Raw genomic sequence first — 57,671 nt, 5'->3', positions numbered from 1 at the left:
CAGGTCATCCAGGTCAATCCCGCCGATACTGGTCGTGGAGAGTGCATTGGCAAATCCATGAATCGTGGCATTGCTCGATTCGATCTCATCAACGAGCCCAAGAATCTGGCGTTCGAACTCCAGCATCTTCGCGCCTGATTTGTCCGAGAGCGCGCCCATGGTTTCATCCACAATCTCTGGCAATCCCAGCAGCACAGCAACGCCGGTGCCGATAGCGCTGACCGCTTCGGAAGGCATGGAGGTCAGCGCCGACTTCAAGATATACCCGGAAGCCTGAGTCGCAGCTTCCTTGGAAAACTTCAGCTGGGATTTCTGGCTGTCCGGTTTCATGTTCTGGTATTTGGCTTTCAGATATTCAAACGGCTCCATCTGCTTGTATTCGGCTTTTTGAATGATCTTTTTCGCCGTCAGTTTGCTGGTTTTCAAGTTGACCGGCGCGCTCATGCCCGTTCGTTCGGCCACATAGTCGATCAGGCCGCTGACCGCAATTTTTGCGCCGATGCCCAAGCCGGCCCCCACCACATTTCCCACGCCGGGCGCTACGGCTCCCAGGGCCTGGGCGCCGATCCCGACGCCGACTCCCACGCCATAGCTGATGCCCTTGCCGATGATCAGCGTCAGGGTTCTGCGGGTTGCGGCAAGCGCCACATCAAGACCGGAACCCATTCTGTCGAGTTGTTTTGCAGCGTCGCTTGCGCGCTCCTTGGTGAGCCCGAGTATTTCAATGTGACGCGTCACCTGTTGGCTCATCTGGTCTTTCATGTGACGCGTTGCGATGGCCTGCCTGTTTTTGGAGTAGCTGGCGTTTTGCGAGGCAATGATCCGGTCTACGCCTGCATTGATATCTGCCACGGTGGGCCATTTGACTTTGGCTTCGCCGTTGACGTCGACGTGATTGACCGGGTTGTTCCCCACGAACGCGTACAGATTAGGCCCGTCTACAGGGCCTGCCGGATCGGCGCTGACCCAGCGCCCCAGCCAGCAGGCGTAGTAACGGGCGCCGTAGTAATACAACCGGGTGACATCCATTTCCTTGCCCGAGTAACGGAGGAACCGGTAATCCACTTCGATCAGCGCACGCGCCGCCATCCAGGCCGTGGCACCGAATGACAAGTAGCCTTCCCGGCTGATTATCTGCGCCTGTCGATCCAGTTCCAGCGAGACCGACCCCAGATGATCTGCGAGGGTATAGCGCAGTTGATCGGCATCGATCCGCGGCGGTTTTCCGGCCTTCCAGTGCAGGCAGACCGCGTTGCCGCTGGCCAGCGACAGGTTGATCAGGTGCAGCTCCTCACCGTTGTCCCGGGTGCGAATCTCCAGCCCTGGCAAATAACGCACTTCATGGAAGTGGCTGACTTTTGTCGTGTGGGTGTCGTGTCGCTTGTAGACCCGCTCGCCCTGGCTGTAGCGGTAATACTCTTGGTCATTGGCACTGCCGCCATTGCGATCGACGAGGGTGACCTTGTCCAGTTCGCCGCGCCTGTTCCAGTGCATCAGGACGCCGGGTTGCAGGGCCTGCAGGTTGCCGGCACGGTCGAACAGCCGGCTGAAATCCGGTGGTGGATCACCGGGTTTGCAGCGCACGCCGCGATTGCTGGCGGAGTCGATGCACATCTCGAAGGTGTGGCTGGTGCCGTCGCGCACGTGGACGGTCTTGACGAGATTGTCGCCGTGGTCGTAATTGTAGTGCTCGATGTAATTGCGTCGGTCATCGGGGGCGGTCGGCTGCGGCCGTCCGAGGTTGTCCGAGGGCGCGGCATCGCTGTAACCGGTGGCGCGAATCAGCCGGTACAGGGTGTCGTAAGTTAACTCGCGGTGACCATTGATCCGCTGATTACGGAAATAGGTGGGCGTGTAGGCATGATCGAGAATGCAGGTGATGTTGCCCATCCGGTCGTATTTGTACTCGAAGTCCTGAAGCACCGGTCCTGAGCCCTTATGCGCGAAGTGGCGATGCAGGCGCCCGTCGGCGTGGTAATGCCAGTGACTGATCACGGCATTACCGGCCTGTTGTTCGATGATCTGCCCGGAGGCGTTGTACTGCGCATCCTGCAACACGGTTTGCCAAGTGCTCTGACCGTTGATTTGCAATTGCACCCGATTGAGTTGACCGGCCACGTCGTATGTCGACAGTTGCTGGTGTCCCCCGGCATCGGTCTGCGTCAACACCGTGCCCAGCGGACCGTAGGCGCGACGGCTGACAAACGCTTTGCCATCGTGAAAGGTGCGGGTTTCACGCAATCCATGCCCCGTCATCCCGACGCTGTGAAACTCGACGGTACCGGACGCGTCGCTCTGTTCGATCAACTGTCCGCGCAGGTTGTACCCGGGATCGGCCGAGCAGTCGGCGTAGGTGAAGGTCTCGATATCCGGTGTGCCGTTTTCTCTGACGTTCAACGGTCGCAGTTGATGGTCGTAGGTCGTGAACCGGTGATTGTCCCGTGCATCCCAGCGCTGAAGTACTTCTCCCGACCGACCGGGCAATACCACGTTAGTGCCGGCATCGACACTCCGGACCTTGAGTGGCTGGCCACTCAGCGCAAAAACGGTTATCTGACCGGCAACGGACAGACGCGGATCCTGCTGCTCGATCGGGTGCCCGGCAACATCGTTGCGCAAGCGAGTGATCAGGGTGTCCACGGGACCGTCTGGGACTGTGCGTAGATAGGCAATCTGCCTGAGCGCCAGGCCCCGGCCATCATTGGCAGTGACCGAGGGCGTGCGCAGGTGAATGCTATTTGCCATTTCACGTGGTCCGGTTGCGGGACGGCGATTTAACATGAGCCTGGCTCAGCAAGTATTGATTGTCCGTGGTGCCCATCTCCTTGTAGTAGGCCAGTCCTCTTTTGGCGTGCGCGATATCCGCCATGACGGCTCTGGTTTGCTGCCGCAAACCGGCTCTGCTGATCGGTGCCAGCATGTCTTTTGAGGTCGTCATGTTGACGTTGGGAAGCACATCCGCCGGATAGAGCACGTCGCTGCCTAATGCATCAAAGGCATTCTCGACCCATGTCGAGCGTTCCTGTAGAGCGGTTTGCCAACCGTTGAGCATGTCTTCGATCTTCTGGATCTTGACCGGGTCAAGGCGATTCTTGATGTCCTCAACCTCGATTGCCCGGGCAAACAACTCCAGAGCGGCGGGGATGATCGATATCCAAGAGCCCATTACTCTGCTCATCAGGAAGTAAGGGTTGATCACCGAGTTGAGCGCCGGATGCACGACCTCATCCTTGAAATCGCTCCAGTTGCGTATTTCCTTGACGGCACCCGTTATGCCGAGGTCGCTGTCAATCGCTGCCACGGACAGTTTCGAGGTCTGTGGGATCAGCGGGCCGATATGGAACGGCATCTTCCTCAACGGTACGTCTGCGATCGCTCCCGACACATCGCCCCCGATGTTGCCGCCGATCACTCCACCGGGTGTGGTGTAAGGCGTAGTGGTCGGGAACCCCGGCATGACCATGTCGATTTGTCCGCCGCCGATCAGGCCGGCCTCATAGCCGATTGCACCTTTCAGGCCTTCGACCGCCACGTTGGCCATCAGGCTTAGTGTGAAGCCTTTTTGCTTGATGATGTTGTGCAGCCTGTGGAGTGTGTATTCGGCATTCCCGGACACCTGGGAAACAAAACTGTTGTACAGCATGATGGTCGCCTCCGCCCTGGTGCCTCCCGCAGGATCCACGTAGCGCAGTGGGCTGTTCCCGACAAACGCATATCGATTCGGCCCGTCCTCATCTCCCGTCGGGTCAGTGCTGACCCAGCGTCCCAGCCAAGGCGCGTAATACCGCACCCCATAATGATAAAGCCCGCTGCGATCCATCTCCTTGCCCGAGTAGCGGATGAACTTGTAATCCGCCTCCACGAGTTTGTCTGCGACCATCCACGCGGTTGCACCGAAGGCGAAATAGCCTTCCTGGCTGATCAGTCGCGCGTTCTGGTCGAGCTCGGTCACGCTTGAGCCCAGATGATCCGGCAGGGAGTAACGCACCTGATCGGCGTCTATGCCAGGCGGTTTGCCGGCGACCCAATGCAGGCATGTCACTTCACCGACGCCGGTGGCTACGGTGATCCGGTGCAGCTCTTCACCCGAGCTTTTGCTGCGGACCTCCAGATTGCCCACGTAGTGCACTTGCTCGACATGGCTGACCTTGCGAGTGTGGGTTTCGAGGCGTTTGTAGACCCTGGCGCCCTGGCTGTATTGATACAGCTCCTGGTCAGGTGGACCGCTGGCATGTTCCACCAGGGTCAGTGACTCCAGTTGATTGCGGCTGTTCCACCGCATGGGTTGACCCCGCTGCAGCGCTAGCTGATTGCCGGCACGGTCGAACAATGCGCGGAAGTCCGGAGCCGGATCGCCCGGTTTCCAGCGCACACCACGGTTGCTGCCCGGGTCGATGCACATCTCGAAGGTATGGGCACTGCCGTCGCGGACATGGGTGAGCAGGGTCAGGTTTTTGCCTTCGTCGTATTCGTAGGTCTCGACATAGTTGCGCCGGTCCCGTGGGTCGGTTGGCTGAGGCCGGCCCGGGTTGTCTCTGGGCGGGGCGTCGCTGTACCCGGTGGCGCGGATCAGCTGATAAGTCGTGTCATGGTCAAACGTGCGCTGGCCGTCGACCCGCTGGTTGCGGAAATATGTCGGTGTGTAGGTGTGGTCAACAATGCGGGTGGTGTTGCCCACCCGGTCGTATCCATACCCGAAATCCTGAATCGCCTGCCCTGAAGCCTTTTGCGCGTACTGTCGCAGCAGGCGTCCGTCGGTGTCCCGGTAGCACCAGCGGTTGGTCACGTCGTTGCCGAGCCGTTGTTCGGTGATCTGGCCGGCGGCGTTGTAATCCGCACCTTTCAAAACCGGCTGGAAGGCTTGTCCGTCGAGTTGCAGTTGTACCTGGACGAGTTGCCCGGCGATGTCGTAGGTCGACTGTTGCAGGTGCCCGCCGGCGTCAGTGGTTTGCAACAGTGCGCCGACGGCGCTGAAGACCCGACGGCTGGTGCAGGTTTTGCCGTCCTTGAAGGTGCGGGTTTCTTCCAGCGTCTGTCCGTGCATGCCGAAGCTGTCGAGGGCGAGCGTGCCTGATGGATCGCTCAGCGCCGTCATCTGTCCGCGCAGATTGTGTGTCGGGTCGGCCGAAGCGTCGAGGTAGTGGAAGGTTTCGAAGTTCGCTGCACCGTTTTCCGTGACGGCCCGCAGACGCAGTTGCGGGTCGTAGGTCATTTCCCGGTGATTGCGGTTAGCATCCCAATTCTGAAGAAGCTCGCCACCGACACCCTGCAGCACCGTGTTTTCGCCACCGTCAACGTTGATCGTCCTGATCGCCACGCCGTCCAGCCTGTGCACCGTTGTGGTATTGGGCGTGGGCAGACGCGGATCGCGCAGCGCGACCAGTCGGCCGGCAACGTCATATTGCTGTCGGGTAATGAGCGCCTGCACATCCTCTCCAGCCACCCTGCGCAGGTAATCGATGTGTCTGTAGGTCTCGCCGCGCGGTCCGTTGACGGCCACCGTCGGGGTGTGCCAGTGCACGCTGGCGTTCATGGCTTGACTTTCTTCGCAGGTTTGACGGGCTGTTTGGCGGGTTTCGCAGACTTGCTCGCCGGTGTGTCGTCGGTGTCATTGAAGTCGTAGCTGCATTTGAACCACGGGTGAAGGAGGTCGAACGCCAGGTGGCCCAGCGCATTGATCGTCTGTATCGGCCGCCCCAAGGCGTCGTAGAACATCCGGTCGTGATAGCCGTGCTCGCGCATCGCGCTGTCGTTGATACAGCGGTGGGTATTGAGGAAGTAGGCGCGGTAGACCCGGATGGTTTCGCCCTTGTGGTTGTATTCCACGCGACTCTGCACCCGCCAGCGCGAGCCCCGGGTGGCCGGCATTTCGATCGGTTTGCCATCGGCGCCGGTCACGAGGTCATCCTCAGGGGTGGCGACAAAGGCATCGCCCTGCGGGACGAGCTGTTTGCTTTGCAGCGCGCGGCCGAAGCCGTCGAAGTAGCGGATCGTCATTTGAATCTGTTGCTGCGGGTCGGTGGGGTAGCGGTCGGCAACCAGGTTGAGGCTGTGTACCGGCTGCTTGAGGGTGGTTCGGATGAACTTGAGCAGGGCCTGTTCGCTGGTGCTGCGTTTTTTCAGCTGGTTCAGCCAGCGCAGGGCCGAGGCGCGGATGTGGCCGTCGGGCAGAATCAGCCCCTTGGCGATCCATTCCTTTCTTTTGATGGGCAGCGTTTTGAGCGGGAGTACCGGCATCCAGCTTTGCAGGTCGGTGCGCACCACGCTGGCAGCGGATGCCAGGGCGGTTTTCGGATTGGCGAGGGCGTATTCGACACTCAGGTCAGGCTGAGGCGGGTAAGCGGAAAGGGGAGCGAAACCGGCCTGAGCGCCGTTTTCGGTGCCATAAGAACTGAGGGCGGTGGGTTGCCTGTCTGCGTCGTACAGCACTTCCTGAATGTTCTCGTTGGCATCCTTGACACTGCACGGCAGAAGGGTGTGCCAGTCGTATGCCATGATTGTGGCGCAGCCGTCCGGCAGGGTGAGGGTCTTGGTCACCAGATGGAGCGGGTCCCAGGCGATGTGCGTCACGCCATGGCTGGCGGTCTGCTGCACATCGGTGACGTGGAAAAATTGGCTGGCATCGGCGTAGGTGAAAAAACCGCTCAGGGATGACCACAGGTTTTTCAGTTTGTCCTCTTCCGAATCTTCGGGGAGAAACAGATTCATCGGCTCATAGCCGATCTTGATCAGCTCGTCCCGAATGACAATCGGGACGTCGTCGTAGGCAGACAGTGCTTTCTTGTCGAACACAGCCTGTTCCATCGGGCCTGCCAAAGGTGGGTAAAGCATTTTGCCGGCGGCCTCCAGATAGGTCTGCTGCGAAAGCGAGGTCAGTTCGCGCGCGGCTTTCCATGCGGCGCTGTCTTTATGCCGATCGAAATTTTCGAAACTGATGTCCGCTGCGCGCAAACCGCCCGGCAGAGAGCCTTTGGGCAGCCTCATCGCATTACCACGCTGGCGGCAGGGCAAACCGAGCAGCCAGTGGCCGTTACTGGTCAAGTGAGTGAATTCGGCGAGAGCTTCCGTCAGATAAAAGCATTGCTGTTGCTCATCGTGGCTGTCCAGCCAGGCGCGTCGTTGATCTTCCTGATCGAAGGGCGGTTCGTCATTCTCGGTGCGGCGACGAGCACAAGCGACGGTAAAACCTTGTGTCAGATGACCGTATTCGTCCCACGCCAGATTGACCCTGTGTTCAACGCGTGGATCGTCCATGAAGCGTTCGTATTGATGGCTGCGGTTTTCCAGTTCCAGCACCAGCAGACTGGAGGGATTTATGTTCACCTCTCGCACCAGATAGCGCGTTTCGCTCAGAGAGAACAGGCGCGCGGGGGGGCGGTCGTCTGCCTGGCAGACTTCGGTGCGAAGCAGGCGACCGGCAAGGGCGTAGGCGGTTTCGCGATCATCCTCGGCTTTGCGCCGCTTGCGAATGCGCTCTTTACGGCGTTTGGCATCGAACGCTGAAAAGACCGTGGGGCCCAGCGATGTGATTTCAGGGTCGAGTTCGCAGATACCTTTCAAAACGGGGTCAGTGCATTGACCGGTATGAAACCAGTGCGTCACCTTCATCGGCGCCGTATGGCCGTCTTCAGCCTTGCCAGGTTCCAGTTCACTGTCGATCTGACAGACCCGGCCGAAGCCACGGAATTCCCGTTCGATACCGTCGTAGGAACCTTCTTGATAGTCGAATGACTGCTTCAAGCGGTTGCCGGTGATTTCATCGAGTTGTTCCAGCCAGTGGAGCACCATCTGAGGAAACGGCAACCGGCTGACCGGATGCCTGCGAGCCATCAGTTCCCGGCGTTTTTCGTCCAGCCAGAATTGCGCACTGCTGCGATGTTGCAGCGTGGCGCTGTAGCCCATGTTGTTGTTGCAGCCGGTGAGCAGGTAGGGCCGTTTACTGACGAAGTGATACACCCAGTGCTGCGGTTTCATGTGGGGTTTGGTCAACAGCAGGCTGGCGCAGCCAATGCCTTGCAGATCGGCGAAGGTCACCTGGCAGAGGTTGTCGTAGCGAATGCCGGCAGGCCACGGGACACGCACGGGTGTCGGGGCCAGGCCGTTGCCACCCTGGTTGAACCAGATCTCGAAGTAATCCGAAAACAGGTAAATGAAGGCCGGGGCGCCGGAGCCGTCCAGGTCGGCGATGCGTACCCGGTCGGCATCGAATTTGCCATAGTCGAAGAGCAAGTCGCTCAGTTTGAAACCTTCTCCAAACCGGCCATGTCCGAGGCTGGCCCAGCAGCGGATTTCATCGTGACGGATCCGGCACAGCTCCATGCCGCTGGCGCCCATGCCACTGAATGACACCAGTTCGCTGCGGGCATTGCCGAACAGCGGCAATCTGTCCGGGGTATGGGGCACATCCTGGCCGGGAGCAAATCCTTTTTCCCGCAGGTTGGCATACACCCGCACGCTGTTCGGGCCGATCAACGCCATGGAGTCCAGGCCATCGCCGCGCAGGTCGCCCAATTGTGCCAGTTGATGGAAAAACTCCACGGGAAACTGGTCGAACGATTTGAAAGGCGCCCAGCTGCCATCCGGCTTGAGCGTGTAACACCCGCTGCCACCGGGCTGCGCGACGACCCAGTCCAGACAGCCGTCACCGGTGAGGTCGGTAAGAATCTGCACCACCGGTTTGCTGCTGTCGGCGTTCGGAATCAGCGGCAGCAAGGTCCAGGGGCCGTAGACGATTTCGTCTGTACCGGGCGTGCCGCGCAACGGTTCGCGGAAATACCAGGCCCCGTCGCGCTGGCAGAGAAAACCGGGCAGGGCTTCACCGTAAAGATCGACACAATAGTAGGGCTGGCCGTCGTTGAGACCGGGCATGTGATCAAGTTGCAGAAAGGGTTTGGGGGTGGTGTCGAGTATCAGCGCCTCATAAAAATATTCGAGGGGCGGCATGTGTTTGACGTGACCGGTAGCGTCGTAACTCATGTAGTGCGCTGCTTTCAGATGATTGTATCGATGCGATGTGGATTCGTGCTCCAGCAACAGGCGATTGACCAGCACCGGAGCGGGGCCGATGGCATTGAACAGCAGGAACTGTCGGCACAGGCGCCGAGTGCCGACTTCAAAGCCATGGCGATGCATACGAAACGGATCGGAACGCACCGCCCAGGCATCCTCGTTGGCGGGGTACGGTGGAACATCGTCATACCCGGAGACGCGTTCGTCGTAGTCAATGATCAGTCGGAACAGCCAGTCGAGTAATTCGGGTTGAGCGTGATCAAGACAGTACAGATCGGCACTGGCGGTCTTGTTGCAATAACAGACCTGGCGCAGATAGCGTTGAGCACTGTAGTCAAAACGGGCGTCAGTGGTTTTGTCGTCGGTCTTGTACTGGTAAAAGATGTTTTCGCCCACGGGGTTCCTGACTTCCGTCAGCAACCACACAGCGATATGCGCCGGGGCTGCCGGGTCATGGATGCAGGAATCCAGGGTGTTGCCATAGCAATATCGAGTGCCATCGGCTCCAGAGACCACCCAGAACGGATGACCGCCATCGGTGGGCGTCCAGAGTTCGTAGCGGGTGAATGTCGTTTCCAGACGTGGAATGTAGAGCACCACTGAATAGGTTCTGGCGCTCCTGCCTTTACCGCGCGTACGCTTTTTTGCCTTGATCCTGCCGCGCGTTGTCCGTTCGGGCCGCAGGTCGGTTCCGTCAGCCTGCATGACATCGTCGGCTGCATATTTCGGCACGCCCTTGCTGGTCTTGCGCGAAATGGAAGCCACCGACAGATCCCAGCCAAGTCCGCATTTGCCGTTGCCCGCATTGCCGTCATAAACCAGCTGCAACTCGGGATTGAGCGTACGGGCGTTCAGGATCGGCAGTGGCAAGGTGTAAGACCGCTGCCCGGTCGCACCGATCTCTCCCCAACTGCGCCCGTTCGTAGCAATGGACGCTGTCTTGGCAATGGAAGGAGGAGTAACGAGCGCATCTGCATCAAGGGCCATGGCAACGCAACCTGTGAACGTTCAGATTGCACGCTAACAGAGGGGGTTGGCCGCGGCACCTGTCAGATCTGACAGGTGCCGACTGACGGCAGGCGAAAAAAAACCGGGCGGTCATCGCTGGCCGCCCGGTTTTTTACAAGCAGATGAAGTGCTTACTGCACTTCCACCGCCAGGCTTTCGCTGATCTTCTGTTGCCAGATCGCAGGACCGGTGATGTGCACCGATTCACCTTTGCTGTCCACCGCAACGGTGACCGGCATGTCCTTGACCTCGAACTCGTAGATCGCTTCCATGCCCAGTTCGGCGAACGCCAGAACCTTGGACTTCTTGATCGCTTGCGCCACCAGGTAAGCGGCACCGCCGACGGCCATCAGGTACACAGCCTTGTTGTCCTTGATCGCGTCGATGGCGGTCGGGCCGCGCTCGGACTTGCCGATCATGCCCAACAGGCCGGTCTGCTCAAGGATCTGACGGGTGAACTTGTCCATCCGCGTGGCGGTGGTCGGACCCGCCGGGCCAACCACTTCGTCACCGACCGGATCAACCGGGCCGACGTAGTAGATGAAGCGGCCCTTCAGATCAACCGGCAGGGTTTCACCCTTGTTCAGCATCTCGACCATGCGTTTGTGCGCAGCGTCGCGACCGGTGAGCATCTTGCCATTGAGCAGGACGGTTTCGCCCGGCTTCCAGCTCTGCACGTCTTCCGGGGTCAGGGTGTCGAGGTTGACGCGACGGGCCGACGGGCCGGCTTCCCAGACGATTTCCGGGTAGGCGTCCAGCGGTGGCGCTTCCAGCGAGGCCGGGCCGGAGCCGTCCAATACGAAGTGCGCGTGACGGGTGGCGGCGCAGTTCGGGATCATGCACACCGGCAAGGAAGCGGCGTGGGTCGGGTAGTCCATGATCTTCACGTCGAGGACGGTGGTCAGGCCACCGAGGCCCTGGGCGCCGATGCCCAGCTGGTTGACCTTCTCGAACAGCTCCAGACGCATTTCTTCGATGCGGTTCTGCGGGCCACGGGCCTTGAGCTCGTGAATGTCGATGGATTCCATCAACACTTCCTTGGCCATGACAGCGGCTTTCTCGGCGGTGCCGCCGATGCCGATGCCCAGCATGCCCGGCGGGCACCAGCCGGCGCCCATGGTCGGAACGGTCTTGAGTACCCAGTCGACGATCGAGTCGGACGGGTTGAGCATGGCCATTTTCGACTTGTTCTCGGAACCGCCGCCCTTGGCCGCTACGTCCACTTCCACTGTGTTACCCGGAACGATGGAGTAGTGGATGACCGCCGGGGTGTTGTCCTTGGTGTTTTTACGAGCGCCCGCCGGGTCGGCGAGGATCGAGGCACGCAGGACGTTTTCCGGCAGGTTGTAGGCGCGGCGCACGCCTTCGTTGATCATGTCGTCCAGGCTCATGGTCGCGCCATCCCAACGCACGTCCATGCCCACACGCACGAACACGGTCACGATGCCGGTGTCCTGGCAGATCGGCCGGTGGCCCGTGGCGCACATGCGCGAGTTGATCAGGATCTGCGCCATCGAGTCACGGGCCGCTGGCGATTCTTCGCGCAGGTAGGCTTCGTGCATCGCCTGGATGAAGTCCACGGGATGGTAGTAGGAAATGAACTGCAGGGCGTCGGCAACGCTCTGAATCAGGTCGTCTTGCTTGATCACGGTCATGAGTCGCGCTCCTCTAAAAGACGGGAACATTCAATAAGGTGCCTGCGGCTTGGTTGCATCGGTCGGTCGCAGACACCTTTCAAGGCACGCCGGGGCTGCTGGCGCGACGCTAAAAAGGCGCGGCAGTATACCGCGCCTCCCCGGTGGTGACACGCGCCGGTAGTCATTCGTTGGTCGCATGGTTGGGGGAAGATTTGGCATCGGTTTTCACTTTCATATCGCTGCCCTCACCCCAACCCTCTCCCGGAGGGAGAGGGAGCTGATTTGTGTAGAGCTTGAAATAGATGTCTGACGCGATATTTCAGGATGCCGACATTCGACAAAATATCACGGTCAGTCCCCTCTCCCTCCGGGAGAGGGTTAGGGTGAGGGCGCTCTTGGCGGTACGCGAAGGTCATGCCTTTGACGCCAAATACCCGGCCCGAAAATCAATGGTCATTTATCGCCTGCGCCACTAAAGTGGCAGCCGGTCTGTAGAGTAGGACACTCGGTCAGCCTCTTATCGCACGGTGAGTCAACGATTGACCCATAACGCCATTCAACGTCTTTTGCTCAAACGCTTCGCCCTCGCTGCAGCCACCTATGGATTGGCTTTGCTGCTGCTGTGGCTGGCGTATTTCACCGGACATTACGAAGATTCGCTGGCTGGCGTCGCCGTCGGCAGCGCCCTGGTGGTCATCAGCCAGGCAATCCTGTTCGCGGTATTTTTCTCAGGCTGCAATCTGCGCTTTTCCGACCCGAGCCTGACCGAAGCACAAGTGCTGCTCGGCCTTGGTTGGCAGACGTGGCTGATCGCGCATCTGGAAGAAGCGCGGGGCGAGTTCCTGGTCTTCTATGTCCTGATCCTGCTGTTCGGCCTGTTCCATCTGTCACAGCGGGCGTTCGTACGCTGCGCGATGCTGGTGTTCTTCAGCTTTTGCGCCATCACGCTGTGGGACGGTTACCACTTGCATCTGCACGATCCGGCGCTTTCCGCGTTGCAGGCTTGCATCCTGTTGATCGTGCTGGCGTGGCTGGTGATTTATGCGCGCTTCGTCCAGACCTCGCGCCAACGCATGCGTCAGCGCCGGTTCGCCTTGCAGGCGCATCAGGACACCCTGCGCGGGATGATGCGCCAGCTCGAAGACCTGGTGGCCACCGACGAACTGACCGGGCTGTTCAACCGCCGGCATTTCCTGCGCCTGGCCACCCGCGAGCTGAATGCGATGGAGCCCGACGTGGTGCATGGTCTGGCGCTGATCGACCTCGACCACTTCAAACGCATCAACGATATTCACGGCCACGCCGCTGGCGATCAGGTGTTGCAGGCTTTCGCCGGCGTGGCCGGGGCCTGTCTGCGCGACGGCGATGTGCTGGCGCGATATGGTGGTGAGGAATTCGTGGTGCTGCTGCCCGATTGCAACGCCGAGCGCCTGACCGCCTGTTGCGAACGGCTGCGCATCGCCTTCACCGACGTTGAACTGGTGGGCCTGAATGTGAAAAACCTGAGCCTGTCCGCCGGCATGACCCTGCTGGAACTGGGCGATGATCTGGACGATGCCTTGCAACGTGCCGATCAGGCGCTCTATCGGGCCAAGCGTGACGGACGCAATCGTTGCGCGGCGGCATGGGAGAACGTCGATGCCTGAACTGCGGGTCGGTGATCGACAGTGGTCGGTGGCGACGGGCAGCAACCTGCTCGATGCCCTCAACCGGAACGGTGTGGCGGTGCCTTACAGCTGCCGCGCCGGCAGTTGCCATGCGTGTCTGGTGCAATGCGTGCAGGGCTTGCCCGCCGACAGTCGCCCGGATGCCCTGAGCGTCGAACAGCGTGATCAGGGCTGGCGGCTGGCCTGCCAGTGTCAGGTGATCGAAGACTTGCAGGTGCACACCTTCGATCCCGTCACCGATGGTCGCCCGGCCACGGTCGAAGCGCTGGACTGGCTCGGCGACAGCGTTTTGCGCCTGCGCCTGACACCCCAGCGGCCGCTGCGCTACAGCGCCGGCCAGCATCTGGTGCTGTGGGCCGGCCAGATTGCGCGGCCGTATTCGCTGGCGAGCCTGCCGGAAGAGGACCGCTTTCTTGAATTTCACCTCGATTGCCGCCAGCCCGGCGAATTCAGCGATGCCGCGCGCCGCTTGCAGATCGGTGATCCGATCCGTCTCGGTGAACTGCGCGGCGGCGCGCTGCATTACGACCCGGACTGGCACGACCGGCCGCTGTGGCTGCTGGCCGCCGGTACCGGACTCGGCCCGTTGTTCGGCGTGTTGCGCGAGGCCTTGCGTCATGATCATCGGGGCGCCATTCGCGTCATTCACCTGGCTCATGACGCTGACGGGCATTACCTGGCCAAACCCCTTGAAGCACTGGCCGCGCAGCGCCAAAACCTCAGCGTCGAACGGTGGACCGCGGCCGAGTTGCCGGGCGCTTTGGCGCAACTGCGCCTTGTCTCCCGACAAACCCTGGCCTTAGTCTGCGGCTCGACGGCCAGCGTCGACGCGTTTGCCAAGCGTCTGTTCCTGGCCGGACTGCCGCGCAATCAACTGCTGGCCGATGTCTTCCTGAGCCGTGGTTGAGCGCTGAATTCTCAGACGCGAGACCTGCCATGCCCGACGCCATCCTGCTGCACCGCGAACGCGGTTTGCTGACCCTGCGCCTCAACCGCCCGGACAAGAAAAACGCCCTGACCCGCGCCATGTACAGCCAATTGGCCGACGCGCTGAAACAGGCCGACCGCGACCCCGAAATCAACGCGGTACTGATCACCGGCAGCGCCGAGTGCTTCACCGCCGGCAACGACATCGCCGATTTCATCCAGCAACCGCCGGGCGACCTCGACAGCCCGGTGTTTCACTTCATGCTCAATTTGCTGGAGTGCCGCAAACCGGTGATCGCCGCGGTGGCCGGGGCGGCGGTGGGGATCGGCACGACGCTGTTGCTGCATTGCGATCTGGTGTACGTGGCGCGGGATGCGCGGCTGCGCATGCCGTTCGTCAACCTCGGATTGTGCCCGGAATTCGGCTCCAGCCTGATCCTGCCGCGCTTGCTCGGGCAGGCCAAAGCGTCGGAGTTGTTGCTGCTGGGTGAGGGGTTTACCGGTGAGCAGGCGGCGCAATGGGGCATCGCAACCGAGGCGCTGGGCAGTGGCGAAGCCGCGTTGGCCAAGGCGCGGGAGATGGCGTTGCGGTTTGACGAGCTGCCGGCCGAGGCGGTGCGCATCAGCAAACAATTGATGCGCGCGCCGGATCGCGAGTTGATTCGCAAGGTGATCGAGGAGGAGGGCGCGCTGTTCACTCAGCGGCTGAGGTCGCCGGAGGCGTTGGCGGCGTTGACGGGGTTCATCAAACGGCATTGAGATATCCGCCGACCGCACTCCGCGCACTGATCGTTCCCACGCGGAGCGTGGGAACGATCAAACTAGTAACGATCAGTCTGAAATGAAAAAGCCCCGCCATTCACATGGCGGGGCTTTTCGTTTTCAGCAACCGGTCACTCAGACCTGCGGGTCGCCCACGTGCAGGATTTTCATGCCGTTGGTGCCGCCGGTGGTGTGGTAGCTGTCGCCCTTGGTCAGGATGACCCAGTCGCCTTTCTCCACCACGCCGCGCTTGACCAGCTCGTCGATGGCTTTCTGGCTGACTTCGTTCGGGGCCAGCGAAGCCGGGTCGAACGGCACGGTGTACACGCCACGGAACATCGCTGCGCGGGCCTGGGCTTCGCGGTGCGGGGTGAAGCAGTAGATCGGCACCGACGAACGGATACGCGACATGATCAGCGGGGTGTAGCCGCTTTCGGTCAGCGCGATGATCGCTTTCACGCCCGGGAAGTGGTTGGCGGTGTACATGGTCGCCAGCGCGATGCTCTCGTCGCAGCGCTCGAATTCCTTGCCGATGCGGTGGCTGGAAGTCTTGCTGGTCGGGTGCTTTTCAGCGCCGACGCAGATGCGCGCCATCGCCTGCACGGCTTCCAGCGGATAAGCGCCGGCAGCGGATTCGGCCGACAGCATCACGGCGTCGGTGTAGTCGAGCACGGCGTTGGCCACGTCGGACACTTCGGCGCGGGTCGGCATCGGGTTCTGGATCATCGACTCCATCATCTGGGTCGCCACGATCACCGCCTTGTTGTGGCGGCGTGCGTGCAGAATGATTTTCTTCTGGATGCCCACCAGTTCAGCGTCGCCGATTTCCACACCCAGGTCACCACGGGCAACCATCACCGCGTCGGAGGCCTTGATCAGACCGTCGAGGGTTTCGTCGTCGGCCACGGCCTCGGCGCGTTCGATCTTCGCCACCAGCCAGGCGGTGCCGCCGGCTTCATCGCGCAGTTGACGAGCGTAGTTCATGTCGGCGGCGTCACGCGGGAAGGACACGGCGAGGTAGTCGACTTCCATTTCAGCGGCGAGCTTGATGTCGGCCTTGTCTTTTTCAGTCAGGGCCGGCGCGGTCAGGCCGCCACCGCGACGGTTGATGCCTTTATGGTCGGACAGCGGGCCGCCGATGGTCACGACGCAGTTCAGTTCGGTGGCGGTGGCGGTCTCAACGCGCATCACCACACGGCCGTCGTCGAGCAGCAGCTCGTCGCCCACGCCGCAGTCCTTGACCAGGTCCGGGTAGTCGATGCCGACCACCTGCTGGTTGCCTTCGGTCAGCGGATGGCTGGTGGAGAAGGTGAACTGGTCACCGATCTTCAGCTCGATGCGCTTGTTGGCGAATTTGGCGATTCGGATTTTCGGGCCTTGCAGGTCACCCAGCAGGGCGACGAAGCGACCATGCTTGGCAGCGAGGTCACGCACCAGCTTCGCGCGAGCCTTGTGCTCGTCGGGGGTGCCGTGGGAGAAGTTCAGACGGGCGACGTCCAGGCCAGCCAGAATCAGCTGTTCGAGAACTTCCGGCGAGTTACTGGCCGGGCCAAGGGTAGCGACGATTTTGGTACGACGGACGGACATGCAAAGACTCCTCAGGTTCAAGCGCCAGCGAAGGCTACTATGCTCGAAGGGTGTAGTCATTGTTCGTTTGCACTACTTAATACTTTCTTTATTGAACACGGCAACTTTGGGACAAACGCGCCTGAAGATTTCCGACCAGGGGTCGATACAGAGCACAAGACAGGAGAACCCCCCATGCGATTCGTGCCCATTGCCGCCCTTGCCCTCAGCGTCCTCGCCGTCACGGGCTGCACCCGTTGGTCGATGAACCATCATTTGAACAACGCCTACAGCGCCTACGACCGGGGCAATTGCGAGCAGGTGATGCTCGAATTGTCCAAGGTCGAACGCGCCAGCCGTGCCCGCCCTTACGTGTGGCCGGAAGTGTCGATGATGCGCGGCCAGTGCCTCGAGCGGCAGAAAATGTTCGTCGATGCGGCGCAGACCTATCAGTTCATCATCGCCTCGTACCCCAACAGCGAATACGCCTACCGCGCCCGCGCGCGTCTGGAAACCCTGCAGAGCCTGGGCCATTACCCGACGCGCAGCGCTGCCGCCGTGGTACGTCCAACCCGCTTCTGATGGCGGTTGTCATACAAAATCTGGCTGGCTGTACAAGGTGAGCTATAGTCCAGAGACACCGGTTTGAAGCCTGCTTTCTGAACCGGCGCAACACCTGCGACTGGCATGAGATTGACGTGGCGAGCGCCACACCGGGAGCGGGGAGAGCGAACCTGACGCACAGGTCCGTTCCGAAGCGAGTGCGGCTCTGTGATGGAGCCTGGCATGGCGAACTGCGTATGTTTACCGACCGTCGAATCGAACGGCACCAGCTGCCGTATTTTCTGCGAGTGTTCAACCGCGTCACCGACAAACCCATCGGCTTTCTGGGCAACGTGTCCGAAGACGGTTTAATGCTCATCAGCCAGTTGCCGATGATGATCGGTGCCGAATTCAACCTGCGCCTGAAGATCCCTCTGGGCGAAGGATGCCAGCAGGTCATCGACCTGACGGCGTGCTGCCTGTGGTGCCACGAAGACGCGACCCCCCGACATTACGACGCCGGCTTCAGTCTGTACCGCACGCCGCCCGAATACGGGCAACTGGTCGAGGCGCTGAAGCAGTACTTCAGTTTTCAGCCGTTGCCGGCCTCGGCCTGACTCAAAACCTTCCAAAGCATCGCGGGCAAGCCAGCTCCCACAAGGACAGCGCTGATACCTGTGGGAGCGGGCTTGCCCGCGATGGCGTCATTTCAGACAACCCATAACCAAAGGCTAGGCAACAGCAATCGCCCGCTCGTTATCCAGCGTCCTCTCTGCCAGCAGCAACCCCATCTCGCTCAACTGATAGATCGCCATCGCCAGATGCCGCGGCTTGTCGTCCAGGCTGTCGGCCAGGTCGAGCAGAAGAATGCTGACCGAGGAAAAGGTCTCGTAGGTCTGGATGGCGATCGCCTCGGGGTTGATGTCCGGGTCGACCTTGAACATCTGCATGCCGCGATCGACGGAGTTACGCGTTTTTTCGGCTTTGGGGTTGAGGTAAAAGTCGAGGGCCCGGTGGGCGGCGTCGTGGAGTTTTTTTGAATCGACGGAGGCGTAGGGAGAGACCGGATCGGGTTGATCGGTCGGGCCCGTTGGATCGGTGTCCAGTGGTGGATTTGGCGTTGGTTTTTTCATTTCGCAATTCCTGTTTTAGAGCCACCACCCGATCGCGACTAAGCAAAAGGGTGGCGGCTGTGAGCAGGTTAGTCGACCGGAGGAATCGCGAAAACCGGTGCGCTCGAGAGCGCCCTGCACACAGCCACCATCGAGTGCGGGGATAGGGAATACCCGACTTGATGACGCTTATGCACCTTCGCGATACCTCTCGGGCGACTAAACCCGGCCGCTGATTGGCAGCGACGGGAGTCAAGTTACGGGCCAACGCCAAAGCGCACAAGCCGGCGGATTCTGAGGGATTTGTAGGCAATGGCACAAGGCGTCGTAGCCCGCTGTTACGACTTGCAGGACGCTGCCGGACCGGGTTGTGGGAAGAGTTACCGTTTGTCGGGACTGTCAGATCTGTCAGGTGCATCGGTGGACAGGGCCGGCGTTGAATGGCGTGACAAACCTTTGCGCCCGGTATCCCACCTTTGGAAAGCGATGGAGTTTCTCATGGCCACAGATGATGACGTCGACAAAAATGCATCCGGGGAATTACCGGAGGAGGCGCGAGCCACTGACGATGTAGATAGAGTTGTCGTTCCCGAGGAAAAGGAGGTCCGGCTGCCGTATTTCCCTCTCCGATATCCTGAAACTGACGCTCTTATTGGCTGGACCCCAGGAATTGTGTTTAGAGGTCTCGAAGCTAGTATTCGTCTTTTTATTGGCGCGCTGGATATCTATACCGAAAGAGACGGACAGTATGTTTTGTATCATTCGTATAAAGGTTTGAAGATACTTTTTCATAATTTTGTTTTTCACGCAGATGTTTTGATTTTGCCTGGAACTTATTACCTCCATATAAAACTCAATTTTTCTATGTCAAGTGATTATGAATGGATTGAAACCAATAAATTTAAGGCCGTTCATTATCCTGCATTCAAAACATCCGACGGAACCATTTTTCCTACAAACACACCTACCATAACTGGCACCGCCCACGCCGGCGCAAAGGTCCGGCTATGGCGCAATGGTGTGCCCCATAGCGATGTGGGTACCGTATCTGGCACAAGCGGTATGGGAGACTGGTCATTGAAGGCGTACCCATCTGCCGAGGGGAACCTGACAGTCTTCGTTCGGGAGGAATACAGCGGCTGGCACGGACAAATTGATTCGGGCACCATCACCGTCAAAATCGAGTTGCCGGTCAACGACCCTGTGATTAATGATCCAAAACCGGATCAAATCATCAAGGTGCCCAATCCAACGATCATTGGTAGTGGCCAGAATGGCGCAAGAATTGATATCTACAGGGAAGGTGGTGTTGGCGGGATCTATGGGACGGGCACCGTTCATGGCACGGGGTGGAGCATTCCACTGACCGAACCTTTGCCGAATGGGGCGTTTGTTTTTCATGCCGAGCAGATCACCACATCGGGGAACCGAAAATGGTCTAATACGGTGCCTGTCAATGTACAGGTTCCACCCGATAGCCCGGTCATCACTCTCCCGGCAGCCGGCACCGAGCAAGACCGTACATTCCCAATGAGCGGCACAGGGGGCATGGCTGGAGCCTTGATAGAGATCCTCCTCGATGCAAACCATTCAATTAAATTCGGCGATACTCAAGTCACCGGTGCCAACTGGAGTGTTGACGTAGATGTCGATCCAGGACGGCGCTTATTGGTCGCGCGGCAGACCGTGCCTGGCGACCCTTTATTCGGTATCAGCGATCCTAGGGGATTCGACATCCGCCCAGCCCCATTGACCGACGTCAACGTCACTGTTCCAGATGCAACCACCGTGAAGTTTGACGGTGACGGTTATGAAGGTGCCACGGTCGCGATAACGGTGGTCAGTGGTCCAGGAGGAGCGGCACCGGGGGACGCAAAGGTCGTAAGCGGCAAGTGGGAAACCCACGCAACGAACTGGCCCGATGGCCTCTACAAGATGAGTGTGATCCAGAAGGTTTCCAACAATGCGGGGGGCTGGATCGAATCTTTGCCATATCTGTTCGAATTTCCGTTCAAGTTTCCACCTCCGTCCGATGTGGTCTCTACACCGGATTACACTACGACGTTCTCTGGCAAGGGTGTTTCAGGCGCGACGGTGTCGCTTTATGACCCGGACGGCACCACAAAAATCGCCCCGGATGCCCGAGTCGATTCCAATAGCCAGTGGTCCAGTAAAGCCTATGTTGAGTGGGGGCCTACGTATGATCGAACCGTTCGCATCCGACAGTCCGTGAATGCCCAGCAGTCCGACTTCGTCGAACACAAAGTCCGCATTCCTCCGATTGCGCCCGGCATTGACAGGGTTCCATCTGAGGGGCTGTCGCCCACCTTCACCGGCACCTGTGAATTGAACGCCAAGGTCCATCTCGTGTTCAGTGGTAGCGACACCCCGTACCCCGCCACGGTGACCGGCAGAACCTGGACCTATCAGCGTGCGGCACCTTTTGCCCCGGAGATCGATCATACCGTTACGGCGACCCAGATTGCCGCCCAGCAGACTTCGCCGGCGGCCACTGAAATATTCCGGCTCTTCAAGCCCATGATCCCGCTGGTCATCACCCAACCTGAAAAGGATTCCGAGGTCGGTCGTGACGTGATCTTTCAAGGAACGGACGGTATGAAAGGTGCCACGTTGTATCTGTGGGACTACGTGACTGGCGCTCCTTTGGGCGCTGAAAAGCTGACGGCTGACGGGGCATGGGAAATATCTGTCAAGAATCTGAAATTTGGCCGTTGGGTGGTTCAGGCAAAGCAGGAGATCGATGGGCGGGAGTCGGAGGACAGTGAGTCGCATCCCTTTCATGTCGTGTTGCTGCCCCCGGATTTTGAATCACCGCTAGAGGGCGGCAGACTGACACGAACTTCGATGATCGAAGGTAAGGGGGAACAGGGAGGGACGGTCGATGTTTTCCTGGAAGGTACTACCGAGCCGCTACTCAAACAGGTACCAATAGGCCTCGACGGCATATGGAAAGGCGAAGTGACATTGCCCGTGGGACAGAAAGTCATTCGGGCCAGGCAACATTTCGAAGACCAGACCTCCAGAGATAGCGAGCCGGTGAACTACAGCGTGGTTCCAGCCCCTCCGGTGTTGGAAACTCCTGTGTCGCAAGCGCATGTGGGCCAAGGCTCGGTCGCATCAGGTTTCGGCATTCGGGGGGATGCGATCACCGTCTGGCTGAACCGTGTGGGGGCAGTGAGGGCAGGAGAAACCACGGTGCAGGACAATGGCACCTGGTCCGTCGCCATGGACGTCGAGCAGCCTGCTGGAGAAAACTTCTTGCAGGTGACGGCCACGTGTGAGGGTTTCCAGTCCGACAGTTTCGCAGCGCGAACAGTGATTGTGGGCACCTACCGACCCGTTTTGGAGAACCCCGTCGAGGGGCAATCAGTCAGTGATCCGGTTCGTTTCGCGGGTCAAGGCCGAGCGGGCGTCATGCAGGTTCGAAGCTGGTTCAACCCCGAGCTAGAGTGGGCGCGGGCCACGGTTTCCGGCGCAAGCTGGCAAGCCGATGCGACGGGACCGTTACCCGCAGGCGGCCAATGGTGCTGGATCCAGCAAACCATCTCCGATGATGCAGGCGGCGCGACGATTTCCGACCATGTATTGAGCTCGCGCTTTGAGGTCCACCCGACGCCGCCAGGCAAAAATCCATCTGATTGTCCTGACAAACGGTCGGAATAACTGTCATTTCTGACAGTTGTCAGGTGCTGGCGACTGGCGCCTAATCGAATCAACCGAACAGATGACCCGACAACAAGTGCGGGTCGTTGGGATGTCTTTTGCCGCAAGGAAACGCACCATGGCCAAGACCCGCAAACGCCCTGCCGAACAAATGTATGAACAATTGTTCCCTACACGAGCGCGCCGCAAAAAATATCCTGGTCTGCAAGCCTATCTGAGCCAGGGGGGGTCGATTTTTCCATTGGTGGAAAATGGCATTCCGGGTCTGGTGAAGGATTACCAGATGAGTCGCGAAGATGCGCAAGCGTTCCTGCGCCAGGCCAGCAGTATGGCCATCTACGTCAGGCGGCGGTTCATCGAGCATACCTTGACGGGCGGCCAGCAGGAAAAAACCGGGAAAACGCTGAAAGAAGCCTCATCAAGCGGGCTGCTGTCAATGGTTCGGGGACCCACTTTCGAGGAATTGTTCGACCCGAAATTTGACAGTTCCTGCCCACCGAATGCGCTGGAAAGCAGGTGGTCACCTGTGGCCTATCTGGTCGAGCTGTTGCAGTGGGTCAGCAAGCGTATCGAGAGTGTCGGGCACACCGAGGCTGATTACCTTCTGCACAACCGTCGCACCGACCTGAAACTGTTGGATGTTGATTTCAACGCGGTTTATCAGTTGATCTCTGCGGTCGACATCATCAACCCTGTGCTGGAAACGTTCATCAAGACACACGGGGCAGTGACCGATCTGGTAGACGCCATGCTCGAGGCGCGCCACCCCCATGAACTGCCTTACTTCCAGCATTGGGTCACCGTCGACTCGATAGCCCGGCAGCTGGGCATGTCGATGGGTAATTTCGCGCACATGGTTGACGAGCGGTTTCCTTACTTTCTGCAAGCGGGCGGCTGGGACGACGATGCCGGCCGTGCACTGGCCCATGCATCGCGTCTGGGGCCTTACCAGCGAACGTTGTTGACTGAGGAGCCACCAGCCTTCGCTGACCGGGAAGCCTTCTTCAACGCCAACTACGGTTCGGATAATGCCGATAAGTATCAGAATCTCAATCAGTTGAAATTTTTCGGCGAGCGGACTTCACTCGATGTCCCCGGCGTTGAATCCCTTCTATCGTTCCGCGCGTTTGCACCCGTGCGTTCCGCGAATGTGACATTCACGGATGAGCCGCCACCAGGCCCGCAAAGCGCACGTTTCGGCGCAGTCTACGTAAACGCCGCAACCGACCCGCCTATCGGCATTGAAGATGACGCCAGCTTGCGTCAAACACTGACGATTGATCCGGATAGTGAAGCTGGTTTCGGATCCTACGATCGACTGAACCGCAAGGTGCGTCTGGATAAATGGCTGGACCTGCCCAGTTTCGAGGTGGATACCGTGCTGGTGGCCGCCATGCGCGCAGAAGTGCGAGGTGGTGCGAAGGCCGGACAATGGTGGATAACCCCTAACGTGGTGCATGCACTGGGACTGTTCCAACTGCTGCGTGAAAGGTATGGATGTAAACCGCTGGACTTTGCCGTCTTCCTGGATGAGATAGCGGTATATGGAATCGGCGGCGAACGCTCGCTGTTCGATCAGGTGTTCAACGGGCAGGGTGACTATCGCCAGCCCTTCATGCTCGATGGCGAGGATTTTCCGGCGATACCCGAAGTAGGTAGCAGCGACTCGACAGTCATTCAATTGTGCAGCGGTTTACAGATCGATCTGTCGACCTACGGTTACCTGGCACTTGCGATAGCCGGTGCTATGGGACTTGGCAAAAACCTGAAACGTACGCCTGCGGTCGTTTCAGCCTTTTACCGGTTGGTGAAGCTGGCGCGGTTGCTGAGTGTCACACCGGTGGAAATTGTGCTGATGCTGACCTTGATGGAAAAGGAGAAAAGCTGGCTCAACGGGCTGGCGGGTTTGCCAAGAATCAATACCGGACCGGGCGAAACGCCGGATGTCTTGAATCTCATCTATGCGCTGCATTCGTGCGTAGGCTGGTGCAAGGATCGCAACCTGCCGGTACTCGGGATGTTGCAGATGGTGGCAGAACCCCAATCCAGTGGCACGGCCTCCGAAGCGCAGCTGCAATTCTTTGACAAAGTCGCAAGTCTTCTGCCAGGGGCCCTGCTGACCAATGCCGGATTCCTGATGGCCGACGTGCCGCCTGTGCCTGCGGGAAACTGGCTCAATTTCCTGGCTTCGCTGGCCGATGCCGATGGCCTGGTGCTTGCTTTCGCCGGGAGCGAGTCGCAATACCTGATCGAAGCTCGCCTGCGACTGGACCGTGCAGTGAAGGATGGTCTCCCGGTCATGGCTCCCGAGCTGCGCGCCGCCATCGTCGAAAAAATGCTGGGTGTTCTGTTGCAGGCCAGAGAGGCGCAAGTCTCGTTGGCCAAGGAGGCTTTGGCCGTACTGACCAGCCTTGCTTCCGAGCTGGTAATAGGGGTTCTCACCTGGGCCGACACCACGGTCTATCGACTGCTGCGCGAGGTCTCCGATCGAGTCGCGCAGAACCCGCAAAATGTCCGAAGCGAGCGCTTCGTCGAAGTGGATCCGCTGCTGAAGGCTTTGGCCAATGTACAACGCTTGAGTGGGGTAGTGACAGCACTGGGGCTGAGTGCCACCGTGCTACAGGACTATCTGGATTATGGTCATCGGGCCTGGCTCGGACAGCCGAGCAAACACGAATTCTCGATGAGCACGCTCTATTACCTGACGGCGCTCACCCGTGCGTTCGAGATGAGCGAGCAGCCAGCGCAGGAACTGCTGGATTATCTGCGTGCCGTCGACAATCTGCCAGGCAACATCGCCGGAGATTCGCTGAGGCTTGCCCAGAAAGCCGGCTACATCAAGTTGGCGAGTTTCTTTCGCTGGAGCGTCGAGGAGGTGCGCGAGTGCGTCGTTCACATCGATCCATCCCTGAAGATTCTGAAAAACCTGCGTCAACTGGATCTGTTGATGCGCATCCGCACGCTGGCGGAGCACACCGGTATGGATGCCCGGACGATTTTCATGCTTGGCAGCTTGCCGGAGGCGATTGACAAGACGGCCTACGCTCAAGCGGCCGAGCACGCGCTGTTGAGCCAGTCGGAAACGCAAACGCTTGATCCGCAGTTTGCTCTTGATGTGGAGCCACTGGTTGTCAGGACGTACGGGGTGGACAACACCGAGGTCGTGGCCAACAAACCGGGAGCGAAAATCACCTTCACCGTGACACTGAAGGATGCCGACGGAGCGCCACTGAAGGGCATCAGGGTGTACTGGCAAGCCAGCCTCGGCACCATCGAGACAAAGGTCACCGATGATAAGGGAGTACTCAAGGCCGAGTTCATTCCAGGCAAGGTGCTGGGTATCGATGTGCCAAGCTTCTGGATGGATCTGTTCAGTCCGGTCGACACGACCGAAATTCGGGTTGTTCCCGACGCCACGACATTGTACTTCCCAGGCCCCTTGATGTCCGCAATTCCGCTGGCCAGCGTAGCTCCGGGCGAGGAAGTGCAGTTGTACGCCGAGCTGCGGGACGAATTCGAAAACCGTGGGGCAAACCAGCTCGTAGAGTGGTTCGCCGTTCCTGTCGAAAGGGATGAAGGCAAGTCGGCCGTCATCCGGCCATCGGGGCAATCCTTCACCGATCAGCAAGGGCTGACAAAAGTATTTGTCCATGCGCCGGAAGGTGGAACGTTCACCTTTGAGGTCCGCAGCCAAGGCAGTGATAAAGGCGCTTTTTTCCAACCGATCCATTTCCTGCCGCCGGCTTGAGTCGGGTCGCTCGCTGGGCGTGAAATTTACGATGATTGCTTGAGGAGCAAAGACCATGGCATCGATTGGAAACATTGGCGGGTTGCAGGAAAAGCGTCGTCAGGCGTTGCTCGCGTACGCCATCGGGCAAGTCCGCAAAGACAACGTCAAAAAGTACCCCTTTCTGAATACGGCGGAAGATATCCTGGAACTTCTTCGGATGGATCCTCGGGATAGCCATCTGGTGCAAAGCGCCAAGGTCGCCGAAGCGGTGAGTTGTGTGCAGCAGTACATTCGCGCGGTGTATCACAAACTCGAGCCTGGCTTTGAGGACGTCGAATTCGAGAAGAAGGATCTGGAAGCGTGGAATTACTCCGACGACTACTCGACCTGGGCGGCGGTGAAGATGATCCAGACCTTCCCGGAAAACGTCGCTCACCCGGCTGTGCGTATTGGCAAGACCAGTCTGTTCAGAACATTTGAAAACGACTTGAACCAGGCACGCCTCACGACTGACAGCGTTCAGGCAGCGATGCAGACGTATCTTGAAGAGTTCGTGAAAATTTGCGATCTGGAAATGGTCAGTGCCTATATGGACGGAAAGTCTCCGGAACTGGCGGAATATTATTTCGTCAGTCGTACACGCAGTGATCCGCGCCAATACTATTGGCGAAAGGCCGAGGTTGAAATCGGATCCAAAGAAAAAGCGTTGAACCCGGCAGCCTGGAGTGAGCAGTTGCCCGTGGATATTCCTGTTGACGTACAGGTGCTGGATATGCGGCTAGTGGTCTGGAACAGGCGACTGTGTATCGTATGGGCCACCTGGCGCGACAGGGTCGAGCAGAAGGATCAGTTTCTACCCGACAAACTGGACATTTACGTGGCCTTCAAGCGCCAGAACGATCAGTGGTCGCCGCCGACGACGTTGCTCACCCGGGAATTTGCGGAACGAACTTCTCCGGTTGGCGCCCGGCTGATCGCCACTGTCCGGTCTGATTATCAGGATCCCAAGAGCAAACTCGGGGTATTGCTGACCACGGGCAACGGCGCCATCCAGGAGAGCTCGGTGCATGATGTGTTCTTGCGCTCGGTCCCTCATGACAATGGCGCATGGCTCGAGCATGTGGCGAGCAAGCGCTTCACTGGCATTGAAATGATTCAACATCCGCTGATGAATCAACCGGGGGTGGTGGCCAGTGATTCATCGGCAGGCGATCTGACGGGGTTTCTGGGATTGCACGCCACGGCTCATAGCGTCGACACGGATGATGTGCTGGTGGTTCAGGGTTATTGCTGGTTGACGGGGCTTTCCGGAGCCGACGTTTCCCTGACGCTGACCCTGGTAGACCGGGGTGCCACTGATCCTGAACCACTGACCGGAAACTATCCACGGGCAGGCGGCTGGAACACCATTACGCAGGTTTTTACTCGCCCCAAGGGTTACTGGACACAACCGGTTGTCTTCACATTTGGCAGTGCCGCCCAAGGGATCAAACGCTTCGAGGTCCGGGTCAAGGATCTGACGGATTTCGTCGTTCCGACCCTGCTCAAGAACACCCAGAACGCGGCGCAGTTTCTATCGTTCAACCAGGAGCATCTTGAGCTCAAGTTCACCCGGCTCAATACGCTGTTCGGCCCCGAACTGGTGTCGCTTGCCAGCATTTCCGTCGATAACGTGCTGGACTGGTTCACTCAGTTCCTGGAGGAGCCGGGGCCTTCGAGTACGCCGTTCGAAGAGCCAAACGGTATGTTCGACAGTGCCAATGGCCGACATTTCTGGGAGCTGTTTTTTCATATGGTGCATCTGATCGCCACGCGTCTGCGCGATGAGGAGCGTTTTCAGGAAGCGCTCGACTGGCTCCGGCACCTGTTCGATCCCAATGGGCCGGCCGACCCGAAGGATCCGCCCGTGGACAATCCACGACCGCAGTACTGGCGATGCCGGCCGTTGATCAACGACGGCAACTGTGGACATGAAGTCTGGAATCCGATGGACCCCGATGCCATTTCTTATGGGGCGCCCAGGCACTACCGGATTCTGGTGTTCTGCGATTACGTTAAGACATTGATTGCAGAGGGGGATTGGCTCTATCGCCAACTGACCCGAGACAGCCTGGCAGCGGCCAAACTGTGTTACGTCCATGCTCAGTTTCTGATGGGCAAGGCACCGTCGGTTCGCGCAGTGAACCGCTGGCAATCGATCAAGCTCGGCGCCCTTTTGTCCGCCAGCGAATCGCGACCCAGGCTTGAGGCCTTTGAAAAGACACTGGTGTTCAGCCGTGGGGATTTTCCGCTGGCCACCGATGCCGACGCCCGTTCAGGATTGCTCGGCTCGGAAATTTTCATAAACCCTCTCAATGAGCAGCTGCTTCGACTTTACGCGTTGCCTGGCGTACGCCTGGGTAACTTGCGCAGCAATCGCAGCATCGACGGTACGCCACTGCTCACTGATTTGTACTCTCCGGCCGCAGATCCCAGACAACTGATGCGCGATCTGGCTGCCGGGAGCAGTGGTGCGCCAAGGCCGATGGGGGGGCGATTGAAAGTCATCCCCTTCCGCTGGCGTGTCTCGTTCGAGGTCGCAATGCGCGCTGCGCAGATGTTGTCGGAGTTTGGTGCGCAGGTCCTGAATCTGATGGAGCGAGCGGACCAGGCTGAGCTGCAGGAAACCCAGCAACAGCAATTGGTGGAGCTGGGCGACTTTGCTCACAAAATGCAGGAGCAGACCCTCGAACAGTTACGTCTGCAGGTCACTGCGCTGGAGCAGAGCAAAGCCGTGGCACAGGAGCGTGCCGACGCTTATGACCGACTCTATGTCGAAGACATTTCGGCGGTCGAATACGAGGTGATGGACAAGATTCAGTTATCGAAATCGCTTTCACTCGTCGCTTCCAGCATCAAGCCGGCTGGCGCAGCCATTGCCGCGTTACCCAACATTATTGGATTTTCGAACGGCGGACACAGGGTCGATAAAATCACCGATGCCGTGGTGTTCGGGCTGAGCGTTGCCGCCTCGGTCAAGCAAATGGAGGCCGACAAACAAGCGACGACCGAAGCCTACCGGCGCCGCCGCAATGATTGGGACCTGCAGCGCAAACTGGCACTTGCGGAAGTCCGCGCGCTGGATGCACAGATCAGCGCGCAGAGACAATCGGTCCTGGCGGCTCAGACCAATGTGGAGCAGACCCTGCGAGCCAATGCCCATGCATTGACGATCTTCAACTTCCTCAAAAAACGCGCGACCAGGGCCGAGCTGTTCAGATGGATGCTGGGACAGCTCAAAGCGCTGCACTATCAGGTTCACGATGCGGCTGTCGCCCAGTGTCTCAGTGCGCAGGCATCGATGAGCGCCGAGACCGGCGATTACGATTCACCGCGCACCCTGCCTCAGGTCTGGCAGGATGCTCGTCACGGTCTGACGTCAGGTGAGCATCTGCGAATGTGGCTGCTGGGCCTGGAGCGTGACTACATGCAGCGTTATCAGCGGCGGCTGGAGCTGCGCAAGACGGTATCCCTGCGCCAATTGTTCGATGACACCATTGATCCTCAGTTCGCTCTTTACAGCTGGTCGGACGCACTGGCGCAATTGACGTCAACGGGATCGCTGGATTTCTGCCTGACCCAATTGCGGTTCGATCGCGATCATCCGGGGCATTACTGCCGGCAGATCAGTTCGGTCGCGGTCCATCTGCCCGTCGTGAAAGGCCCTTATCAGGATGTGCATGCAACGCTGGTGCAGATCAGCAGCAAGATCGCGACCAAGGCAACAGCGCAATCGGTCGCGCACTTACATGCCCCTGCTGGTTCCGTGGCGCCTTCCGATGTGTTGATCAACCTGCTTGCCGGCCAGTCGATTGTCGTATCGACGGGAGTGGCCGATAACGGCCTGACCAGTCAGAAACCCGACGAAGGCTTGCTCAATCCGTTCGAAAACACCGGAGCGGTCTCCTGCTGGCAGTTGAAGTTCCCCTGGCCGCTGAAGGAACCACAGTCCTCCATCCTGCATTCCCTGACGGACATCATTCTGGAGATCTGTTTTACCGCCAAGGCGGGCGAGCCGACCTTCATTCGTCAGGTCGAGGACATGGTGACCTTGGCCGAGGCACCCGACAAAAACAAAAAGCGCAAAGGAGCGGGCAGACATGCGTAAACAGAATGTACTCGCCAACCAGAGCCTGGTGAAAAATGGGTCGTTCCGTCAGATCTTGACCGATTGGACGGTGTATCCGAGAGGCAGTCCCTGGGTTCAGGTTGTGAGACAGGATTACAACGGCCTGCCAGTCAATACATTGTCCGTCGGGTATGCGGCCTCAGTCAGCCAGGAAATCGTCGCACCCATGGATCCAGGCGTTGACGCGGTCTATGTCCTGAAGTTTCTGTGTGAATCGCGTCATACCGGCACAGGTTTTGTACGCATCAACAGCGAGGGAATGCCGCCGCTGGAGATTCCGATTCCTCCTGGCCGCCAAAGTGACGAAGAACAGCCGCTGGCGTTTGAGCCGGTCCCGTACGAGGTTGCGCTGGATTCGACGTTCCGCGCGGGTGCCACTCTGACATTCAGTGTGACCAGCGCGCCAAGTGAGCCTGATGGCTATCATTTGTTGCTGTACCTCACTGACATCACCATCGAATTACACCTGCAGCCGTTGGTGTTGCAGGCCTTCAGCCTCGACGAGGAGTCACACCCGCCGACCGCACCGGTGCCTCTGTGCCTGGGGGCGGAGGACCTTGGGATCCATCAGCTGAAGTTCTATGTCGCAGACGGCAATACCTGGCAGGGTACCGATTACTCCCTGGAGGTTGACGACAATCCGCGGGAGGCGATCGTCGCCGATCCTGACTGGTCGGCTGATCATCCGCTGGACGGGCATCGTTCGCTGCGTTGTCCGCCGCTCGACCTGACTGCGCCGCACTCGATGACACTCACGCTGTTCAACCAGTACACCGCTGAACCCTATCGGTTGGCGGCTTCGCTGTGGCATCACCGATTGAAATTTCTGCAAGTGCAGGAGGCGGCTTATTTTCCGGTACTTGAGAACAACGAAAGCGTCAAGTTTGGTGTGCAGGTGGGATCGTTTTACACGGGCCAAACACTTGAAGGGTTGACCGTTACCTGGACCGTGGTCGGGACATCCATTGAGGTTGCGGCGGACACCGATGCTGGAGGCTGGGCGTACTTCGACTATGAGCCGGACTCCGCGGGATTTTTCACCGTCATCGCCTCGGTCGCGAGCCTTTATTACGCCTCGGGTGCTGTGACGCAGAGCCTGGAAGTGCAGGTATTGGCGAAGAGCCCCTGGTCGGAGGTCATGGCCGTAGTCGCTGACAAGGCAGATCCTTGGGCGTTAAAGACCGGATGGCCAAATCGGGGTTCTCCTTATCAGCTGTTGGTCACGGTGCCAGATGTTTTGGTGGGAACGACCCTGTCGCTTGAATGGGAGGGCGATTCCCAAGAGCAGCTGAAGGTCGTCGTCAACCCGGCGATCAAGGAAGATGTGCTGGTAACGCCTACTCGTGAAGTGCTTTGGACGATGACAAACGCGGATGAGCTGGACGGCCGGTTCGAGGTGCGGTTGATCTGCTCAAAACTGCTCAAGCCATCGCCATATAAAAGCATGCGGCTGGCACGCAACGAGATCGAAATTGGCAGTGTGCGCGAGGCGGACAAGACTTGCGTCGTGGATGAGAATGAAAGTGCTACCGTTCAGGTCGAGGTATTGCATCTGGTGGCGGATGGCGGCGGTGATCCGGTTCAGGGAGCGTTGGTCAAGTGGCTGTTGCCGGGCGGGAGCACTGTCGTTTCGACCACAGGCGCAGGTGGCTGGACCAGCCTCAACTGGCAGCCGCCCAGCGCCGGAAACCATTCGGTTGTTGTACAGATCCAGGCGCACCCGGACGCCATACCGGTCGAAAGGACTTTTGTCATCCCGGCAGTTGCGACCAGCCCCTGGAAAAGCCACGTCAGGTTTTTCCTTGATGGCGATGAAGTCGAGCGCAACACGCTTGGGTTGCTCTGCCGCCGTGGACAGACCCATACCCTGAAAGTCTTGCCGAACGCCGCCAGCCCGTGGATCGGGAAAAATATCAGCCTGCACTGGCGCAAGGCGGATCCTTTGATCGGATTGACCATCAGTGAACTCGGGTTACCCAAAACGCTGCTCCTCGAGGGTGTCGAATGGACGCTTTACTCTCAGGCAGGCACCAGTCAAAGCCGGCCGTTCGAAGTCGAGTTGCATAGTGAAGGCGAGTCCAGTGTCCGCGAGTTGTCCGGGCGTTTGATGCACCTGGATCTCAAGGAAGAGCTGAGCCAGCTGCTCGATCAGGTTTTCGCACCACTGACCGGTCAACCGTTACGCCCCTGCCTGGGTGCGCTTCATCAGTTCAACGCTTTACCGAATGCGCTCAGCCCATTGCTGGGGCTGAACCTGTTTTTGGAGTGGACGGGAACGTCTGCCGCCGAGTTGGGTGCAACGGTAACCCCTGCACTGGACCGGCCGCAGCGCCTGGACGCCGGCGGGGCGATATGGGCGCTGGACTTTCTCAGTGCGGTAGCCGGCCAATTCATGCTGACCTTGTCTTTGCCTCAGCTTGGTTTTGCCTTTACTGCCACGCCTATGGTGCTGGATCACAACAAGCTCAGGCTGATGGAGTTGCGCGGTCCTGCGATAGACCCTGTCGTCGGGATGGACAATGCGTGGATTTGGGCCTGGGTGGTTTCTCATTTTTCCGGTGAACCGGTTGCAGGTGCGACGGTGACATGGGAGGCCGAAGGTACAAGGGTTGAAGTCAAGACCGATGACGAGGGTAAAAGCGGCTTTGCGTATGCACCGAAATCCCCCGGAGCGCATCCGGTCACAGGTTCGATCATCAGCCGTTTTGACGACTTTCAAGAGTCGCGCTCGACAGAGTGTAATGCCTTGGGAGTCGATCCCTGGGAGCAGATGTTGTCCGCTTTCGACGGATTGCCCCAACATCCGCTCGGGACAAACACCTACTTCCCGCGCCGCAAGTCGGAGCATGCACTTGAGGTTTCGGCACCCGTTGGCAATGCCTTGATCGGACGCACGCTGACCCTGGGGATGAGCGGCGAGGGGCCTGCCGGGCTGGGGATCGCTTTCGTCCCGGCCAACACACTTGGGTTGGCGCGAGTATTCAACGGTACTTGGCAAATTCCGTTCTCCGTAAAGGATCTGAAGGACGGCAGCTGCGCACTATGCCTCGCCGCCGAGCGGCTGGTGCGACTGTCGCCGCCGATGCATATGTCGGTGGGGAAAGGCGATCAGGTGCTGACGATCAGTACAGCCAATCGTGCCGCCCCGATTCTTTATTGGGGAGACGCGTTTGCTGGAGTCGTGAGGGTTCTCTCGTCGATAAGCGGGAAGGCGATGGTCGGTGTAGAGGTCAATTGCTCAGGAGAAAACGGAGAGACTTTTACCACCGTCACTGACTATTACGGGAATGCGAACGTGCGGTTCGTCCCGAAAGTTCCTGGTCCGTCAGCTGTGATTTGCTCCGTGGGGGCGGGGGCGACTTCGCAGTCGGTTACGCTCCCATATGAGTTGTTGGAACCACGGGAAATAGCGTCGCTCACCAGTCCGAATACTTCAGGTCCTGTTGGGACAAGAGTTTCAGCAGAGATTCTGGTGGTGTCGGCGCGCAATGGCCAGCCACTGCAGAACGTCGAAGTCAAATGGGCATTTTGGGATCTCGTCCTTCCACCATCGACGACGGACGGTGTGGGAAAGGCGAAGGTGGAATTCAGACTGCCCAACATGAACCGTGCGCTTCTCGAAGCGACCGTGGAGGGTGGGCTTGCTGGTTGGGCAGGAAAATATCTCGAATTCAGGATGGTGCCAAATGTCTAGCTCATCTGTTTCTTCTCAGACCTGGCTGCAAAATTTCAGACCTTACGTGAATGGCGAAAAAGTGAGATGGCCAGACCTGCATTTGCATCTGGTGGCGGGAGAATGCATCGATCTGACGCTGGAGTTTGAATACAGCTATTTGATTGGCGATCCGGAGTCTCCTCTGAAGTTGTGTTGTGAGCCGGACGCGGAGTCATTGGGATTGGTGTGTGATCCTCCCTTCGGACAACTGGTCGAAATGGCAGAGGGGCTTATTCAGCTGACTTGGCATATTTGTGCCCACAAGACATCCGGTTCACCGTTTGAACTGCATTTTGAGATGCCTTTGTATCCTGGGATGCCGCCTTCACCGCCGGTTCCAGGGGAAGTTGCGGCCGTATTTATCGATTCGCTTAGTTGCGATCGAACTGAGGCTTATGTTGGATACGAAATCAATGCTCAGGCCTCCATGTTGGCTTTTCCCGGCAATCAACCTGTGCCAGGGGTCAGGCTTAATTGGAGCTATGCGGAGAAGTCTTTACCAGACTCCACTTCGGGAAATGATGGCAAAGCGTTAAATACTTTCACTGTCGAGTTGGGCGACCATACTTTGGCAGTGGCTCAGCCTTCGGGAGATTCCGACTCAAGGACGCAGAAAATTACGGGGCTGCCGATGCCGGATGCAACCTTTTATGGAGCATCAATCGAACCAAAAAGGTTACATCTTGGGGAAGCCATTCATGTAAGCCTGGTGGCTCAGGATCGATTTGCAATGTCGAGAATAGAAGGCATACAAGTTGTTTTGGCAGTAGATGGAGAAGTGATCGGTAAGAGTTATTCGGATAGTTGGGGAAACATCCGTATGACGTTCACGCCTGTTCACAGCGGATCCGGGACGATATCGGTTCATATGCATGCCCAGACAGAAAGCAGCGCGTCTTCATCATTTGTAGTTTTAGCTGCTGAATGATGGAAAGAATCTCCATGTGGGCATGATTTTTAGGCCCGGAAGCTCAGCGGATATTTATTGATAGGCGTATGGAAAATGTCCAAGCATTTACTGTCTTCGACCTGGCGCGCTAATTTCAGACCTCATCTCGATGGTATTAGAAAGAGATGGGAAGATTTGGTATTGAATCTGGTCTCAGGCAAGCGTTATCAACTGAAACTGGAATTTGATGACAGCTATTTGATTGGTGATTCCGAGTCACCTATTGCCATTCATTTCGTGCCAAGCGGCGATGTGAGTGGCATTGAAGCTGTTCCTCCAGAAGGACAACTCATTGAAATGGTGCGGGATCCGGATACGTTCAGCAGCTTGATATGGACCCTTTCAACGGAGCACGCGCACCCTGGCCCTTTCCATATCTTTTTCAGAATGCCTCTTTACGTCGACATGCCTGATTCGCCGGAAATTTCAGGGAAAATCGAAAATCTGATCATTGACTCACTGACTTGTGATCAAGCTGTTACGTATGCCGGGTATGAAATCAATGCTCAGGCAGTGGTGCTGGCTTCTCCCAGCGGTCAGCCCGAATCAGGCATCGCCCTGAAATGGACTTACGGGGGAAAGTCCTTGCCCGATTCCATCACAGATGAGAATGGCATTGCATCCGTTAGATTTGCGGTACCAGACGTTGGAGAGTACGACCTGACAGCCACTCTGGTTTCTGGTTCACACGATACAAAGACCCTGCGCATTGTTGTTCAAGAACTTCGGCGTGCAGGTATTGAAAGGATGACACAGTATCCCTTCGAACTGCCGGTCGGACAGACTGCGGAAATTGCAGCGTTTGTACGAGACTGGTACACCTTGCAGCCGCTGGCAGGGCGAACAGTCCAATGGACATTCAATGGATATGAGTTCGACGTCAGCTATACGGATTCAAACGGCCGGGCAACAACTCGTTGGCTTGCGACTGGGGCCGTCACGGGAGTTGTATATATTTGGGCTCATGTCCATAGCCCGGATCACGTAGCGGAAAAATCCGCACCACTAAATGTTGTTCGATCCCGCGTGCTTGAATAATTAGATTATTTTTCAGGGTCGAATGGTCACTGCAACACACCGGATCTCTTCCAGTCCAGATAGCGCGTCACAAGTTTGGCACCCAACTCTTCGGCGCGCGTATCCAGTACGGGAAGTCCGTGAGCGCTCAATTGGTCATGGGTAGCGGCTCTTGCGTTCAGGTAGTCCAAAGTACCGCAATAGGACAGTGCATTGTGGAAGGTTTGCACGGGTTCATGATGCAAAAGATCAGGAGCCTTTTCCCGCAGACTGACCACCAATACCTGATTTTTCTGGATCAATTGTTTGACCGCACTGAGCAATTCACCATCGTCCTCACCTTGCACATTGGTCACCAGCACCACCAACGCCCGGCGTTTTTGCCTCGCCAGCAACTGATTCACCGCCGCCGGATAATCCGCCGAACGCCGTGTGCTATCCAGATCGTAAACACCGTTGAGCAACACCTTGAGTTGCCCCGCACCTTTGACCGGAGCAATAAACCGCGGCTGATCACTGGCAAAGGTCATGAATCCCACCGCATCCCCCTGCCGCAACGCCACATGACTCAGCAACAAACATGCATTCAACGCATGATCGAAATGCGACAGCTCCCCATCCTGACTGCGCATCTGCCGCCCGCAATCGAGCATGAAAACAATCTGTTGATCCCGCTCGTCTTCGTACTCCCGGGCAATCGGTGTGCGATGGCGGGCGGTGGCTTTCCAGTCGATCTGGCGCAGGCTGTCGCCTTCGCGAAATTCTCGTAGTTGGTGAAATTCCATTCCCTGGCCACGGCGTTGGCGCTGGCGCACGCCGAGCCGGCTCAGCCAGTTGTCGACCGCCAGCAGTTGGCCGCCGTAGAGGCGGGCGAAGTCGGGGTAGACGCGGGTCTGGTCGGTGATGTTCAGCAGGCGTTTGCTGGACCACAGGCCGAAGGGGCTCGGCAGGTTGAGCTCGCAGGTTTCGAAGCTGAAGTGGCCGCGCTTGAGCGGGCGCAGGCGATAGCCGATCAGGCTGCGCTGGCCGGGTTGCAGCTCGGTGGCGAGTGGCAGGTTTTCAAAGTCCAGGTCATCGGGGATGTGATCGAAGATTTGAATCTTCAGTGGTTGCGGGAAGTCGTGTTCGACCTCCAGCCGCACTTCGCTCCAACGACCGAGGGCCAGGCTGCCGGGCATCTGTCGTTTCACGCGGGGCGAGGGCAGGCGCTTGAGGCGCAGCGCGTCCAGCAGGCTCAGTGCAAACAGCGCCAGCAACAATCCCCAGTTGATCGACAGCAGACTCGCAGGCACCTCGACGTCCAGCGCCTGCAACGCGCCCAGCACAATGCCGATGGCCAGCAGGATCGCCAGCCAGATCAACAGCAGGCGCGAGGGTTTCACAGGCGCGGCGCCGGTACTTGGTCGAGCAGTTGCTGAAGCACTTGATCGACTTGCAGCCCTTCGATGTCCAGCTCCGGCGCAAGGCGTACGCGATGGCGCAACACCGCCAGTGCGCAGCCCTTGATGTCGTCGGGAATCACGAATTCACCGCCGCGCAACAGGGCCCGGGCGCGGGCGCAACGCACCAGTGCGATGGAGGCGCGTGGCCCGGCGCCGAGGGTCAGCCCCGGCCAGGTGCGGGTGCTGCGGGCGAGGCGCACGGCGTAATCGAGCACTTGCTCGTCCAGCGGCAGATCACTGGCGATGCGTTGCAAGGCTTGCACGTCCTTGGCCTGCAGGACGGTGCGCAGCGGTTGCACGTCGAGCATGTCGGCGCGGGTCGAACGGCTGACCTGACGCACCATGTCCAGCTCCTGATCGGCGTCGGGGTAATCCATGCGCACCTTGAGCATGAAGCGGTCGAGTTCGGCTTCCGGCAGCGGATAAGTGCCTTCCTGTTCGATCGGGTTTTGCGTGGCGAGCACCATGAACGGTTGAGCAATCGGCAGGGCCCGGCCTTCGAGAGTGACCTGACGTTCCTGCATCGCTTCGAGCAGGGCGGCTTGCGTCTTGGCCGGGGCGCGGTTGATCTCGTCGGCCAGCAACAGGTGGGTGAACAACGGGCCTTTGCGCAGTTTGAATTGTTCGGTCTGCAGGTCGTATACCGCGTGGCCGGTGACGTCGCTGGGCATCAGGTCGGGAGTGAACTGGATGCGCGCGAACTCGCCGCCGAAGCATTTCGCCAGGGCGCGTACCAACAAGGTCTTGCCGAGGCCGGGAACGCCTTCGAGCAGCACGTGACCGCCGGCGATCAGCGCGGTCAGCACATCGTCGATCACCGGGTTCTGGCCGATCAGCGCCTTCTGCAATTCGCCGCGCACCGCCTGGGCCAACTGGCTGGCGCGCTGGCGTTGCTGGGCCACGTGGCTGGGTGAGCCGGGTTCGATGTGTTCGGTCATAGCGTGTTCCTCAAGGCTTGCAGGTGGGCGACCTGACGGCAGAATTCGGCGCTGGACATGCGCCGGTTCGGTGCCGGGCTCAAGGCCTGGCTGATGGCACGGGTCGGTTGGCGGGTCAGGCGCGACAGCACCAGCCATTGTTCGGCGACGTTCAGTTGGTCGAAACCCGGATGACGGTGACGGGCGCGGCGCAGGACGTCCTGCTGCAACGCTTGCAGCAAGGTCTGCTGGCCGTTGTGACGCAGGACGAAAGCGGCACTGGCGCGCAGGTGCTCCATCAACTGTCGACGACCAGTTGGGGCGGGTGCCTGCACCGGACCGTGACGCACGCCGACATGCCACAGCCAAAGACCGATCAGCGCCAGCAAGGCGACGATGGCTTGCGGGAAATAGCGCCAGAGCAAGGTCGGCAGACCGTCGTGTTCGGTGTTGTACAACAAGGTCACGGCGGTGTCGGCGCTGAGGTACCAGAGCAGCCAGGCATTGTCGTGCTGCGCAATCGCCGGGGTTTTCCACAGATCGGCATCGGTGACCACGGTGATCGTGCCGAGGCCGAAAGCCAGTTGCATCATGTGCGTGGCTTTCGCGCTATTGGCCCAGGCCTGGGCGAGGTTTTTCGGGTCGTCGAGGTGGAACGCGGTGTCGAATCCGGCGTAGGCGGGTGCGTCTTCGTCTTCCAGATAGAGTTTGGTCAGATTCGGGAACGGGTCTTCGGCGGCATCCGGCGGCGGATCCTTGAGATCCTTGCTGAAGGATTGACGCAGTTGCACGCGGTCGAGCAGCAGGTCGTTGCTCTGGCCGGTCTTTTCATTCCAGATCGATTCGGCGACGAACACCAGCCTTCCGCCGGCCCGGGCCCAGTTCAATACCTGGTCAACCTGACGCGGAGTCATTTTCGAGCGGTCGTTGAACATCAGCAACGTGTGCTGGCGCGGATCGATTTCAGGTAGCACGGCAAGGCTTTCGGCATGGCTGACGTCGATCCCGCGCTCGCGCAGAAACATCTCCGCCGCCAGATAAGGGTTGGCTTGCGCAGCGGGAGACGGGCCGTGATCGACCTCGGCCTGGTAAGGCGTGGCCTTGAGGTACAGATAAATGCCCAGCACAGCTAGCAGGGCGACGATCAGCGCACCGCCCAGAAGCCAGAGCGCGCGCCGGTTCAACGGGCGGCTCCGTGGCCGAACAGGGAGCGCCAGCCATCACACAATTCCTGTTGCAGATGTGCCGCCGGTACGCGGTGCCCGTAGGCCATGTTTTGCCAATGGCCGGTGAGGTGACGGCTATAAGTGAGCAGATCCGGACGTTGCAACTGTTCGATCCGGGCCAGCACTTCGTTTTCGGTATCGGCGGGTTTCAGGGTCAGGTTGAAATCGTGCAGCAGATGACTGAGCAGTGCCCGGTACAAAAGCCCCAATGCCGCACGCGGCTCGGTTTGCCAGAGCTGTTCCGCGTGGCTGGCGATGTCATCGGGCAGGCTTTCCTTTTGCAGATCCAGACCGAAGGCTTGTTGTGGCAAGGGTCTTCTGTTCGCTTCGGGCGAGCGCGGACGGCGGCCGACGAATGCTTGCAGAAAATCCCGATAACGCCAGATCAACCAGCCAGCCCCGGCGATCGCCGCGCCCCACAGCACGACTTCGATCGCCTTGGCCAGGCCGTCGAGGTGTCGGCCATCCAGCCAGTCGAGCAGTGTTTTCAACCATTGCGGTGCTTCACTTTCCCTGGTTTTTTCGGCGGCAGCGGGATCTTCGCCGAAGCGATAACGGGTGACGGTTTCCTTGTTCTTGAATGGCGGTTGGTCGAGCAAGGCCTTGATGCTGTTGCGGGATGCCTCGCTGGTCAGTGGCTGGTTCAACAGACGCGGTGCATCAGGCGCAGTGGCAGGTTCGGCAGCCCAGGCTGAGGGCAACCCCGGCAACAGCAGACATACCACCAGCAGCAAGCCGATTGCGCTGCTGTTCAAACGCTGGCGCAAGCGGCGGAACACCAGTTCGATGTCCCAGGCTTCGAGGACGGTGCGGCGGTTCAGATACAGGCTGAACCCGCAGGCGACATACACCGGTTCCCAGATCATCAGGATCAGCGCATAGAACGTATTGGTCAGATGCTCCAGCCAGCGCCATTCGTGGTCCGCCGCGAAGATCAGGCTTTGCCAGTCCCAATCGGTTTCTACCTGCTGCGGCAGAAGCAGGTAGAACAACACCATCAGGCCGATCCACAGCGCCGTTTCCAGATGCACGCCGATGATCGTCAGCCACTGCGCGGCGCCAGCATTGCGTTGCAGCAGTACTTGCAAGCGCTGCTGACGCGCCGTGCCGTCGAGGCCTTCGAGTTGCAGCACGGGCAGCAGGAAGCTGCGACTCAGGCTGAACCGGCGCCAGGTCAGGCTGGCGATGAGTTGCGGCTTGAGCAGGCGCGGCCATTGGCGCAAGGCCTGTTTCAAGGTGGGTGTTTCGCCGAACAGCGCCTTGGACAGGATGTACAGCGGCAAGCGTTCGTAGGCCGGTTTCAGCCACCAGAAGATGAACACGGCGAGTGACGGTGAATCCCACAACAGCAGGCTGAGCACCGCGAACAGCGGCAGGGTGACGATGGCCCAACTGGTCATCAGCAGGCGCCGATGTTGCTGGCTCATGAGCACGCCCAGGTCCATGGCTTCCCAATTGGTGCGCGGACGGATTGCCACGGTTGCGTCACTCAGGCGCATGGCGGGTCCTTCCGGCGAACAGCAGATAGAGCGCCACGCAGAGCCAGAGCCCGGCGCCGACCAGGTATTTGGTCTGCGGCGAAACCCCGGTGCGCGACGACCAGTAGGCTTCGATAAACGCGGCGATCAACAGGAACAGCATCACGCCACAGATCAGCAGGATGCTCCGGCGCGCCGCAATCTGCAGCGCCTCGATTCGTGTAAGGCGTCCCGGCGCAATCAACGCCCAGCCCAGTTTCAGCCCCCCCGCACCGGCCAGAACAATCGCACTGAGTTCAAATGCCCCGTGCCCGATCACGAATGACCAGAAGGTCTGGCCGAAGCCGATTTCACTCAGGTGCCCGGCCACCGCGCCGATTATCAGGCCGTTGTAGAACAGGAAAAACGCGCTGCCCACTCCCAGCAGCAAACCACTGGCGAAGGTCTGAAAAGCAATGCCGATGTTGTGCATGATGTAGTAGCCGAACATCACCCAGTCTTCGCTCGCCGCGCGTTCGGCCGAACGCCCGAGGTGGCCGGCGACCGGGTCGTACATGCTTTGCATCTCGCGGACCTGCTCGGCCGGGATCAGGCTGTAGATCAATTCGGGACTCAGATACACCAGCACCCCGAAACCGATCAGGCTGCCGAAGAACAGCAGGGCGGCGGCCAGCACGAAGCGCCATTCGGCGCGCACCAGTTGTGGAAAACCGGCCAGGATGAAACCCGGCACGTCCGCGCCGATCCGGCTGCGATGCCGGTAAAGCTGTTGATGACCGCGCAGCACTTGCTGTTGCAGGGAGTCGACCAGAAAACTGCTGTAGCCGCGTTCCTGCGCCAGGGCCAGATGCTGGCAAAGGCGCCGATAAGCCTTGGGAAATTCCGCCACCTGCGAGGTGCCCTTGCCGCGTTCCAGGCGTTCGAGAGCAAGCGTGAAACGCTCCCATTCAGCCTTGTGGCGGGATTCGAAAAGGCTTTGCTTCATGTCGGCCCCAACAGGCCGCGAGCGATGCCGTTGAGCTCACCGACGGCTTTCGGCGCGCTGATGTGCAGCGGCTGAGCGAGCAATGCAGCGAGTTCATTGACCCGTGCCGTCGAAAGCTCGCCCTGGCGCTCGGCGAAAGCGAGCAGGGCACGTTGTTCAGTCTGGGTCAGCGGGATCGGCGAACGACGGGGGGCGGCATCGGGTAATTGCGGGCGCTTGAGCGGGCGTTCGCTGTAGATCACCAGCGTGCCGGCCGCGATATCGCCGAGGCGTTTGAAGGTCGGGTGTTGCAGGCAACTGATCGCACCGAGGAAATAGCCGAACGGCATCAGGTCGACAAAGCGCAGCAGATTGCGCAACAGGGAGGCCGGCCAGCCGACTGGCGTGCCATCGTCGTGCACCACCCGCAGGCCCATCCATTGTTTCCCCGGCGAGCGACCCTGACGCAGTACTTCGAACAGCACCATGTACCACCAGCTCACCCCGAACAACAGCAGTGAGCCCAGGCCGATACCGAGTTTGCCGAGCAGCGCCAGCAACATGAAAAGCAGTCCCAGGATCAGCCCGCGCAACCCCAGATCGACGGTGAATGCCACGGCGCGCACCATCAGGCCGGCGGGACGCAGCGGTAGATCGATGCCTTCCGGCGTTTCGACCTGGTGCCGCGTGTCCAGTGGCGGGGCCAGCGGTGCTTTCCTTGGCGGTGCTGTGGTCTCGAGCATGGGCTACCTGATGTTGCCGGATCGGGATGCAAGTGCGTCCGATGCTAGCAGTCTCTCGGGGGGAAACGACATCACTATGTCATACACATCCTTCAACCAAAGGTGACTGAATGATGCGGTGCTGGCCGCGACGGCGGTCGAACGCCTAGACTTTGCCGATCTTCAGTTCAGGAACCGCCCGTGACTTCCATCTTCTGGTACGACTACGAAACCACCGGCATCAACCCCCGATGCGACCGTCCGTTGCAGGTGGCCGGGATCCGCACCGACCACGAACTCAACGAAATCGACGCGCCGGTCAATCTCTACTGCCAGCCCAGCGAAGACATCCTGCCGCATCCGGCGGCGTGCGCGATCACCGGCATTACCCCGAGCCGCCTCGCCGAGCAAGGTTTGAGCGAAGCCGACTTCATGACCCGGGTTCACGCGCAGCTCGCGGCTCCCGGCACCTGCGGTGCGGGGTACAACACCTTGCGCTTTGACGACGAGATGACCCGCTACAGCCTGTACCGCAACTTTTTCGATCCCTATGCCCGTGAATGGCAGGGCGGCAACAGTCGCTGGGACCTGATTGACGTAGTACGCGCCGCCTACGCGTTGCGCCCGGACGGGCTGGTCTGGCCGACCGATGACGAAGGCAAGGTGACGCTCAAGCTCGAACGTCTGACCGCCGCCAACAACATCGATCATGGCAATGCCCACGAAGCCCTGTCGGACGTGCGCGCCACCATTGCCCTGGCCCGGTTGATCCGCGAGAAGCAGCCGAAGCTGTATGACTGGTTGTTCCAGCTGCGCAGCAAGCAGAAGGTCATGGACCAGATTCGTCTGTTGCAGCCGATGGTGCACATTTCCGGCCGCTTCTCGGCTGCGCGCAGTTATGTTGGTGTGGTGCTGCCGCTGGCCTGGCATCCGCGCAACAAGAACGCGTTGATCGTCTGTGACCTGCACCTGGACCCGCAGGGGCTGCTCGACCTGGATGCCGAAACATTGCGTCAGCGCCTGTATACCCGGCGTGACGACCTGGCCGAAGGCGAGTTGCCGGTACCGCTCAAACTCATCCATATCAACAAGTGTCCGGTGGTGGCGCCATTGTCGGTGTTGCGTGCTGACGATCAGCAGCGCCTGGGTCTGGACATGGCCTTGTATCAGGCGCGCGCCTTGCGACTAAGTGACGCACAACAAGTTTGGAAAGATAAAGTCTCGGCGATTTATGCCAGCGAAGATTTCGCCTCGAGTGAAGATCCCGAACAACAGTTGTACGACGGATTTATCGGTGATCGCGATCGTCGTTTATGTGAGCAAGTGAGGACGACCGATCCAGCTCAATTGGCGCGAGAGCAATGGCCGTTCGATGATGAACGTTTGCCTGAATTGTTGTTTCGATATCGAGCACGTAACTTTCCCGATACGTTGAATTTCGAAGAGCAAGAACGCTGGAAAATCTTTTGCCGGCAACGCTTGTCAGCGCCGGAGTGGGGGGCGCCTAATACCTTGCAATCTTTTGCCGAGGCCATGGAGCAATGGCTGCTTAGTGCTGCGCCGATGCAGGCCGAGGTGTTGGTTGAATGGCAGAACTATGTCCAGGCATTGCGCAAACGTTTGGATCTTTGAAATCGAACATATCCGGCGCTTGAATGCCGGGCATAAAAAAACGCCAGCATTCGCTGGCGTTTTTTTGTGTCACAGAAGCGCTCTGCGACAAGGGTTGCGGCTTAGCCCAGCAGGGTAGCCCAGCCTTCAACCACGTCACCGCCCCACTTGGCTTTCCACTCTTTCAGAGTCTTGTGGTTGCCACCTTTGGTTTCGATGACTTCGCCGTTGTGCGGGTTTTTGTATTGTTTAACTTTGCGAGCACGCTTGGTGCCGGTAGTTTTGGCTGCGCCGCCACGTGGTGCTTTGGTTTTGGACTCTGGATCCAGCAGCGCGATGATGTCACGCAGGGATTTGGAATATTCGCCCATCAGTGTGCGCAGTTTGCCTTCGAATTCCAGCTCGGCTTGCAGTTTGTCGTCTTGCGACAGGTTCTTCAAACGGGCTTGCAGCTCTTTGATAGCTTCTTCAGTGGCACGATATTCGTTGATCAAGGACATGATTACTACCTTATGTGGGAGTGCGCGATGGCAGGGGACAGTGCTGCAATAATAGTCAGGCTGTTTCATCAAGTAAACATTTAACCGGAGTTTTTATTTGAATTAGTTACGTTGAAAAGCCCTGAATTGAATGTTCAGTTAAATAATGTGATGGAGTCTTCACAGATATTCACACAGGTCTGTTCAAGCTTGGCTTTTGCAGTGCCATCATTCTGGCGTTTACGGGCGTCAAAAAAGCTGCGACGGGGTGCCGTAAGCCTCCGAGGGTCATCAATACTGCAGTTTTCCCGCGCAGTCGCTAGAATGGCCGCCTTTGCGAAGTTCTGGAGTTTCCCCCTCATGCGCACTTTTCGGCTGGTGATTTCTTGCCCGGACCGCGTTGGCATCGTTGCCAAAGTCAGTAACTTTCTGGCGGCCCACAATGGCTGGATCACCGAAGCGAGCCACCACTCGGATAACCAGGTCGGCTGGTTCTTCATGCGTCACGAAATCCGTGCCGATTCCCTGCCTTTTGGTATCGAGGTGTTGCGCGAGAAGTTTGCACCGATCGCCGAAGAGTTCTCGATGGACTGGCGCATCACCGACACCGAGCAGAAAAAACGCGTGGTGCTGATGGCCAGCCGCGAATCCCACTGCCTGGCCGACCTGCTGCACCGCTGGCACAGCGACGAGCTCGATTGCGAGATCTCCTGCGTGATTTCCAACCACGACGACCTGCGCAGCATGGTCGAGTGGCACGGCATTCCTTATTACCACGTGCCGGTCAATCCGCAGGACAAGCAACCGGCCTTCGATGAAGTGTCGCGCCTGGTCAAGCAGCACGACGCCGAAGTCGTGGTGCTGGCGCGCTACATGCAGATCCTGCCGCCGGACATGTGCCGCGAATACGCGCACAAGGTCATCAACATTCACCACAGCTTCCTGCCGTCGTTCGTCGGTGCCAAGCCGTACCACCAGGCTTCGATGCGCGGCGTGAAGCTGATCGGTGCGACTTGCCATTACGTGACCGAAGAGCTGGACGCCGGCCCGATCATCGAGCAGGACGTGGTACGTGTCAGCCACAGCGACAGCATCGAAGACATGGTGCGTTTCGGCCGTGACGTCGAGAAGATGGTGCTGGCCCGTGGCCTGCGCTATCACCTGGAAGACCGCGTGCTGGTGCACGGCAACAAGACCGTGGTGTTCTGATCAGACCTTTCGGTTGAAAAACAAAGGGCCTGGGCGTTCAATCGCCTCAGGCCCTTTTTTTATGACTTGTTGCAGCCCTGTAAGGAAGCGTTCATGAGCGATCCACTGGACAAAGCCACTTCCAAAGCCCCCGCCACCCTCGGCGAAGGCTGCCTGAGCCGCTATGACCCGGATGACCTGAGTCCGGAGGACGGCACGGAGTTTCCCGGCGCTGCCGAACTGTGGGAACAACTCAAGGACGAAGACGATGACCTCAAGAAGCCTGTCTGACGCTCAGCAGCTTTTTCAGCAATGGCCGGCCCAGCATCAGTAGAAACACCGGGCCACCGACCAGCAGATAGAAGTAATACGTCACCACCCGCCAGATCAGGATCGCCGCCGCCGCGGTGGATTTGCCGACCATCGGCGCCAGCAGCGCCGCCGAGGTCAACTCCGCTGCACCGGCACCGCCCGGCAACAGGCTGAATTGCCCCGCCCCCAGCGAAAGCATCTGGATCAGAAACGTCCAGGCCCACTGCACATCCGCCCCCAGACCGCGCAACGCCAGATACAGCACGCTATAGCGCAGCGACCAATGCACGCAGGTCAGGACGAACACCTTGATCAACGTCTGCCACGGCAATTTCAGCGCATCGGTGAACGCGGCCAGAAAGTGCAGCAACTGCCGCGCCCAGCGCCGTCGGGTACGCGGTTCGACGTTCATCCCGGCCAGCAGTCGTCCGCTCAAACGGATCAAACGGCGGTGATAGCGCGCGACCAGCACACAACTGAGCAAGCCCCCGGACAATGACACGGCGCTGACAGTCAGCAGCCATTCCATACGGTCGCTGAGATGCTGGAACAGCGCGTAGATCAGGATCCCGCTCAGGGCGCAGAGAAAAAACAGCAGATCACTCAACTGATCCATCGCAAACACGGCACTGCCCCGGGCCGGGCGCACGCCGCTGCGGGCCAGCAATGCCATGATCGTCAACGGCCCGCCGCTGCCGCCGGGCGTGGCGCACCAGGCGAATTCGGCAGCCATTACTACCCCAAGACTTTTGACGGGCGTGACCCGCTCACGCTGATCGCCGAGCAATAGCCGCAAGCGCAAGGTGTTGATGCCCCAACACAGCAGAACCATGGCGAACATGATCAACAGCCAGCGCAGCGGAAATGCCTGCAGGCGCTCCCAGGTTTCGCCGCCCCCGAGCAGGACGGGAACCGCCACGGCCACCAGCAGGCCGATCAGCAACAGAATGCCGCGACTCAAGCGGCACGCTCGGCTTGAATGCGCTGGCGCGTCAGCCAGTCGATTTTGGTCATGGGCACGCGTCCGTCCGCCAATAGTCGTTCAAGGGTGCGCCACCAGTAATCCCGGGAAAACCGGTGGCGCATGTCCACCGGGTGCAAGCCTAGACGAATCACCGGCGCCTGACGCCAGCGCTGCTCACGCTGTTCGCTGATGACCTTCGACATGCCGCGACGCCAGGCGCTGCGTGCGCTCCAGACCAGTCCCGGAGCCTCGACCGCAGTGAAATCCGGCAAGTGATAAAGATGCTGCGGATCGCTGGTGTAGCGCAGTGGCAATTCGCGCAATGCCTGGCGTGTGCCGGCGCTCATCAGCCAGGCCGGGGCAACGAAACCATGCAGTGGCCAGCCGTGGCGCCGAAACAGATCGATGCCCGGGCGCAGGCGGGCGAGGGCGGCTTCACGGGACAGCTGATAGAACTCGCCTTCATGGGTGTAGACCCGACGCATGAACCAGTCGCGCGCTGTACGCGGGCCGGGCTCGGTGTCTTCATGGAAATGGCCGTGCAGCGCCAGTTCATCGCCGCGGGCGACGCGCTCGTCGAGCATTCGACAGAACTCCGGGTGGGCCTCGAGGGCATCGTGTCGATGGAAATTCGGGACCACCAGCCACGTCATCGGGACGTTGCCCAACCGGTCAACGGCTTCGACAAATTCTCGATAATCGGCCCACGTGGAGGGTGCCACGTCATGCAGCACCAGCATTAACGTCGGGCGCTCGTGAGATTCAGCCATTGGCCACCCGCGGAACCGATTCGCCGAGTACGGCGTGGTAGTGGCCCAGCAGGCTGTCGACCACCGTGTTCCAGGCGTAATGCCGCTCCACGTGCTGGCGTGCCTGTTGACCAAGTACGCCAGCCCCGCGACTGAACAGCTCACGCACGGCATTGGCCATGGCTTGCGCATTGTTCGGTGCGCAGAGCAGGCCACAGGATTCGCTGACGATTTCCTCGAACGCCCCGGCCGCCACCGCCACCACCGGAATGCCGCAGGCCATGGCCTCCAGAATCACCAGGCCGAAGGTTTCCTGATCGCCGGCGTGGATCAGTGCGTCGGCACTGGCCATCAGCCGCGCGACCTGTGCGGCCGGGCAGAACCGGTCGATCACGCTGACGTTGTCCGGGACGGACGCCGGCATCGATGAACCGACCAGCAGCAAGTGATAACGCGGGCCCAGGCGCTTCATGCAGTCGAGCAGCACCGGCAGGTTTTTCTCCTTGGAGCCCCGGCCGGCGAAGATCAACAGGCGCGAGTCCTCGGCGATCCCCAGTTCGCTACGCAGCGCGGCGTCGTGGGCATCGGGGTGGAAGGTCTGAAGGTCAACGCCCAACGGTTGCACGAAGACATTACGCACGCCCAGCCCGCTGAGCTTGTCGGCCATGACCTGGCTGGGCGCGAGCACCCGGTCGAAATTGCCGTACAACTTGCGCACATACGCATCGACATTCGGCGTGACCCAGTGGCCCATGCGGTTGCCCACCAGCAGCGGCAGGTCGGAGTGATAGAAGCCGATCACCGGTACATCCAGTTGTCGCCGTGCATCGAGCGCGGCCCAGGCGGTGAGGTAGGGGTCGCCGACTTCGATCAGATCGGGTTGCAGATCCTGCAGTACGTTTCGCCAAGGGGCCAGTCGCAAGGGGAACCGATAGCCCTTGCCGAAAGGCAGGGCGGGGGCGGGAACCGTGTAGACGCCATCATCTTCACCGAAATGCGCGCCGGGTATCAGCAGGCTGTGGCGGATCCCGGGCTTCACACCCAGGCGACGGTGCTTGGCATCCAGATAGGTGCGCACGCCGCCGCTGGCCGGGGCGTAGAACATGGTGATGTCGGCGATATGCACGGTGAACGTCCCTCCGCGTTGATCTCCCTTGGTTGACCTTTATCAAGAATAGATGTTCGGTCGGGGTTTCGCGGTGGGGTGCAAGGCCGGTTTCGGAGGGATGTTGGTCGTCTTCGTCGGACAGTTGTGAACGACGAAGACGACCGGCAGAGCGGCTTTAAATGCGGAAGCTGCCAACAAGTTGCTTCAATCGCGAAGCCTGCTGTTCCAGATCCGAGCAAGCCCGCAACGTCGCCTGCAAGTTCTCGACACCTTCCTGGTTCAGCGTGTTGATCTCGGTGATATCTACGTTGATCGACTCGACCACGGCAGTCTGTTCCTCGGTCGCGGTGGCCACCGACTGGTTCATCCCGTCGATTTCACCAATGCGCTGAGTCACGCTGTTCAAACGCTCGCCGGCGAGGTTGGCGATCTCTACGCTGTCCTGGCTGTGGCGCTGGCTGTCGCTCATGGTGCTGACGGATTCGCGGGCGCCGACTTGCAGCTCCTCGATCATGGTCTGCACCTGTTGCGCCGATTCCTGGGTGCGGTGGGCGAGGTTGCGCACTTCGTCCGCCACCACCGCAAAACCACGACCGGCTTCACCGGCACGGGCCGCTTCGATGGCGGCGTTGAGCGCCAGCAGGTTGGTTTGCTGGGAAATGCTGGTGATCACTTCCAGGATCTGGCCGATGTTCACGGTCTTGCTGTTCAGCGATTCGATATTGCTGCTGGACGCGCTGAGCATGCTCGACAGCTGGTTCATGGCCTTGATGCTGCGTTCCACCACTTGCTGGCCGTCTTCGGCCAGGCCACGGGCGTCGCTGGCCTGGGTCGAGGCTTGCGCGGCGTTGCGGGCGATTTCCTGGGCGGCGGCGCCGAGTTGGTTGATGGCGGCGGCCACGCTGTTGGTGCGCGAGGCTTGCTGGTCGGAGTTGTACATCGACGAGTTGGAGGCCGCGACCACGCGCAGGGCGACTTCGTTGACCTGGCCGGTTGCCGACGACACTTCGCGGATCGAGCCGTGGATACGTTCGACGAAACGGTTGAACGCCGTGCCGAGCACGCCGAACTCGTCCTGGTTCTGGATGGTCAGGCGTTTGGTCAGGTCGCCTTCGCCATCCGCAATGTCTTCCATGGCGCGGGTCATCACGTGCAGCGGCTGGATCAGAATGCGGATCAGCATGCCAAGCAGGGCGATGATGATCGCCACGGCAATCACGGTCGCGATCACGGCGGAGGTGCGGAATTCGCTGAGCATCGAGAAGGCTTTGTCCTTGTCCACCGACAAGCCGATATACCAGTTCACCGACGGCAGGCCCTTGATCGGGGTGAAGTTGACGATGCGGGTCTTGCCGTCGACGGTGACTTCACTGAAATCGCTGCTGATGCGCGGGGTGTCCTGCGGATAGGCTTCCTTCAGGGACTTCATCACCAGGGCTTTATCCGGATGCACCAGGATCTTGCCGTCGGCGCTGACCAGGAACGCGTAGCCCATGCCGGAGAAATCCCGGGCGCTGAGGGTGTTGATCAGGGTTTGCAGGCTCAGGTCGCCGCCCACCACGCCGACGCTCTGGCCGGCCTTCTTCGCGGCGGTGGCGATGGAAATGATGGTCTGGCCGGTGGCCGCGTCGATGTACGGTTCGGTCAGGGTCGAGGTGCTGCTGCTTTCGGCACCTTTATACCAAGGGCGAACACGCGGATCGAAACCGTCCGGCATCTTCGCGTCCGGGCGGATGGTGAAGTGCCCGGTGGCATCGCCGAGGTAGGACGCCATGAAGGTCGAGGTCAGGGCTTTCTGTTCCAGCAGGCTGGCGACGGCGGCAGGCTCGGGATTGATGGCGATATTCTGGGCAGCGTTCTCGATCAGCAGGATGCGCCCGCTGAGCCAGGTCTGGATATTGTCGGCTGTGACCTCGCCCATCTCGTTGAGGTAATTGTCCAGATCCTCGCGAATCGCATTGCGCTGCAACCAGTCGTTGTACAGCGTGAACGAGGCGAAGGCGGCAATGACGATGAGGGCGGCGGCAAGCAAAATTTTGTGGCTGAAACGCAGATTTTTGTTCATGGCTTGGGGTTCCGCTAAGGTCTTATTATTCAGGGCGTGCTTCTATAGATGCTCGCTAGGTGGGCTTGATGAGTACAAGCAGGTATTTCCGCTTCTCCTTAGGGAAATCTCCGATGCGGATGTCAGTCGCATCTGTCACCTTTAGCTATCGGCCATGATCGACAAAGATTAACCATTGGGTGACCAAATGCCTGACTCCTTGCAACTCGTCATCGGCGCCGACCTCGCCGGGCAACCGATCGCTCAGGCCATGCGCCTGGCCAACCGTCACGGACTGGTGGCCGGGGCTACCGGTACCGGCAAGACCGTCACCTTGCAGCGCCTGGCCGAGGCGTTCAGCGACGCCGGGGTTGCGGTGTTCGCCGCCGACGTCAAGGGCGACCTGTGCGGCCTCGGTGCTGCCGGCAACCCTCAGGGCAAGATCGCCGAGCGCATCGCCGGCATGCCGTGGCTCAATCACAAGCCTCAGGCGTATCCTGTGACCTTGTGGGACATCCACGGTCAGTCCGGTCATCCGCTGCGCACTACGTTGAGTGAAATGGGCCCGCTGCTGATCGGCGCCTTACTGGAACTGACCGACAGCCAGCAGTCGGCGCTGTACGCAGCGTTCAAGGTGGCGGATCGCGAAGGCCTGTTGTTGCTGGATCTCAAGGATCTGAAGGCACTGCTCAATCATCTCAAGGACAATCCGCAACTGCTGGGCGAAGACGCGGCGCTGTTCACCACCGGCTCCAGTCAGGCGCTGTTGCGGCGTCTGGCGACGCTGGAGCAGCAGGGCGCCGAGGCGTTGTTCGGCGAGCCGGCGTTGCAACTCGAAGACATTCTGCAGCCGACCGCCGACGGTCGCGGACGCATTCATCTGCTGGATGCCAGTCGTCTGGTGCATGAGGCGCCGAAGGTCTATGCAACGTTCCTGCTGTGGCTGCTGGCCGAACTGTTCGAGCAATTGCCTGAGCGTGGCGATGCCGACAAACCGTTGCTGGCGCTGTTTTTCGATGAGGCGCATTTGTTGTTCGGTGACACGCCCAAGGCATTGCAGGAGCGGCTTGAGCAAGTGGTGCGGCTGATTCGCTCGAAAGGTGTGGGCGTGTATTTCGTCACCCAGTCGCCGGGCGATCTGCCGGACGATGTGCTGGCGCAACTGGGGCTGCGGATCCAGCACGGCCTGCGCGCATTTACTGCCAAGGAGCAGAAATCCCTGCGGGCGGTGGCGGATGGCTTCCGGCCGAATCCGGCGTTCGACACATTGTCGGTGCTCACCGAACTCGGGATTGGCGAGGCCCTGGTCGGCACCTTGCAAGAAAAGGGCACGCCGGAAATGGCGCAGCGGGTGCTGGTGGCGCCGCCGCAATCGCGGATCGGGCCGTTGACCGAGACTGAGCGCACAATGCTGATCGCCGGTTCGCCGTTCAAGGGCCGTTATGACAAACCGATTGATCGCGAGTCGGCCTATGAAATCCTGATGGGGCGCAAGGGGCTGGCGCCGGAGGCTGAAGCGGCGCCGGGCAAACCGGCCGCTGAAGAGCCAAGCCTGGCGGACAGGGCCGGAGAATTTCTCGGCACGGCGGCGGGGCAGGCGCTCAAGTCGGCGATGCGCCAGGCAGCGAACTCGCTGGGTAAACAATTGGTGCGCGGCCTGATGGGGTCATTGCTCGGTGGCAGCAAACGCCGCTGATCAATAAGGCTCAGGCCTTGGGTTTGGCGTGGGCGGCCAGTCGTTCCAGTGCTGCCCGCAGATTCGGATCGCTGATCCCGTCGGCGGTGGCCTGGATGGTCGCCGCCGCATCCGTCGACAGATCGATCGTCGGCCCGTTCGCCTCGCGCTGGAGGGTCGGTGGCCGCACGGCGAACTTGATCCGCGTCAGATTGGCGAACTCGTCGAACATCTGCAGTTGCCGTTGCAGACGTTTCTGCTGATAGCGCAGACGCGTGGCCCAATGACCGTCGGTGACGATCAGCAACAGTTCGCCTTCGCGCCACTTGGCGACGTGGCAGTGTTCACGGGCGGCGGGTTGCAGTTGGCTTTCGAGCAGACGTTGCAGATGAGCCAGGCGCTGGGCGTGACCGAGGATGGCTTTCAACGGCCTGGCTTCGCGTAGCAGAACGGCGGGCGCTCTGGCTGTGAGAGGGCGAAATGCCATGATCTAGGACCTGAAGTTGCAGAGGCGCCATGGTAGCAGATAGCACCCATTTCACTCGCCCATTGCTTTTGTCCCTGCTTTGCCCATTAAATCAACGACTAACTTCTTCGCTGTACGGCTTGAAGTTGAGCAAAACGCCCCTATTTTAAGTGAGCCCCGTCAAAGCGCAGTGCCAGCATCGTGGAATATCCCCACTTTCCTCACCACCGTTTCCGGGTAGAATGCTCGTTCGCATGCGGCCATGAGGGCTGCACGGGCGACTCACGGGGCCGCCCTCCATCCCTTTAGTGTGGAAGATCCTGCCGATATGTTTGCGCCTTTGTTAAAGAAACTTTTTGGAAGCAAGAACGAGCGTGAAGTCAAACGCATGCTCAAGACGGTGCAGCTCGTCAATGCCTTCGAAGAGAAGATGGTCGCCCTCTCGGACGATCAACTGCGCGCCAAGACCGCAGAGTTCAAAGACCGCATTGCCAAGGGGGAGACCCTTGATCAGCTGTTGCCGGAAGCCTTTGCGGTTGCCCGCGAAGCCGGCAAGCGGGTCATGGGCATGCGCCACTTCGACGTCCAGCTGATTGGCGGCATGACCTTGCACGAAGGCAAGATTGCCGAAATGCGCACCGGTGAAGGCAAGACCCTGGTGGGTACCCTGGGCGTTTACCTCAACGCGCTGTCCGGCAAGGGCGTGCACGTTGTGACCGTGAACGATTACCTGGCCCGCCGCGACGCCAACTGGATGCGTCCGCTGTATGAATTCCTCGGCCTGAGCGTCGGCATCGTGACGCCTTTCCAGCCGCCGGAAGAGAAACGCGCCGCCTACGCCGCCGACATCACCTACGGCACCAACAACGAATTCGGTTTCGACTACCTGCGCGACAACATGGCGTTCAGCATGGAAGAGAAATTCCAGCGCGAACTCAATTTTGCCGTGATCGACGAAGTCGACTCCATCCTCATCGACGAAGCGCGTACCCCGCTGATCATTTCCGGTCAGGCCGAGGACAGTTCCAGGTTGTACATCGAGATCAACAAGCTGATCCCGAAACTCAAGCTGCACGTCGAAGAAGTCGAAGGCGAAGTCACCCAGGAAGGCCACTACACCGTTGACGAGAAGACCCGTCAGGTGGAACTCAACGAAGCCGGTCACCAGTTCATCGAAGACCAGCTGACCAGCATAGGTCTGCTGGCCGAGGGCGAGAGCCTGTACTCGGCGCACAACCTGAGCCTGCTGACTCACGTCTACGCCGGTCTGCGTGCGCACAAGCTGTTCCACCGCAACGTTGAATACATCGTGCAGGACGGTCAGGTCGTACTGGTCGACGAACACACCGGTCGTACCATGCCCGGCCGTCGTCTGTCCGAAGGCCTGCACCAGGCCATCGAGGCCAAGGAAAACCTGAACATCCAGGCCGAGAGCCAGACGCTGGCATCGACCACGTTCCAGAACTACTTCCGTCTGTACGACAAGTTGTCCGGCATGACCGGTACCGCGGACACCGAAGCGTTCGAATTCCATCAGATCTATGGCCTGCAAGTCGTCGTGATCCCGACCAACAAGCCGTTGGCCCGTAAGGACTACAACGACCTGGTGTTCCTGACCGCCGAAGAGAAATACGCGGCGATCGTCAATGACATCAAGGAAAGCATGGCCGCCGGCCGGCCGGTGCTGGTGGGTACTGCGACCATCGAAACCTCCGAGCACATGTCCGCATTGCTCGAGAAGGAAGGCATCGAACACAAGGTTCTGAACGCCAAGTTCCACGAAAAAGAAGCTGAAATCATCGCGCAGGCCGGTCGTCCGGGCGCACTGACCATCGCTACCAACATGGCCGGTCGTGGTACCGACATCCTGTTGGGCGGCAACTGGGAAGTTGAAGTCGCGTCGCTGGAAAACCCGACCCCTGAGCAGATCGCCCAGATCAAGGCCGACTGGCAGAAGCGTCACCAGCAAGTGCTGGAGTCCGGCGGCCTGCAGGTGATCGCGTCCGAGCGTCACGAATCCCGTCGTATCGACAACCAGCTGCGTGGCCGTGCCGGCCGTCAGGGTGACGCCGGTTCCAGCCGCTTCTACCTGTCGCTGGAAGACAGCCTGATGCGCATCTTCGCCTCTGACCGGGTGAAGAACTTCATGAAAGCCCTGGGCATGCAGTCCGGTGAAGCGATCGAGCACCGCATGGTGACCAACGCCATCGAGAAGGCACAGCGCAAGGTTGAAGGCCGCAACTTCGATATTCGCAAGCAACTGCTCGAGTTCGACGACGTCAACAACGAACAGCGTAAAGTGATCTATCACATGCGTAACACGTTGCTGGCTGCGGACAACATCGGCGAAACCATCGCTGATTTCCGTCAGGACGTCCTGAACGCCACCGTCAGCGCACACATTCCGCCGCAATCGCTGCCAGAGCAGTGGGACGTGGCCGGTCTGGAGGCGTCGATCGCCAGCGACTTCGGCGTGAAGCTGCCGATCCAGCAATGGCTCGACGAAGACGATCACCTGTACGAAGAAACCCTGCGTGAGAAGCTGATGAACGAGCTGATCGCCGCGTACAACGAAAAAGAAGACCAGGCCGGCGCCGAAGCCCTGCGCTCCTTCGAGAAGCAGATCGTGCTGCGTGTGCTGGACGACCTGTGGAAAGACCACCTGTCGACCATGGATCATCTGCGTCACGGCATCCACCTGCGTGGTTATGCGCAGAAGAACCCGAAGCAGGAATACAAGCGCGAGTCCTTCACGCTGTTCTCCGAGCTGCTGGATTCGATCAAGCGCGACTCGATCCGTGTGCTGTCGCACGTTCAGGTTCGCCGCGAAGATCCGGCCGAAGAAGAGCAACGCCTGCGTCAGGAAGCCGAAGCGCTGGCCGCGCGCATGCAGTTCGAACACGCCGAGGCTCCTGGCCTGGAAGCGCAACCGGAACTGGTCGGTGAAGAGGTCGACGTGGCCCTCGCTGCCGCGCCGGTTCGCAACGAGCAGAAGCTGGGCCGCAACGAACTGTGCTACTGCGGTTCGGGCAAGAAATTCAAGCATTGCCACGGGCAGATCCAGTAAACCCCGTTTCAATCGCTGAAATACCCGCGCCGCGACCGGCACCAGCCGTCGCGGCGTTTTGCCATTTACACCACCGTCACTACGCTTGGCGGTGCTGACATCATTGAGTAAGGAGCGCATTCATGGCTGTTGGTCTTGGTCCTTTGCCAACGTTGCACCCGGTTGCCGGTTTTGAACTCGGTATTGCTTCGGCCGGTATCAAACGCCCGGGGCGCAAGGATGTCGTCGTGATGCGTTGCGCCGAAGGTTCCACCGTGGCGGGCGTGTTTACGTTGAACGCTTTCTGTGCAGCGCCGGTGATCCTGGCCAAGAAGCGCGTGCAGAACGCTGTGCGCTACCTGTTGACCAACACCGGCAACGCCAACGCGGGCACCGGCGAGCCGGGCCTGGCCGCCGCCGAGCGTACGACCGCGAAGCTGGCCGAGCTGACCGGCGTCGATGCCAGCCAGATTCTGCCGTACTCCACCGGCGTGATCGGCGAGCCGCTGCCGGTCGAGAAGATCGAAGGCGCCTTGCAAGCCGCGCTGGACGATCTGTCGGAAAACAACTGGGAAGCTGCCGCCACTGGCATCATGACCACCGACACACTGCCAAAAGGCGCGAGCCGCCAGTTCCAGCATGACGGCGTGACCATCACCGTCACCGGCATCAGCAAGGGTGCAGGCATGATTCGTCCGAACATGGCGACCATGCTCGGCTACATCGCCACCGACGCCAAAGTCTCTCGCGACGTGCTGCAAAACCTGATGCTGGACGGCGCCAACAAGTCGTTCAACCGCATCACTATCGACGGCGACACCTCGACCAACGACTGCTGCATGCTGATCGCTACCGGCAAGGCCGCACTGCCGGAAATCAACCGCGCCGAAGGCGAACTGTTCGCCAAGCTGAAACAGGCCGTGTTTGAGGTGTGCATGGACGTGGCCCAGGCCATCGTGCGTGACGGCGAAGGCGCGACCAAGTTCGTGACCGTTGAAGTCAACGGCGGCGGCAATCACCAGGAATGCCTGGACGTCGGCTACACCGTGGCCCACTCGCCGCTGATCAAGACCGCGCTGTTCGCCTCGGACCCGAACTGGGGTCGCATCCTCGCCGCTGTCGGCCGTGCCGGCGTGCCGGACCTGGATGTGAGCAAGATCGACGTGTTCCTCGGCGAGGTGTGCATCGCCAGCCGTGGCGCGCGCGCCGCGACCTACACCGAAGCCCAGGGCTCGGCGGTGATGCAGCAGGAAGAAATCACCATCCGTATCGAACTGGGTCGCGGCGATTGCAGCGAAACCATCTGGACCACCGACCTGTCCCACGAGTACGTGAAGATCAACGCCGAATACCGCACCTGATCCCTGCTGAAGAGGGAGGTCTGCGGACCTCCTTTTCTTCTGTCCCATGAAAGGACCCGAACATGAGCCTTCACCTGATCATCGGCGACAAACTGCTTTCCTCCTGGTCCCTGCGCGCGGCGCTGGCGCTTGAACTGACCGGCGCACCCTACACCGAAGAATTGGTCAAGCTCGGTAGGCCCGACACCCGCGAGCGGCTGCTCACGCACTCGCCGACCGCTAAGGTGCCGCTGCTGAAAACCGCCCGTGGCACCATCGCCGACTCTCTGGCGATTGCCGAATACCTGGCCGAACAGTTTCCTTCCGAACAACTCTGGCCGACCGATATCGCCGCCCGTGCCCAGGCGCGATCCGCCTGCGCACAGATGCACAGCGGCTTCTTCGCCATGCGCAATCACATGCCGTTCAACCTGAGCCACGATGCG

At 59.6% G+C, this 57,671-nt stretch carries 36 protein-coding genes and 1 pseudogene (2 of these 37 only partly in view); 18 read left to right on the top strand and 19 right to left on the bottom strand.

Going from position 1 to position 57,671, the window contains the following annotated elements; all coding sequences use genetic code 11:
• From ACODTD_RS10095 to ACODTD_RS10080, 4 genes are all read right to left on the bottom strand, one after another.
• Positions 1–2,745 carry the 5' portion of an RHS repeat domain-containing protein gene (locus tag ACODTD_RS10095; RefSeq protein ID WP_489104806.1) on the bottom strand. 90 nt of this gene lie to the left of the window's left edge, so the window shows 2,745 of its 2,835 coding nt (coding positions 1–2,745); the start codon lies at positions 2,743–2,745; its stop codon lies beyond the left edge, outside the window.
• A 1-nt stretch (position 2,746) separates the two neighbouring features.
• Positions 2,747–5,533 (bottom strand): RHS repeat-associated core domain-containing protein, encoded by a 2,787-nt coding sequence (locus tag ACODTD_RS10090; protein WP_489104805.1) that lies wholly within the window; start codon positions 5,531–5,533, stop codon positions 2,747–2,749.
• Positions 5,530–9,996: a SpvB/TcaC N-terminal domain-containing protein gene (locus tag ACODTD_RS10085; RefSeq protein WP_489104804.1), complete on the bottom strand. Its 4,467-nt coding sequence runs from the start codon at positions 9,994–9,996 to the stop codon at positions 5,530–5,532. The genes ACODTD_RS10090 and ACODTD_RS10085 overlap by 4 nt, the downstream gene beginning before the upstream one ends.
• Before the next feature lie 152 nt (positions 9,997–10,148).
• Positions 10,149–11,672: a fumarate hydratase gene (locus ACODTD_RS10080; protein WP_007960181.1), complete on the bottom strand. Its 1,524-nt coding sequence runs from the start codon at positions 11,670–11,672 to the stop codon at positions 10,149–10,151.
• A gap of 521 nt (positions 11,673–12,193) precedes the next feature.
• Here ACODTD_RS10080 and ACODTD_RS10075 point away from each other — a divergent pair.
• From ACODTD_RS10075 to ACODTD_RS10065, 3 genes are read left to right on the top strand one after another with little or no spacing between them, the layout of a single operon-like run.
• Positions 12,194–13,300: a GGDEF domain-containing protein gene (locus ACODTD_RS10075; protein WP_201816295.1), complete on the top strand. Its 1,107-nt coding sequence runs from the start codon at positions 12,194–12,196 to the stop codon at positions 13,298–13,300.
• Positions 13,293–14,228: an iron-sulfur-binding ferredoxin reductase gene (locus ACODTD_RS10070; protein WP_011335677.1), complete on the top strand. Its 936-nt coding sequence runs from the start codon at positions 13,293–13,295 to the stop codon at positions 14,226–14,228. The genes ACODTD_RS10075 and ACODTD_RS10070 overlap by 8 nt, the downstream gene beginning before the upstream one ends.
• Before the next feature lie 29 nt (positions 14,229–14,257).
• Positions 14,258–15,007, top strand: a complete 750-nt coding sequence (locus ACODTD_RS10065; protein ID WP_489104803.1) for an enoyl-CoA hydratase-related protein — start codon at positions 14,258–14,260, stop codon at positions 15,005–15,007.
• Positions 15,008–15,145: 138 nt separating this feature from the next.
• Here ACODTD_RS10065 and pyk read toward each other — a convergent pair whose 3' ends face one another.
• Positions 15,146–16,597, bottom strand: a complete 1,452-nt coding sequence (gene pyk, locus ACODTD_RS10060; protein ID WP_007951250.1) for a pyruvate kinase — start codon at positions 16,595–16,597, stop codon at positions 15,146–15,148.
• A gap of 174 nt (positions 16,598–16,771) precedes the next feature.
• On the opposite strand from pyk, the gene ACODTD_RS10055 reads away from it, so the two are divergent.
• Both ACODTD_RS10055 and ACODTD_RS10050 read left to right on the top strand, forming a co-directional pair.
• Positions 16,772–17,158 carry a tetratricopeptide repeat protein gene (locus tag ACODTD_RS10055; RefSeq protein WP_007951249.1) on the top strand — a complete coding sequence of 129 codons (387 nt, stop codon included), beginning with the start codon at positions 16,772–16,774 and terminating at the stop codon, positions 17,156–17,158.
• Positions 17,159–17,376: 218 nt separating this feature from the next.
• A complete protein-coding gene (locus ACODTD_RS10050; protein ID WP_108563106.1) occupies positions 17,377–17,736 on the top strand; it encodes a PilZ domain-containing protein in 360 nt (119 codons plus the stop codon).
• A 114-nt stretch (positions 17,737–17,850) separates the two neighbouring features.
• On the opposite strand, the gene ACODTD_RS10045 is transcribed toward ACODTD_RS10050, so the two are convergent.
• Positions 17,851–18,252, bottom strand: coding sequence for a DUF6124 family protein (locus tag ACODTD_RS10045; protein ID WP_489104802.1), 402 nt, complete (start codon positions 18,250–18,252; stop codon positions 17,851–17,853).
• A gap of 477 nt (positions 18,253–18,729) precedes the next feature.
• On the opposite strand from ACODTD_RS10045, the gene ACODTD_RS10040 reads away from it, so the two are divergent.
• The 6 genes from ACODTD_RS10040 (at position 18,730) to ACODTD_RS10015 (ending at position 35,515) form a co-directional block, all read left to right on the top strand.
• Complete coding sequence (locus ACODTD_RS10040) at positions 18,730–21,915, top strand: hypothetical protein (RefSeq protein ID WP_489104801.1); 3,186 nt, start codon at positions 18,730–18,732, stop codon at positions 21,913–21,915.
• 118 nt (positions 21,916–22,033) lie between these two features.
• Positions 22,034–25,663, top strand: a complete 3,630-nt coding sequence (locus tag ACODTD_RS10035; protein ID WP_489104800.1) for a Tc toxin subunit A — start codon at positions 22,034–22,036, stop codon at positions 25,661–25,663.
• A gap of 55 nt (positions 25,664–25,718) precedes the next feature.
• The gene (locus ACODTD_RS10030; RefSeq protein WP_489104799.1) at positions 25,719–29,792 is read left to right on the top strand and encodes a Tc toxin subunit A-related protein; all 4,074 of its coding nucleotides are present in this window, start codon (positions 25,719–25,721) and stop codon (positions 29,790–29,792) included.
• Positions 29,785–33,507: an Ig-like domain-containing protein gene (locus tag ACODTD_RS10025; RefSeq protein ID WP_489104798.1), complete on the top strand. Its 3,723-nt coding sequence runs from the start codon at positions 29,785–29,787 to the stop codon at positions 33,505–33,507. Before ACODTD_RS10030 ends, ACODTD_RS10025 begins: the two co-directional genes overlap by 8 nt.
• Positions 33,500–34,456, top strand: a complete 957-nt coding sequence (locus ACODTD_RS10020) for a hypothetical protein (RefSeq protein ID WP_489104797.1) — start codon at positions 33,500–33,502, stop codon at positions 34,454–34,456. Before ACODTD_RS10025 ends, ACODTD_RS10020 begins: the two co-directional genes overlap by 8 nt.
• A gap of 75 nt (positions 34,457–34,531) precedes the next feature.
• On the top strand, positions 34,532–35,515 hold the full coding sequence (locus tag ACODTD_RS10015; protein WP_489104796.1) for an Ig-like domain-containing protein: 984 nt from the start codon (positions 34,532–34,534) through the stop codon (positions 35,513–35,515).
• 26 nt (positions 35,516–35,541) lie between these two features.
• Here ACODTD_RS10015 and ACODTD_RS10010 read toward each other — a convergent pair whose 3' ends face one another.
• Genes ACODTD_RS10010 through ACODTD_RS09985 form a run of 6 tightly spaced genes read right to left on the bottom strand, consistent with a single transcriptional unit; the run spans position 35,542 to position 42,264 of the window.
• Positions 35,542–36,876, bottom strand: coding sequence for a DUF58 domain-containing protein (locus ACODTD_RS10010; protein ID WP_489104795.1), 1,335 nt, complete (start codon positions 36,874–36,876; stop codon positions 35,542–35,544).
• A complete protein-coding gene (locus tag ACODTD_RS10005; protein WP_489104794.1) occupies positions 36,873–37,874 on the bottom strand; it encodes an AAA family ATPase in 1,002 nt (333 codons plus the stop codon). Before ACODTD_RS10005 ends, ACODTD_RS10010 begins: the two co-directional genes overlap by 4 nt.
• Positions 37,871–39,037, bottom strand: a complete 1,167-nt coding sequence (locus tag ACODTD_RS10000) for a DUF4350 domain-containing protein (RefSeq protein ID WP_489104793.1) — start codon at positions 39,035–39,037, stop codon at positions 37,871–37,873. The genes ACODTD_RS10005 and ACODTD_RS10000 overlap by 4 nt, the downstream gene beginning before the upstream one ends.
• Positions 39,034–40,578 (bottom strand): DUF4129 domain-containing protein, encoded by a 1,545-nt coding sequence (locus tag ACODTD_RS09995; protein WP_489104792.1) that lies wholly within the window; start codon positions 40,576–40,578, stop codon positions 39,034–39,036. The genes ACODTD_RS10000 and ACODTD_RS09995 overlap by 4 nt, the downstream gene beginning before the upstream one ends.
• Complete coding sequence (locus tag ACODTD_RS09990) at positions 40,565–41,542, bottom strand: stage II sporulation protein M (protein ID WP_201816269.1); 978 nt, start codon at positions 41,540–41,542, stop codon at positions 40,565–40,567. Before ACODTD_RS09990 ends, ACODTD_RS09995 begins: the two co-directional genes overlap by 14 nt.
• Complete coding sequence (locus ACODTD_RS09985) at positions 41,539–42,264, bottom strand: RDD family protein (protein WP_011335668.1); 726 nt, start codon at positions 42,262–42,264, stop codon at positions 41,539–41,541. The genes ACODTD_RS09990 and ACODTD_RS09985 overlap by 4 nt, the downstream gene beginning before the upstream one ends.
• Positions 42,265–42,444: 180 nt before the next feature.
• Between ACODTD_RS09985 and sbcB the strand changes: the two genes are divergently transcribed.
• Positions 42,445–43,875, top strand: coding sequence for an exodeoxyribonuclease I (gene sbcB / locus ACODTD_RS09980; protein ID WP_221615320.1), 1,431 nt, complete (start codon positions 42,445–42,447; stop codon positions 43,873–43,875).
• A 101-nt stretch (positions 43,876–43,976) separates the two neighbouring features.
• On the opposite strand, the gene mvaT is transcribed toward sbcB, so the two are convergent.
• Positions 43,977–44,354, bottom strand: a complete 378-nt coding sequence (gene mvaT / locus ACODTD_RS09975; protein ID WP_007951234.1) for a histone-like nucleoid-structuring protein MvaT — start codon at positions 44,352–44,354, stop codon at positions 43,977–43,979.
• Between the two features lie 339 nt (positions 44,355–44,693).
• Here mvaT and purU point away from each other — a divergent pair, with 339 nt between their 5' ends.
• Positions 44,694–45,542 carry a formyltetrahydrofolate deformylase gene (gene purU / locus ACODTD_RS09970; protein ID WP_011335666.1) on the top strand — a complete coding sequence of 283 codons (849 nt, stop codon included), beginning with the start codon at positions 44,694–44,696 and terminating at the stop codon, positions 45,540–45,542.
• 93 nt (positions 45,543–45,635) lie between these two features.
• Positions 45,636–45,812, top strand: a complete 177-nt coding sequence (locus ACODTD_RS09965; RefSeq protein ID WP_011335665.1) for a hypothetical protein — start codon at positions 45,636–45,638, stop codon at positions 45,810–45,812.
• Here the strand turns inward: ACODTD_RS09965 and gpgF are convergent.
• The 5 genes and pseudogenes from gpgF to ACODTD_RS09940 all read right to left on the bottom strand — a co-directional run.
• Positions 45,796–46,794 (bottom strand): glucosaminyl phosphatidylglycerol flippase, encoded by a 999-nt coding sequence (gpgF, locus tag ACODTD_RS09960; RefSeq protein ID WP_011335664.1) that lies wholly within the window; start codon positions 46,792–46,794, stop codon positions 45,796–45,798. The genes ACODTD_RS09965 and gpgF overlap by 17 nt on opposite strands.
• Positions 46,791–47,567, bottom strand: a complete 777-nt coding sequence (gene gpgD, locus ACODTD_RS09955) for an N-acetylglucosaminyl phosphatidylglycerol deacetylase (RefSeq protein ID WP_011335663.1) — start codon at positions 47,565–47,567, stop codon at positions 46,791–46,793. Before gpgD ends, gpgF begins: the two co-directional genes overlap by 4 nt.
• Positions 47,560–48,672, bottom strand: coding sequence for an N-acetylglucosaminyl phosphatidylglycerol synthase (gpgS, locus tag ACODTD_RS09950; RefSeq protein WP_011335662.1), 1,113 nt, complete (start codon positions 48,670–48,672; stop codon positions 47,560–47,562). The genes gpgD and gpgS overlap by 8 nt, the downstream gene beginning before the upstream one ends.
• 157 nt (positions 48,673–48,829) lie before the next feature.
• Positions 48,830–49,594: a methyl-accepting chemotaxis protein gene (locus ACODTD_RS09945; RefSeq protein WP_371915539.1), complete on the bottom strand. Its 765-nt coding sequence runs from the start codon at positions 49,592–49,594 to the stop codon at positions 48,830–48,832.
• Positions 49,595–49,687: 93 nt separating this feature from the next.
• Positions 49,688–50,719 (bottom strand): annotated as a pseudogene (locus tag ACODTD_RS09940) (HAMP domain-containing protein); the annotation flags it as partial.
• 187 nt (positions 50,720–50,906) lie between these two features.
• On the opposite strand from ACODTD_RS09940, the gene ACODTD_RS09935 reads away from it, so the two are divergent.
• The gene (locus tag ACODTD_RS09935) at positions 50,907–52,394 is read left to right on the top strand and encodes a helicase HerA-like domain-containing protein (RefSeq protein WP_489104791.1); all 1,488 of its coding nucleotides are present in this window, start codon (positions 50,907–50,909) and stop codon (positions 52,392–52,394) included.
• 10 nt (positions 52,395–52,404) lie between these two features.
• Here the strand turns inward: ACODTD_RS09935 and ACODTD_RS09930 are convergent, their stop codons facing one another.
• Positions 52,405–52,860, bottom strand: a complete 456-nt coding sequence (locus ACODTD_RS09930) for a DUF721 domain-containing protein (protein WP_011335659.1) — start codon at positions 52,858–52,860, stop codon at positions 52,405–52,407.
• A 307-nt stretch (positions 52,861–53,167) separates the two neighbouring features.
• On the opposite strand from ACODTD_RS09930, the gene secA reads away from it, so the two are divergent.
• The 3 genes from secA to ACODTD_RS09915 all read left to right on the top strand — a co-directional run.
• Positions 53,168–55,906 carry a preprotein translocase subunit SecA gene (gene secA, locus ACODTD_RS09925; RefSeq protein WP_041475415.1) on the top strand — a complete coding sequence of 913 codons (2,739 nt, stop codon included), beginning with the start codon at positions 53,168–53,170 and terminating at the stop codon, positions 55,904–55,906.
• Between the two features lie 122 nt (positions 55,907–56,028).
• Positions 56,029–57,246: a bifunctional glutamate N-acetyltransferase/amino-acid acetyltransferase ArgJ gene (gene argJ / locus ACODTD_RS09920; RefSeq protein ID WP_011335657.1), complete on the top strand. Its 1,218-nt coding sequence runs from the start codon at positions 56,029–56,031 to the stop codon at positions 57,244–57,246.
• 62 nt (positions 57,247–57,308) lie between these two features.
• A protein-coding gene (locus ACODTD_RS09915; RefSeq protein ID WP_201816267.1) for a glutathione S-transferase family protein crosses the window boundary here: on the top strand, positions 57,309–57,671 show its 5' portion. 270 nt of this gene lie beyond the right edge of the window; only the first 363 of its 633 coding nucleotides appear in the window; it begins with the start codon at positions 57,309–57,311; its stop codon lies beyond the right edge, outside the window.

The organism is Pseudomonas sp. FG35 (assembly GCF_057809295.1).
This window is presented reverse-complemented; position numbering and strand designations above follow the sequence as displayed.

What these genes read in the sequence shown, in the direction of transcription:
- ACODTD_RS10070 (WP_011335677.1), top strand. Translation starts at nt 13,293, where the DNA reads ATGCCTGAACTGCGGGTCGGTGATCGACAGTGGTCGGTGGCGACGGGC.
- ACODTD_RS09990 (WP_201816269.1), bottom strand. Translation starts at nt 41,542, where the DNA reads ATGAAGCAAAGCCTTTTCGAATCCCGCCACAAGGCTGAATGGGAGCGT.
- ACODTD_RS09930 (WP_011335659.1), bottom strand. Translation starts at nt 52,860, where the DNA reads ATGGCATTTCGCCCTCTCACAGCCAGAGCGCCCGCCGTTCTGCTACGC.
- ACODTD_RS10035 (WP_489104800.1), top strand. Translation starts at nt 22,034, where the DNA reads ATGGCCAAGACCCGCAAACGCCCTGCCGAACAAATGTATGAACAATTG.
- ACODTD_RS10065 (WP_489104803.1), top strand. Translation starts at nt 14,258, where the DNA reads ATGCCCGACGCCATCCTGCTGCACCGCGAACGCGGTTTGCTGACCCTG.
- secA (WP_041475415.1), top strand. Translation starts at nt 53,168, where the DNA reads ATGTTTGCGCCTTTGTTAAAGAAACTTTTTGGAAGCAAGAACGAGCGT.
- mvaT (WP_007951234.1), bottom strand. Translation starts at nt 44,354, where the DNA reads ATGTCCTTGATCAACGAATATCGTGCCACTGAAGAAGCTATCAAAGAG.
- ACODTD_RS10025 (WP_489104798.1), top strand. Translation starts at nt 29,785, where the DNA reads ATGCGTAAACAGAATGTACTCGCCAACCAGAGCCTGGTGAAAAATGGG.
- ACODTD_RS09965 (WP_011335665.1), top strand. Translation starts at nt 45,636, where the DNA reads ATGAGCGATCCACTGGACAAAGCCACTTCCAAAGCCCCCGCCACCCTC.
- ACODTD_RS10040 (WP_489104801.1), top strand. Translation starts at nt 18,730, where the DNA reads ATGGCCACAGATGATGACGTCGACAAAAATGCATCCGGGGAATTACCG.
- ACODTD_RS10005 (WP_489104794.1), bottom strand. Translation starts at nt 37,874, where the DNA reads ATGACCGAACACATCGAACCCGGCTCACCCAGCCACGTGGCCCAGCAA.
- ACODTD_RS09985 (WP_011335668.1), bottom strand. Translation starts at nt 42,264, where the DNA reads ATGCTCGAGACCACAGCACCGCCAAGGAAAGCACCGCTGGCCCCGCCA.
- ACODTD_RS09945 (WP_371915539.1), bottom strand. Translation starts at nt 49,594, where the DNA reads ATGTACAACTCCGACCAGCAAGCCTCGCGCACCAACAGCGTGGCCGCC.
- ACODTD_RS10020 (WP_489104797.1), top strand. Translation starts at nt 33,500, where the DNA reads ATGTCTAGCTCATCTGTTTCTTCTCAGACCTGGCTGCAAAATTTCAGA.
- ACODTD_RS09935 (WP_489104791.1), top strand. Translation starts at nt 50,907, where the DNA reads ATGCCTGACTCCTTGCAACTCGTCATCGGCGCCGACCTCGCCGGGCAA.
- ACODTD_RS10045 (WP_489104802.1), bottom strand. Translation starts at nt 18,252, where the DNA reads ATGAAAAAACCAACGCCAAATCCACCACTGGACACCGATCCAACGGGC.
- purU (WP_011335666.1), top strand. Translation starts at nt 44,694, where the DNA reads ATGCGCACTTTTCGGCTGGTGATTTCTTGCCCGGACCGCGTTGGCATC.
- ACODTD_RS10090 (WP_489104805.1), bottom strand. Translation starts at nt 5,533, where the DNA reads ATGAACGCCAGCGTGCACTGGCACACCCCGACGGTGGCCGTCAACGGA.
- ACODTD_RS10085 (WP_489104804.1), bottom strand. Translation starts at nt 9,996, where the DNA reads ATGGCCCTTGATGCAGATGCGCTCGTTACTCCTCCTTCCATTGCCAAG.
- ACODTD_RS10080 (WP_007960181.1), bottom strand. Translation starts at nt 11,672, where the DNA reads ATGACCGTGATCAAGCAAGACGACCTGATTCAGAGCGTTGCCGACGCC.
- ACODTD_RS10050 (WP_108563106.1), top strand. Translation starts at nt 17,377, where the DNA reads ATGTTTACCGACCGTCGAATCGAACGGCACCAGCTGCCGTATTTTCTG.
- pyk (WP_007951250.1), bottom strand. Translation starts at nt 16,597, where the DNA reads ATGTCCGTCCGTCGTACCAAAATCGTCGCTACCCTTGGCCCGGCCAGT.
- gpgD (WP_011335663.1), bottom strand. Translation starts at nt 47,567, where the DNA reads ATGGCTGAATCTCACGAGCGCCCGACGTTAATGCTGGTGCTGCATGAC.
- ACODTD_RS10015 (WP_489104796.1), top strand. Translation starts at nt 34,532, where the DNA reads ATGTCCAAGCATTTACTGTCTTCGACCTGGCGCGCTAATTTCAGACCT.
- ACODTD_RS10055 (WP_007951249.1), top strand. Translation starts at nt 16,772, where the DNA reads ATGCGATTCGTGCCCATTGCCGCCCTTGCCCTCAGCGTCCTCGCCGTC.
- ACODTD_RS09995 (WP_489104792.1), bottom strand. Translation starts at nt 40,578, where the DNA reads ATGCGCCTGAGTGACGCAACCGTGGCAATCCGTCCGCGCACCAATTGG.
- ACODTD_RS10030 (WP_489104799.1), top strand. Translation starts at nt 25,719, where the DNA reads ATGGCATCGATTGGAAACATTGGCGGGTTGCAGGAAAAGCGTCGTCAG.
- argJ (WP_011335657.1), top strand. Translation starts at nt 56,029, where the DNA reads ATGGCTGTTGGTCTTGGTCCTTTGCCAACGTTGCACCCGGTTGCCGGT.